Source organism: Pusillimonas sp. MFBS29 (assembly GCF_020687695.1).
In the GTDB taxonomy this organism is placed as follows: Bacteria; Pseudomonadota; Gammaproteobacteria; order Burkholderiales; family Burkholderiaceae_B; genus Pusillimonas_C.
Window position 1 is genome coordinate 1 of the sequence record NZ_JAJEWL010000011.1, and the last position, 57,671, is coordinate 57,671.

Annotated in this window: 33 protein-coding genes (1 of these 33 running past the window's edge); 16 read left to right on the forward strand and 17 right to left on the reverse strand. The window is 62.1% G+C overall.

Features of this window, described 5'->3' with window-relative positions:
* Window positions 1–278 precede the first annotated feature (278 nt).
* Both LKR43_RS14605 and LKR43_RS14610 read right to left on the reverse strand, forming a co-directional pair.
* Entirely contained in the window at window positions 279–4,217 is a 3,939-nt protein-coding gene (locus LKR43_RS14605; RefSeq protein WP_227684948.1) for an FAD/FMN-binding oxidoreductase, read from the reverse strand.
* 79 nt (window positions 4,218–4,296) lie between these two features.
* The gene (locus LKR43_RS14610) at window positions 4,297–4,818 is read right to left on the reverse strand and encodes a YqaA family protein (protein ID WP_227684949.1); all 522 of its coding nucleotides are present in this window, start codon (window positions 4,816–4,818) and stop codon (window positions 4,297–4,299) included.
* A gap of 104 nt (window positions 4,819–4,922) precedes the next feature.
* Between LKR43_RS14610 and ilvA the strand changes: the two genes are divergently transcribed.
* From ilvA to LKR43_RS14625, 3 genes are all read left to right on the forward strand, one after another.
* On the forward strand, window positions 4,923–6,431 hold the full coding sequence (gene ilvA, locus LKR43_RS14615; RefSeq protein WP_227684950.1) for a threonine ammonia-lyase, biosynthetic: 1,509 nt from the start codon (window positions 4,923–4,925) through the stop codon (window positions 6,429–6,431).
* Window positions 6,400–7,953, forward strand: coding sequence for a glutamate-cysteine ligase family protein (locus LKR43_RS14620; RefSeq protein WP_227684951.1), 1,554 nt, complete (start codon window positions 6,400–6,402; stop codon window positions 7,951–7,953). The genes ilvA and LKR43_RS14620 overlap by 32 nt, the downstream gene beginning before the upstream one ends.
* A gap of 181 nt (window positions 7,954–8,134) precedes the next feature.
* Window positions 8,135–8,923: a hypothetical protein gene (locus LKR43_RS14625; RefSeq protein ID WP_227684952.1), complete on the forward strand. Its 789-nt coding sequence runs from the start codon at window positions 8,135–8,137 to the stop codon at window positions 8,921–8,923.
* A 56-nt stretch (window positions 8,924–8,979) separates the two neighbouring features.
* Here the strand turns inward: LKR43_RS14625 and LKR43_RS14630 are convergent, their stop codons facing one another.
* Both LKR43_RS14630 and LKR43_RS14635 read right to left on the reverse strand, forming a co-directional pair.
* Window positions 8,980–10,173, reverse strand: coding sequence for an ABC transporter substrate-binding protein (locus LKR43_RS14630; RefSeq protein WP_227684953.1), 1,194 nt, complete (start codon window positions 10,171–10,173; stop codon window positions 8,980–8,982).
* The gene (locus LKR43_RS14635; protein ID WP_227684954.1) at window positions 10,170–12,191 is read right to left on the reverse strand and encodes a SpoIIE family protein phosphatase; all 2,022 of its coding nucleotides are present in this window, start codon (window positions 12,189–12,191) and stop codon (window positions 10,170–10,172) included. The genes LKR43_RS14630 and LKR43_RS14635 overlap by 4 nt, the downstream gene beginning before the upstream one ends.
* A 180-nt stretch (window positions 12,192–12,371) precedes the next feature.
* Between LKR43_RS14635 and LKR43_RS14640 the strand changes: the two genes are divergently transcribed.
* Complete coding sequence (locus LKR43_RS14640) at window positions 12,372–14,834, forward strand: MFS transporter (protein ID WP_227684955.1); 2,463 nt, start codon at window positions 12,372–12,374, stop codon at window positions 14,832–14,834.
* Here LKR43_RS14640 and alr read toward each other — a convergent pair.
* The 3 genes from alr to LKR43_RS14655 are packed head-to-tail and all read right to left on the reverse strand — an operon-like array spanning window position 14,800 to window position 18,189.
* Window positions 14,800–15,945 (reverse strand): alanine racemase, encoded by a 1,146-nt coding sequence (gene alr, locus LKR43_RS14645; RefSeq protein WP_227684956.1) that lies wholly within the window; start codon window positions 15,943–15,945, stop codon window positions 14,800–14,802. The two genes, LKR43_RS14640 and alr, sit on opposite strands and share 35 nt — an antisense overlap.
* Before the next feature lie 13 nt (window positions 15,946–15,958).
* Entirely contained in the window at window positions 15,959–16,390 is a 432-nt protein-coding gene (locus LKR43_RS14650; protein WP_227684957.1) for an ATP-binding protein, read from the reverse strand.
* 26 nt (window positions 16,391–16,416) lie between these two features.
* Entirely contained in the window at window positions 16,417–18,189 is a 1,773-nt protein-coding gene (locus LKR43_RS14655) for a uracil-xanthine permease family protein (protein WP_227684958.1), read from the reverse strand.
* Between the two features lie 138 nt (window positions 18,190–18,327).
* On the opposite strand from LKR43_RS14655, the gene LKR43_RS14660 reads away from it, so the two are divergent.
* Window positions 18,328–19,056, forward strand: coding sequence for a 4'-phosphopantetheinyl transferase superfamily protein (locus tag LKR43_RS14660; RefSeq protein WP_227684959.1), 729 nt, complete (start codon window positions 18,328–18,330; stop codon window positions 19,054–19,056).
* A 25-nt stretch (window positions 19,057–19,081) separates the two neighbouring features.
* Here LKR43_RS14660 and LKR43_RS14665 read toward each other — a convergent pair whose 3' ends face one another.
* From LKR43_RS14665 to LKR43_RS14680, 4 genes are all read right to left on the reverse strand, one after another.
* Window positions 19,082–26,062: a non-ribosomal peptide synthetase gene (locus tag LKR43_RS14665; RefSeq protein ID WP_227684960.1), complete on the reverse strand. Its 6,981-nt coding sequence runs from the start codon at window positions 26,060–26,062 to the stop codon at window positions 19,082–19,084.
* Complete coding sequence (locus LKR43_RS14670; protein WP_227684961.1) at window positions 26,059–29,319, reverse strand: non-ribosomal peptide synthetase; 3,261 nt, start codon at window positions 29,317–29,319, stop codon at window positions 26,059–26,061. The genes LKR43_RS14665 and LKR43_RS14670 overlap by 4 nt, the downstream gene beginning before the upstream one ends.
* A 117-nt stretch (window positions 29,320–29,436) precedes the next feature.
* A complete protein-coding gene (locus tag LKR43_RS14675) occupies window positions 29,437–29,763 on the reverse strand; it encodes an antibiotic biosynthesis monooxygenase (protein ID WP_227684962.1) in 327 nt (108 codons plus the stop codon).
* A gap of 188 nt (window positions 29,764–29,951) precedes the next feature.
* Entirely contained in the window at window positions 29,952–30,821 is an 870-nt protein-coding gene (locus LKR43_RS14680; RefSeq protein WP_227684963.1) for a phytanoyl-CoA dioxygenase family protein, read from the reverse strand.
* A gap of 196 nt (window positions 30,822–31,017) precedes the next feature.
* On the opposite strand from LKR43_RS14680, the gene LKR43_RS14685 reads away from it, so the two are divergent.
* The 5 genes from LKR43_RS14685 to LKR43_RS14705 are packed head-to-tail and all read left to right on the forward strand — an operon-like array spanning window position 31,018 to window position 47,202.
* Complete coding sequence (locus LKR43_RS14685; RefSeq protein WP_227684964.1) at window positions 31,018–31,800, forward strand: thioesterase II family protein; 783 nt, start codon at window positions 31,018–31,020, stop codon at window positions 31,798–31,800.
* A 37-nt stretch (window positions 31,801–31,837) separates the two neighbouring features.
* On the forward strand, window positions 31,838–34,645 hold the full coding sequence (locus tag LKR43_RS14690; RefSeq protein ID WP_227684965.1) for an ATP-binding cassette domain-containing protein: 2,808 nt from the start codon (window positions 31,838–31,840) through the stop codon (window positions 34,643–34,645).
* A gap of 17 nt (window positions 34,646–34,662) precedes the next feature.
* Complete coding sequence (locus LKR43_RS14695) at window positions 34,663–45,552, forward strand: non-ribosomal peptide synthetase/type I polyketide synthase (protein ID WP_227684966.1); 10,890 nt, start codon at window positions 34,663–34,665, stop codon at window positions 45,550–45,552.
* Entirely contained in the window at window positions 45,545–46,867 is a 1,323-nt protein-coding gene (locus tag LKR43_RS14700; protein ID WP_227684967.1) for a glycosyltransferase family 9 protein, read from the forward strand. Before LKR43_RS14695 ends, LKR43_RS14700 begins: the two co-directional genes overlap by 8 nt.
* Complete coding sequence (locus LKR43_RS14705) at window positions 46,864–47,202, forward strand: STAS domain-containing protein (RefSeq protein WP_227684968.1); 339 nt, start codon at window positions 46,864–46,866, stop codon at window positions 47,200–47,202. Before LKR43_RS14700 ends, LKR43_RS14705 begins: the two co-directional genes overlap by 4 nt.
* Window positions 47,203–47,260: 58 nt before the next feature.
* Here LKR43_RS14705 and LKR43_RS14710 read toward each other — a convergent pair whose 3' ends face one another.
* The 5 genes from LKR43_RS14710 to phoB form a co-directional block, all read right to left on the reverse strand.
* The gene (locus LKR43_RS14710; protein WP_227684969.1) at window positions 47,261–48,247 is read right to left on the reverse strand and encodes a biotin-dependent carboxyltransferase family protein; all 987 of its coding nucleotides are present in this window, start codon (window positions 48,245–48,247) and stop codon (window positions 47,261–47,263) included.
* A complete protein-coding gene (gene pxpB, locus LKR43_RS14715; RefSeq protein ID WP_227684970.1) occupies window positions 48,244–48,960 on the reverse strand; it encodes a 5-oxoprolinase subunit PxpB in 717 nt (238 codons plus the stop codon). Before pxpB ends, LKR43_RS14710 begins: the two co-directional genes overlap by 4 nt.
* A gap of 4 nt (window positions 48,961–48,964) precedes the next feature.
* Entirely contained in the window at window positions 48,965–49,396 is a 432-nt protein-coding gene (locus tag LKR43_RS14720) for a VOC family protein (protein ID WP_227684971.1), read from the reverse strand.
* Between the two features lie 114 nt (window positions 49,397–49,510).
* Window positions 49,511–50,803 carry a phosphate regulon sensor histidine kinase PhoR gene (gene phoR / locus LKR43_RS14725; RefSeq protein ID WP_227684972.1) on the reverse strand — a complete coding sequence of 431 codons (1,293 nt, stop codon included), beginning with the start codon at window positions 50,801–50,803 and terminating at the stop codon, window positions 49,511–49,513.
* Between the two features lie 54 nt (window positions 50,804–50,857).
* On the reverse strand, window positions 50,858–51,559 hold the full coding sequence (phoB, locus tag LKR43_RS14730; RefSeq protein ID WP_227684973.1) for a phosphate regulon transcriptional regulator PhoB: 702 nt from the start codon (window positions 51,557–51,559) through the stop codon (window positions 50,858–50,860).
* 225 nt (window positions 51,560–51,784) lie between these two features.
* Between phoB and ubiE the strand changes: the two genes are divergently transcribed.
* From ubiE to rfaE2, 6 genes are all read left to right on the forward strand, one after another.
* On the forward strand, window positions 51,785–52,576 hold the full coding sequence (gene ubiE, locus LKR43_RS14735; RefSeq protein ID WP_227684974.1) for a bifunctional demethylmenaquinone methyltransferase/2-methoxy-6-polyprenyl-1,4-benzoquinol methylase UbiE: 792 nt from the start codon (window positions 51,785–51,787) through the stop codon (window positions 52,574–52,576).
* A gap of 182 nt (window positions 52,577–52,758) precedes the next feature.
* Window positions 52,759–53,715 (forward strand): Tim44 domain-containing protein, encoded by a 957-nt coding sequence (locus LKR43_RS14740; RefSeq protein ID WP_227684975.1) that lies wholly within the window; start codon window positions 52,759–52,761, stop codon window positions 53,713–53,715.
* Window positions 53,716–53,853: 138 nt separating this feature from the next.
* Entirely contained in the window at window positions 53,854–54,480 is a 627-nt protein-coding gene (locus tag LKR43_RS14745; protein WP_227684976.1) for an SCP2 domain-containing protein, read from the forward strand.
* 2 nt (window positions 54,481–54,482) lie between these two features.
* Complete coding sequence (gene ubiB / locus LKR43_RS14750) at window positions 54,483–56,039, forward strand: ubiquinone biosynthesis regulatory protein kinase UbiB (RefSeq protein WP_227684977.1); 1,557 nt, start codon at window positions 54,483–54,485, stop codon at window positions 56,037–56,039.
* A 26-nt stretch (window positions 56,040–56,065) separates the two neighbouring features.
* A complete protein-coding gene (locus LKR43_RS14755; RefSeq protein ID WP_227684978.1) occupies window positions 56,066–56,917 on the forward strand; it encodes a ferritin-like domain-containing protein in 852 nt (283 codons plus the stop codon).
* A complete protein-coding gene (rfaE2, locus tag LKR43_RS14760) occupies window positions 56,917–57,429 on the forward strand; it encodes a D-glycero-beta-D-manno-heptose 1-phosphate adenylyltransferase (protein WP_227684979.1) in 513 nt (170 codons plus the stop codon). Before LKR43_RS14755 ends, rfaE2 begins: the two co-directional genes overlap by 1 nt.
* Window positions 57,430–57,439: 10 nt before the next feature.
* Here rfaE2 and LKR43_RS14765 read toward each other — a convergent pair whose 3' ends face one another.
* Window positions 57,440–57,671 carry the 3' end of a TolC family outer membrane protein gene (locus LKR43_RS14765; protein ID WP_227684980.1) on the reverse strand. 1,115 nt of this gene lie beyond the right edge of the window, so only the last 232 of its 1,347 coding nucleotides appear in the window; its start codon lies beyond the right edge, outside the window; it ends in the stop codon at window positions 57,440–57,442.

The window sequence follows — 57,671 nt, forward strand, 5'->3', positions numbered from 1 at the left end:
CGGGGTAGAGCGACATTGAGCAAGCCGCAGGCATGGGCTTCGGGCGGGGGCCAAAGGACGCGCTGTCTGAGCCGGAAGCGGGCCGGCGGACCGCGCCCCGGCGAGTTCGCGTCCGACCCCGCGCGAAGCCCATGACAAGGGAACCCGCCATCGGCGGGCGCAGCGATAGGAGCGGCACCCCGCACACCTGACTGCACCGTGCAAGAAACCCATACCAGTCACAACACGCACCAGTCAGCGCAAGAAACCCATACCACCCACAACGTGCACCAGCCAGATTAAACGAGCACTCGCTCGATACCGCCGTCGTTGGCCTGGCGCACGTAGTCCTGCATCCAGCTTTCGCCCAGGATATGGCGTGCCATCTCTACCACAATGTAATCGGCATCCATGCCCGTTTCGCCCTCGTAGCGCGACAAACCCTGCAGACAGGACGGACAGGACGTGAGCATCTTGACCTCGCCCTGGTAGCCGTCGGCGCGCAGGGTGGCCGTATTCTTGACCAGCTCTTCCGACTTGCGGAATCGCACCTGCGTGGAAATGTCTGGGCGTGACACGGCCAGTGTGCCTGATTCGCCGCAGCACCTGTCTGTCTTGATAGCCGTTTCACCCACCAGCGACTTGACCGTTTTCATCGGATCCTGCAGCTTCATGGGCGTATGACAAGGGTCGTGATACATATAACGCACGCCTTGAACGCCCTGCAGCTGTATGCCTTTTTCAAGCAGATACTCGTGGATGTCGATCAGACGGCAGCCCGGGAAGATTTTGTCGAACTCGTAGCCGGCCAGCTGGTCGTAGCAGGTGCCGCAACTGACTACCACCGTTTTGATATCGAGGTAGTTCAGCGTGGTCGCCATGCGATGGAACAGCACACGGTTGTCGGTGATGATTTTCTCGGCTTTGTCTGTCATGCCGTTACCGCGCTGCGGATAGCCGCAGCACAGGTAGCCCGGTGGCAAGACTGTTTGTACGCCGGCATGCCAGAGCATGGCCTGAGTGGCCAGACCCACTTGCGAGAACAGCCTTTCAGAGCCGCAGCCCGGGAAGTAGAACACGGCTTCGGTGTCGGCCGAAGTGGCCGACGGATTGCGGATGATCGGTATGTATTCGGCGTTTTCGATGTCCAGCAGCTTGCGTGCGGTTTGCTTGGGCAGGCCGCCAGGCATCTTCTTGTTGATGAAGTGTATGACCTGTTCGCGTATGGGTGCCTTGCCGACTGTGGCGGGTGGCTGTCCGACTTGCTTTTTCGAAGGGGATGCGAGCACATCGTGGGCCAGTCGCTGGGCTTTGTAGCCCACGTCTATCATGGCTTTGCGGGTCGTCTTGATCACGCGCGGATCTTTGGCGTTCAGGAAGAACATCGCCGCGGTTGTGCCCGGATTGAACGACTTCTTGCCCATGCGGCGCAAGAGGGCGCGCATCTCCATCGAGACGTCGCCAAAATCAATATCGACCGGACAGGGGTTGTAGCACTTGTGGCAAACCGTGCAGTGATCGGCCACGTCTTCGAACTCTTCCCAGTGCTTCAGGCTGACGCCGCGACGGGTTTGCTCTTCGTACAGGAAGGCCTCGATCAGCAGCGAGGTGGCCAGGATCTTGTTGCGCGGCGAGTAAAGCAGATTGGCGCGCGGCACGTGGGTGGCGCATACCGGCTTGCATTTGCCACAACGCAGGCAATCTTTGATGGCGTGGGAAATCGAGCCGATTTCACTGCGTTGCATGATCAGTGATTCGTAGCCCAGCAGGTTGAAGCTGGGCGTCCAGGCGTGGCGCAGGTCGGCGCCAGGCAGGAGCTTGCCGGCGTTGAAGCGACCGGTGGGGTCGACGCGCTGTTTGTATTCCTGGAAGGGGGCCAGCTCTTCTTCTGTAAGGAACTCGTACTTGGTCAATCCAATACCGTGTTCACCTGAAATCACGCCATCGAGGTCGCGGGCGATCTGCATGATGCGCGCAACGGTTTCGTTGGCTTCGCGCAGCATGCCGTAGTCGTCGGAGTTGACCGGAATGTTGGTGTGCACGTTGCCGTCGCCTGCATGCATGTGCAGGGCCACGAATACGCGGCTCTTCAATATGCGATCGTGTGTAGCCTGGATTTCGGCCAGTACGGCGGCGCAATCTGCACCCGCGAAGTAGCGTTCCATCGGCGTACGCACTTCGGTCTTCCAGGAAACACGCAGGGTGTGATCCTGAACCAGATCGAAGACGGTTGCATCGGGTTGTTGCGCCAGACGCTCGTTCAGTACGGGCTCGAGGTCGTGCAGGCCCAGGTTCAGCAGTGGCTGCAGGGCTTGCTGCAGCGGCATGTCAAGATTGTTCAGCAGCCACGACCAGCGGGCGCGCACGGCTTGCAGGCAAAGGACCGCATCGTGTGTGCGCTCGGCCAGGATTTCTTCACGAGTGTGCTCGGCATCGTCGTGGTCTTCGCTTTTGCCTATGGGCAGTTCGCCCTGCAGAAAGTGTTCCAGCGCGTCTAGCAGGCTCAGTTTGTTGCGGGTGGACAGTTCTATATTGATGCGCTCGATGGCATCGGTATATTCGCCCATGCGGTCAAGCGGGATGACCACGTCTTCGTTGATCTTGAACGCGTTGGTGTGGCGGGCGATTGCCGCCGTGCGGGCGCGGTCCAGCCAGAATCGTTTGCGCGCTTCGGCGCTGACTGCCACAAAGCCTTCGCCATGGCGGGTATTGGCCAGTCGCACCACTTCGCTGGCAGCCAGGGCCACGGCGTCGGGGTCATCGCCCACAATATCACCGATGAGCACCATTTTGGGCATGCCGCCGCGCTTGCTCTTGGTGGCGTAGCCCACAGCGCGCAGATATCGTTCGTCCAGATGTTCCAGACCTGCCAGGAGTGCGCCCTGGGCGCGCCCTGGGCCGTCAAGGTATTCCTTGATCTCGACTATGGACGGCACGGCATTGCGTGCCTGCCCGAAAAACTCCATACAGACGGTGCGTGTATGGGCCGGCATCCGATGCAGTATCCAGCGCGCCGAGGTAATCAGGCCGTCGCAGCCTTCCTTCTGCACGCCAGGCAGGCCGGCCAGGAATTTGTCGGTAACGTCTTTGCCCAGTCCGGCCTTGCGAAAGCGTGCGCCTTCGATCACCAGGGTTTCACTGCGCAGCAATACGGCACCCGGCGCGGCGTTGCCGTCGAACCATTTGAGTTCGAAACGGACCTGTTCAGCGTCGTGTATCTTGCCCAGATTGTGTTCCAGGCGGGTTACCTCGAGCCAGTTGCCATCGGGGTCGACCATGCGCCACCAGGCCAGGTTATCGAGTGCGGTGCCCCAGAGCACTGCTTTCTTGCCACCGGCGTTCATGGCTACGTTGCCGCCCACACAGGATGCGTCGGCAGAGGTTGGGTCTACGGCAAAGACCTGGCCAGCGGCTTCGGCAGCTTCGGCCACGCGGCGAGTCACTACGCCTGCGCCGGTCAGTACGGTGTGAACAGGTTCGCTGACGCCGGGAAGCTGTGTGGCTTCGACGGCGGCGATGCTGTCGAGTTTCTCGGTGTTTATGACGGCCGATTGCGCGCTCAGGGGAATGGCGCCGCCCGTGTAGCCTGTGCCGCCTCCGCGTGGAATGATGGTCAGGTCCAGCTCTATGCAGCCACGCACCAGGGCCGCGATTTCGTTTTCGCTATCGGGCGTGAGTACGACAAAGGGATATTCGACGCGCCAGTCGGTGGCATCGGTTACATGGGAAACACGTGACAGGCCATCGAACTTGATGTTGTCTTTATGTGTGATGCGCCCCAGGCGCTTGAGAATTTTCTTGCGCAGGTCGCGCGTTGTGGCAAATTCGTGCTCGAAGGCAGCCACGGCGGTGTGGGCCGCGCCCAGCAGGCGGGCGACCTTGTTGTCGCGGGTGCTGACGCTGGCGTCGCGCCGTTTGTCGATTTCGCCCAGCCTGTGCTTCAGGGCCTGCACCAGCATGTGCTGGCGTTTGGGGTTCTCGAGCAGGTCGTCATGCAGATAAGGGTTGCGTTTGACCACCCAGATATCGCCCAGAACTTCGAACAGCATGCGGGCCGAGTGCCCGGTGCGGCGCTCGCTGCGCAACTCAGACAGCAGGTCCCAGGCCTCGGAGCCCAGCAATCGTATGACGATCTCGCGGTCGGCATACGACGTGTAGTTATAGGGGATTTCACGCAGACGCGAAGTGGATGCGGGAGCCTGTGCGGCTAGCAGATGACTGGCAGTGGGGGCGTTCATGACTGGCAAAAAAAGGGGGCCCTTAAAGCGTTAGTGTAAGGGATAAGCCGAAGTTTATCTTGCTCGGAGCGGGCTGTGCTCAGTGCGCTTCCGGAAACAGCCACAGCAAGGCTGCGGTCATGGTCAGGTAGCGCAAGAATTTTCCGATGGCCATATAGAGCACGCAGGGCCAGAAAGGCAGTCGCAGCCAGCCCGCCACGGCGCACAGTGGGTCACCCACTGCGGGCAGCCAGGAAAACAGCAGGGCCGGTGGCCCCATCCGATGCAGCCAATAGCTCACATAGTCATGCCAGCGCCCGCCGGTCTTGGTCTTGGGTTTGTAGGGATGTTTTTCGCGCCAGCGGTCGTAGGCTTTTTCGGCGCCCATGCCCATGGCATAGCTGATGGCTCCGCCTGTGGTGTTGCCCAGGGTGGCCACAAGCACGGCGGGCCAGAACATGTCGGCGGCCAGCTTGATGTAGCCGAAGACGGCCGGCTCAGAGCCCAGGGGGAGCAGGGTGGCCGAGAGCAGGCTGACAAGGAAAATTGCACTTAACCCTACTCGTGGCAATGCCAGGGTAAGGAGCAGCCAATGCACCGATGATTGCAGCCACGCTTCCATAGCGCGCTAGTGTAGCGCAGCGCAGGCCTTGCGCTATGGTATTCTGTTTTCTTGTCTTTTCTTACATTTTTGGCCGTCCGGCCGACCCGCACCCCTCTTGTCATATGTCTACAGACTATCTAAAGCGCATCCTGACGTCCAAGGTATACGACGTCGCTGTCGAGACGCCTCTTGATTTTGCCCCACAGGTTTCAGCACGTATACACAATCAGGTTTATTTGAAGCGTGAAGATACCCAGGCCGTATTCAGTTTCAAGCTGCGCGGCGCCTATAACAAGATGGCCAACCTGAGCCCGGCCGAGCTCAAGCACGGGGTGATTGCGGCGTCGGCGGGCAACCATGCACAAGGTGTTGCGCTGTCTGCACGCAAGCTTGGCTGCCGCGCCGTCATCGTCATGCCGGTGACATCGCCTCAGGTGAAGGTGGATGCGGTACGAAGGTTTGGCGGCGAAGTCGTACTGATGGGCGAAAGCTTTACCGACGCGTACGAGCATGCGAAGGTGCTCGAAGCCAAGGAAAAGCTGACCTTTGTTCACCCCTTTGATGATCCCTATGTCATTGCAGGCCAGGGCACGATAGGCATGGAAATCCTGCGCCAGCGTCCTGGTCCCATCGATGCCATCTTCCTGGCCATAGGCGGGGGCGGTCTGATCGCGGGGGTGGCGGCCTATATCAAGCAGTTGCGCCCCGAAATCAAGATTATCGGTGTGCAGACCGTTGACTCCGATGCGATGGTGCGCAGCGTGCAGGCTGGCCGGCGCGTCACCCTTGGCGATGTAGGCCTGTTTTCCGACGGCACGGCAGTCAAGCAGGTGGGCAAGGAAAACTTCAGACTGGTGCGCGAGTACGTCGATGACTTTGTGCTGGTCGATACCGATGCCATTGCCGCCGCAATCAAAGACGTATTCCAGGATACGCGCAGCGTGCTTGAACCCGCTGGTGCCCTGGCGCTGGCGGGCGCCAAGCGCTACGCCATGCAGAACAAGTGGAAGGACAAGCATCTTGTGGCGGTCACCAGCGGCGCCAACATGAACTTCGACCGCTTGCGTTTCGTGGCCGAGCGGGCCGATGTCGGCGAGGCGCGCGAAGCCTTGTTCGCGCTGACCATACCTGAACAGCGCGGCAGCTTCCTGCGCTTGTGTGCAGCGGTCGGCAGCCGCAGCGTCACTGAATTCAACTACCGGATTTCGGATTCCGAGCAGGCACATGTTTTTGTGGGCCTGCAGATCAACGCCGAGGCCGAGATCGAAAAGCTGGCCACCAGCTTTCGCAAGAAAGGTTTTTCCACGCTGGATCTGACCGGCAACGAGATGGCCAAGACGCATTTGCGCTACATGGTGGGTGGCCATTCCGACCTGGCCAAGCATGAGCTGCTGTTCCGCTTTGAATTTCCCGAGCGGCCGGGGGCACTGATGAAATTCCTGGGCGAGATGAGTCCGGGCTGGAATATCAGTCTGTTCCATTACCGCAACCAGGGGGATGATTACGGACGCATTCTGGTGGGCATACAGGTGCCGCCTGAAGACAAGAAAGAGTTCAAGGCCTTCCTGGATGGACTGGGATATCCGTACTGGAACGAAAGTGACAACCCGGCCTATCGACTCTTCCTCTAGGGATGTGCAGTCATACCAGCCCCGCCTGGGGCTGGAGATGGAAATGGTGGTGGCCGATGCCCGCAGCGGTGCCAGCCTGCCGGTAAAAAAGTACTTTGATGCCCTGCTCGAAATCAAGCGGGCGCGTGGCCTGACTTGCTCTCAGGCCTTCCTTGACGGGCGCTGTGTGGCGGTGCACACGCCATTGGCCGAATGCGGGCTGGACAATGGTTTTAACCTGCTGGAAACCGCCCTGGTGCCCGTACAGGGCGGCGTGGGCGGGCTCGATCGCCTGGCGCAGCTGGCTCATCAGGAGCTGACCGACACCCTGCAAGCCTTGCAGGCGGATGGCGCCTGCATATTGAACGTTGCACAGCATCCGGCCTGCGCACGCAGCCGCAGCTGGTATGAAGACACTTGCGTTCCCCGACCCATCTATCGCGAACTGCGGGAGCACCGTGGCTGGCACCATTGGGAAGGCATCGATGCCAAGGCGCAGAATGGTGCGAACACCTCGGTGCCGGTCGGGCAGGCGGTGCGCGCCCTGAATGTGGCCGTTGCACTGGCGCCGACCAGCATAGCGCTGTTTGCCAACAGCCCGCTGGAATCCGGGGTGCGAACCGGCTACAAGGAAAATCGCATGACGCTGTGGTCCAGGGTATTCGGGCCGTCGCGGTTTCCCGGCGACCTGTTCCTGAGCACCTATCCAGACCGGGCCTTTCATGACCTGGCCGATTTCTTCAACTGGATGTTCGGACCCGGGACGGTGACGCGCGGCCTGCCCATGAGCTTGTCGTATGACTACAAGTCGGTGCCGGTTGTGATCCTGGATGCCGATCCCAGCCTGCTTGAGTTTCTGCATGCCAGGCAGTGGACCGGACGACGGACGGATAACGGACTGGCGGTCACGCTGCAGCCTCAGGCCCAGCATTTTGTGTATTCGCAGATAGGTCAGTTTCTGGATGCACGGCTGCGTTATCGCATGGATCAACTGCCGGCGCTGCAGGACGTCCTGCATGCCTGGCGCCAGGATGGCGGGCTGGAGGCCCTTTTTGCTGCGTACGGGGCGCAGCTTTATATCGAGGCGCGTGCTCCTGGAGCGGGTTTTGCCGACCAGGCCTTGCTTGATGCCGCAGGACCGGACATTGCGCGCAGCATGCTTGTGTCGCCCACTGCCTTGCAGGCTGGCTTGCTGGGTAATCTGGATCAGGCCTGGCAACTGGTGAACGACGTGGGCTGGAAGCAATTGGGTGAGTTGCGGCTGGTCGCCATGCGGGCCGGCCTTGAGGACGACCGGGTCTGCGCCTTGTGTGCCGATGTGCTGGCCGTGGCCAGGGCCGGGTTGCCGCCACAAGACGTTCACTGGCTGGCGTATCCGGAGTTCGTGCAGGACGAAAGACGTTGTGCGGCAGACCGGCTGCTGGACACATGGACGGCGGCAGGCCGCTCGGAGCAGGCGCGGCTGGCAGCCGTGCTGGACAGGCACTGTGCCTTGCATCCGCAGCAGTTTTCCTGGCGTAGCAGCCTGTCTGCCACCTTCTGATGAAAGACCGCGCGAAAACCATCCTGATGTCATGGTTATCCATGATTGAATACTTCTTGTATCGTTAAGTAATATTTCGTAATCCTGTTCAGGATCGGGGCTTCCTGGTTACATCCCCCGCAGCATCACTCCCTTCATCTTGTAATTCTCACGTTGTACGCTGTCTTTACTGGAGCTTGTTATGGTTGCATCTAGCGTGTTTGATCCGGAGTTTTACCTGAAGCAAAACCCTGATGTCGCGGAGGCTGTTCACAACGGCTGGATGACGGCACTCAGTCATTTCGAACAATATGGCATGTCGGAAGACCGCTCGCCATTTTCCTTGTTCAATGCCGAATACTATCTGGCCCAGAATCCCGACGTGGCTGCGGCGGTCAAGCTCGGCCACATATCTGCCGTCCAGCATTTCATGCTGTATGGCTCCACCGAGGTACGCGATTTCGGTCCCTTGTTCGACGTGCAGTCTTATCTTGACGCGAACCCCGATGTGGCCGCCGCAGTCGAGCAAGGCCAGTTATCTCCTTTACAGCATTTTCTGGCGTATGGCGTGGCCGAAGCACGCGATCTGGGTAATGGCGTGAATCTGGCCGAGTTCGACCAGGACCCCGTTTTTTCCGCCGCCGTGGCGGCCGGAGACCTGCAGGGGGCGGTTGAGCGACTGGGCGACGTTATACCCTTTTTGCCGAGTTTCATCGCACCCACAGGCTGGCAAGTCGTACCCATAGACACCCTGACCGACCAGGACTTCGTATTGCCGGCCTGGATGGGACCGGGGGTGGTTGATCTTATCCAGGATCTGCAAAGCAAGATCGTTACGTCGGGCCTGGTGGATCCTGAAAATCTGAATCCTGACGGCACTGTTAAAGACCCGTCCGAGCTGGTTGAACTGGTCATCGACCATTTCGGCGGCCCCGGCGCTGTAGATATTATTGGCGACTTGACCGGCGGGTTTGATATCCCCATGGGCTAGGAGCGTGGGCTGGTGCCCGCGTTCCCCCGCACGGGCGCCATGCACCCGTGCGCCCTTCAGCGCCTCGATTCGTAGACTTCATCGGCAGCCAGCAAAATGTCTACGGGTGGATCAAAGCCTATGATGCGCGCCGTGCCCAGATTCAGTGCAATCTTGGGCGGATCAACCCACAACTGACTAAGCTGCCGGGGCTTGGCCCCGTTCAGTACACGCGCAATGGTTTCGGCATGGAACAGGCCCACATACGATAAGTCTGCCTGGGCCAGGCTAAGCAGGATGCCCTGTTTTACGTCTCTTGAGCCCGCCATGGAAAAGCTGGGAATCTTGGCTTTTTCAAGTATCTGGGCCAGTGCCCTGATCGACGTTGATGTCACTCCACGATGCGTAGTCACATAGACGGCGTCTACATTCTGGTCGGCAAGCTGCTGATAGCATTGCAAGGCGTTGTCTATGGCCTGCTCGGTCGTCATGCTGTTTGATTGCGCATGGCAATGCCTGATCTTGAAGCCCAGTTCCTGCCCGACTTGCTCGACGGCCGCAACCGCGCCATAGCTTCGCCCGGCCTCGCTGTCTTCATAAACAATGCCCAATTCCTTGAACGGCACGATTTCATGGAAAAGCCTGACCTGGCGCTGGTAACGCTCGGGCTCTATGCGGGTGTGCAGGTTGTCGCGACCGCTGTCGGTGGCGCTGTCGGAAATCTTTGCCGCCAGCGGATCGCTGGTCGAACCGACGATAGTGGGAACGGGCGGGCCCAGGGCACGAAGGTCCTGGCCGGCCCAGGTGCCCATGGCGATGATCAGGTCGATGTCGTGTTGCTGCTCGATGCGTGCGGCTATCGCCTCCCGCATGGGGGCGCGCTGCTCGGCATCGAAATTGCCCGGCTGCCACCAGGCATCGGGTACGAGCTCGAGATAGGTGCTTTGTGTGTGCCGGCCCAACCATATCCACAGGTCGTGTCCGCTCACGCCTTCAGGCATGTCGTCATCCAGGGTCAGCCAGCCCAGGCGCTGCAGACCCTGGATGACCGCAGCCAGCGTTGCCGGGTAATCAGCATATTCACCGCTTTCCACGTAAGCTATGCGCCAGCGCGTGCCGTCGGCCTTCTTGATGGGAGTGGTCTGGAACAGTTGGCTTGCGCCTTCAGACGCTGTTGCATCGGGTGCCGTTGCCTTGGCGGCTGATGCGGGCAGGGTCGTGGTGCACAGGCCCAGGGTGATGATTGCATAGGCAATGAGGCGTGAAATCATGATGCTGCCCTTTTTGCTGCGATGACGGTGATGTCGTCGGATTGGTCGGTACCGTTGGCATGCCGGCGCACATTGTCGATCAGTGCCATCGTGGTGTCTTGCGCGCCGGCAGGCGGCCTGTTGGCCAGGAAGTCGTACAGCCTGGGATCGCCATAGAGCCGGCCCTGGGGATCCAGTGCTTCGGTCACGCCGTCGGTGTAGCCCAGCACCATTTCCCCGGGCTCAAGCCGGGTTGAAAGCAGGCGGTAGGGCAGGCCTTCCTGGACGCCGCAGGCCGGCCCGCTGCGGCCTTCGAGCATGCGCAGACGGCCATCGGTTTGCAGCACACACAGCGGTGGATGGCCGCCATTGGACCACGACAATTCACCGGTTTCCAGATCAAGGACGGCCACCACCAGTGTCACGAACATCATGTTGGGGTTATTTTCGGCCAGGCTGTTGTTGACCCTTTCCATGAGACGGGCCGGGTCGGTTTCATCTTCGGCGCATGCCCTGATGAGGGTACGTGTGACCGCCATGAACAGGGCCGCAGGCACGCCCTTGTCGGACACATCGCCGATGGCGAAACACAGCTTGCCGTTACTGAGCAGGAAGTGGTCGTAGAGGTCGCCGCCGACTTCCTTGGCCGGCAGCATGGTGGCATACAGGTCGACTTTCTTGAGAATCTCGTTGCCGGGCGGCCCTGGCAACAGGCCCATCTGTATGGTGTGCGCAATGCTCAGTTCGCTTTCCAGGCGCTCACGGCTGGATGTTTCGCGCAACAGGCGGGAGACGTTCTCGCGCAGTTGCTGATCCATGTAGATGAAGGTCGAGGCCAGGCGGCCGACCTCGTCTGGTTGTTTGGCGGGCAAACGCGCAATGTGTTCGGGAATGTCGGCTGCGGCGCCCAGATCCTGTTCGGGCAGCTTGCGTGCGAACAGGCTGAGCTGCTGCAGGGGCCGGGTGATGCGTGCGGACAGCGCCCAGGCCACCATCAGGGATATCAGCAATATGGCCAGGAAGATAACGACCAGCCGGTTGAGCAGCCTGGTAGCCGGCCGGGTGAGGTCGTCGTTGGGAACGGCGGCGACAATGGTCCATCCCAGCGGCTTGAAGTAGGCCGCGCCCATGCTCCAGCCATTGGCCTGTTTGGGTCCGCGGAAATCAAACGTGGTGATCTCGCCCGTGGCCGGCACGTTCTTGAGCATGGCCTGCAACGTGGCTGCGCTGCTGTGATCCTGCCTGGAGAGCAGGTCGGATTGCCCGTCGGGCAACGGGGTCACCAGTTCCCCGTCGTCTTCCATGATGAAAGCAAAGCCGGTATCGGCCAGGCGCAGGGACATCAATGCCTCGCGCACGGCCGTTTCCATTTCTTCGCGGCGGCGATCGAACTGACTGGATATGGCGGCGGCATTGTCAGTGATGGCAAAGACCCAGTCCCAGGGTTCGAAGTAGGAAAAGTAGGCGTAGCGCAATTCACTCTTGCCGTCGGAATGGGCGATGGGCCAGCGGTAGATGGCGAAACTCTGGCCGGTCGTGCGGGCTTCTTCATAGGCGGAAGCCGCCAGGGGACGCCCTTTGAAGTCTTGCAGGCCGGACAGGTTCACGCCCACGAGTGCAGGTTCGCCGCTGGCAATGACCTGGAAGCTGCTGTCGAAGACGAAGCCGAAGCGCTGTTCGCTGTCGGAAAGCTGGCTGATCCAGGACTTTGCCAGATTCTGGGCCTGCCCGGGGTCGAGCAGGCCGTCTTCGACCTGCTTCATGTACATGGCCAGCACGGAGCGAATGGTCCCGCCCAGTTCGACCAGGTGGGCGCGACCATTGCGTACTGTGGTGATTTTGTCGGAAAGCAGGGCGCCCCAGCGTGCCTCGCTGTCGCGCACGAGCAGGTTCAGCACATTCCTGACGGCCTGTTGTTCGCTGGCCACGATGCTGCGGGTCACGTTGCGTTGCGTAACGAGCATGACCGAGACGGCACCCAGAAGCAGTGTCATGCCGACCAGAAGGAAGATCTTGCTGCGCAGCGATGTCAGTCGCATAACGGGCCACTTTATGAAGAAAGTTGAGACGGGGCGCTTGCGTTGGTATGTTTTTGAATTGGATTGTAATTTACTATTGCAGTTTGGTCGTGGCATGTACGGCACGGCGCGCTGCTCGCGGCCATGATGGCACAGTCGGGAACTCGTTGGAACCATAGGCATAGAAGGCATAGTGCAAACATGACCGCTCAGGACCCGGTAATAAAACCAGCCAGACGCCGCCCGCTGCGCGACGTGCTGCTGGCCTGCCTGCTGGTTCTGCTGCTGGCGCAGGCATTGATCGGTTCGCTCAGTCTTTCTGCGCTGAACCGCCTGACCGAAGCCAATACCGCAGAGCGCATAGAGCTGCTGGCCCGGCGCACCTCCTCGCAAATCCAGACGGGCATGGCGCTGGGCAAGCCTCTGAATCAGTTTTTTGGTCTGTCGTCCCTGCTGGATCAGGTCAGTGACCAAGTGCCGGATCTGGTGTCTGCGGGCGTGGTCCTGATTGATGGACGCGAGCTTGCGTCCATCGGCACAGTGCCCAAGGCCGATGCCCTGTTGCGCGCTTTGACTCCTGGGGCAACCGAAACCGGCCGCGCGTTGCGCATGCCTTCGGGGGCTGTCAGGCTGGTTGACGCACAAGGCATACAGGTCGGCATCCCGTTGATGCTGTCCGATGGCAAGCCTGGCGGCATGGTGATCCTGCAGGTCAGGCCCAAAGATACGGGGCTGGGAGGCCTGACGCTGCAGAACCTCAAGGTCCTGGGCCTGACGACGCTGGCGGCTGCGCTGTTGCTGGCCGTCATCTTCCGCTATGCCATGCCGCTGCATGAGCTGGCAGCGGCCGGCAAGACGCGTCTGCTGATTCCATTGGTCGTGCTGATGCTGGCCCAGGGCGCATACGCGGCCTATACCATCAACAGCTTTCGGGATGCCTGGATACAGGTTACGCAGGACAATACCCGGATGCTCGGCCAGGGCCTGCAGCACGACCTGAACCGGGTGCTTGGTTATGGTATTGCACCTGCGTCATTGCGGGGCGTGGAGCGGCCCATGGCACGTCTGGCTGCATCGTTTCCGGTCATCGCCGAGCTGCGCCTGCTCGATGCCCAAGGACAGCTATTGAATCGGGCCGACGCGCAGGGCGCCTTGCCGGTGCACGATGCCGCACAGCTTGAGCAAGCCCTTGATTTCCCGCTCAGTGCCGACGGCCGCGGGCCCGGCCTGGCGACGTTGCAGATAGGGCTGGATGCCGGACAACTGGCGGCAGGCGTACGGGCACGCATACTGGATGCCGCCACTGTGGTCGCCGTTGCCATGGTGGCGGCAGTCGAGCTGTTGCTGTTGCTGACGCTGCTCATGGACCGCGCTTTTTCCGCCCGGGTGCGTGGCAAGGCGGGCGAGCCCATGGGGCTGGACGATCAAAGCCGCGTCGGTGCCATTGTGCGGCCCGTGATGTTTGGCTTTCTGTTTGCCATGGCGCTGCCGCTCAGCTTTCTGCCCATCTATGCCAGGTCCTTGCTGGACACTGCCCAGTCGGCCCAGGGCGCCGAACTCCTCATGGCTTTGCCCATTGCCGTCGAGATGGCTTGTGGTTTACTGACCGCCTTGCTGGCCGGACGCCTGACCGACAGGCGCGGCTGGCAGTGGCCGGTGCTGACCGGCTTGCTGGTGGCGGTGCTGGGCAATCTGCTGTGCGCGCAGGCAGGAACCCTGACGTCATTCACGTGGGCCAGGGGTATGGTGGGCCTGGGCTACGGGCTGACCTGGATGGGCTTGCAGGGTTTTATCGTCGTACAAAGTCCGCCGGCCTATCGGGGCCGAAACATGGCCACTGTCATTGCAGGCCTGTTTGCCGGCCATCTGTCGGGGGCGGCGGTAGGGGCGATGCTGGCGCAGCAGGTGGGAGCGTCCACGGTCTTTATCATAGGGGCCGGCCTGCTGATCCTGCCGGCGCTGGGTGTGCGTGCCCTGATGTGGCCCTATCGGCAGCATCCTGTACGGTCAGCTGTCGGCTTGGTCAGCACACCCATCCTGCATTCGTGGCGGGCGGCCGGAAAACTGCTGGCGACACGCGATTTCGGCGTGTTGCTTGCAGGCTGCATCATTCCCTTTTCAATTGCCCAGGTTGGCCTGCTCACCTATGCCCTGCCTTTGTATATGGATGCGCAAGGGGCAGGCTCGGCCAGTGTCGGCCGCATACTGATGCTTTACGGGCTTTGCGTCATTTACATCGGACCCTGGATGGGACGCATGGCCGACCATAGCGCGAATAAAAAGAGCTGGATCGTGCTGGGCGGCCTGATCGGCAGCGCCGGATTGCTCAGCATGTATTTCTTCAGCGGCGTGATGGCGGCCGGCGCGGCGGTTGTCCTGCTGGCGGTGGCCAGTTGCCTGGCCGGCGGCGCACAGACGGCCTATATGCTGTCGCTGGATAACGTCCAGCGCTATGGCGCGGGTGGCGCAACCAGCGTCATGCGGGCTGCCGACAAGTTCGGCCAGATGCTGGGCCCGCTGCTGGTAGGAGGGTTGTTTGCGTCGGTGGGCATATCCGGGGGGCTGGCCCTGACGGGCGTGTTCTATCTGCTGGCAACTTTGCTCTTCCTGCTGGTCGCTCCCAGGCTGGTCAGCCCACCGGCTGACGCGGCACCTGCGCAGTAAGCGCTGTGCACAACTGGGCGGGAATGGTATTGGCTTTGACAGCAACAGTTTCTACCGGCAGACCTGCGGCGCCCCATAACGTTACCAGGGAACCTGTTGCGATATCCGGATGCCGGCTCAGGTCTATGGTCAGCGTGTCCATTGAGATCCGGCCGACTATCGTGGCCGGTCGCCCGTCGGCCAGAACGATGCAGCCATCGGACAATCCGCGCGGATAGCCGTGGGCATAGCCGCAGCGCACCAGTCCTATGCGCATTTCACGATTTGCCCGAAAAGTTGCGCCATAGCCCAGTGACTCGCCGGCTTGCAGGGTGTGAACGGCATAGATGGGCGCCTGCAGTGTCATGGCCGGGCGCAGGCCCAGGTCATGGCCGGTCAGGCTCGCAATGGGGCTGACGCCATACAGGGCAATGCCGCTGCGCACCCAGTCGGTGCTTGCCGCTGCAGCCGGATCAGACAGCAAGGCAGCCGAGTTCTCGGTACACACCGGGCCGGGCAGGCCGGCGACCAAACTCTGGAATGCCTGTCGTTCCTCGCGCAGCGGCTGGTTTTCTTCTGCGATGGCGTAATGCTGGAAATGGCCCAGTCCGGCCAGACCGCCACGCTGCAGATCGTTGCACAATAATGCGTAGATGGTTTGGTAGTCTGCTCCGGTCAGGCCTGCATGGTTCAGCCGGCCCCGGTAGCGTAGCCAGACATGCGGGACACAGGGAGGACGCAGGAACTGCAGGATGCCCAGCTGTTGCGGGTCGTCAATAATAAGGTGCAGTGGATACAGGGCGGGATCTTCAAGCATGGCAGGCGAGCACTGCACACTCATGGCAAGTATGGGGCCGGTCCAGCCCATACGACGGCAGCGCCGGGCTTCATCCAGTGTGAGCACCGCCAGGCCGTCGGCGCCGCTCAGTCCCGGGTAAGCCAGTTCCAGGGTGTGGCCATAGGCATCGGCCTTGGCGACGGCCCAGATCCGGGGGGAAGATTGCGGCGCGGGCCGGGCCAGCAACTGGCGCAGCCGCTTCAGGTTATGGCTGATCGCACTGTGGTCTATCAGGGCCACGGGCGAGCCGCAAGCGCCGGCGAAATGGGCTTTGACGGAGTGGGGTCCAGTCATTTGCGGTACCCCGTCAGTTTTCAACAGGGTCGATGGCGGCGACCAGGCGCAGATGATTGTGCTGCTCTGTTCTGTGGTACTGAATGTCTTGCAGATAATGTCGCATCAGGCGCAGGCCATGCCCGCCGATGCCGGTTTCATCAAGGGTTGCAGCCAGGGGCGCAGCGGCTTGCGCTGTTGGATCGAAGGGCAGGCCATTGTCGATGATGTCCAGCATGATGTTTGAGGCCTCGTGCATGAGCACCAGCCTGATGTGGGGTTGGCCCGTATGGTCTTTGAAACCGTGCAGCGCCACATTGGTCAGGGCTTCATCAAGACAAAGCTTCAGTTTATGGGCAGTGCGTCGCGGCCACCGCAGCTGTTCGGCGATGGATTCCAGCCAGGCCAGAGCCTGAGTGCTGGCATCGTGGTCGGGTACGAGAGACAGCGTGGCGATGGTTTCCATGGACGTTCTTTAAACAAGCTTTGAGGCTAATGGTCAAAATGTAATCTAAGGTAAGCATTTTTGCCATTGCTGCCTGTGCTGATGCGATCGGCCATGCGCTTGAGCAATACGCCTGGAAGGGTCGCCATGGCACGATCCAGGGCAGCATCGAAGTCCGGACCATCAAAGTCCAGCAGGCTGTCATGTGCGGGGGTGGCTTGCGCGCCCAGTTGCAGCGGCGCTCCACTGTGGCTGAGTTCCAGATCAAAATTGAATTCATCGAAACTGCCCTGAATGGACAGCAGCCGGCGACTGCTGTCGGCCTGCAGGGCTTCGGTGGCTTCCAGGGCTGCCATGGCCGCCCTGCGGATCACTTCGCGCCGGGCGCTCCAGCCGGCGCCATGCTGTTCCACGAAATCCACGGCCTGTCGCGCCAGGGTGGCAGGATCGCTTGCCGGATCTATCTGCATCCGCACGCGTCTGGATGTTCCCAACCGGAAAAGGAGGTTCAGGATGATGGCAGTCAGACCGGCAACAATAATGCCGTTCTTGAGTACGAACTGTATGGATACGGGTGCCAGCTCGGCCAGCGCCGGCACGAACATGGTGCCCACGCCCGCGATAAACGACAGGCCCACCAGAAAGATGCCGCGTGAGTCCATGGCGCGTGATGCAATGAGCTCTATGCCCGACACGATCAGGTATGCCGCAGCGTATAGTTCGACGGCACCGATGACCGAGGTGGGAATCAAGGTCAGTGCCAGTGAAACTTGCGGCAGAAAGGACGCCAGCAGCAACAAGGCGGCAGTCATGACGCCAATCCAGCGAGATGTAGACCGGCTGATGTGTGCCAGGGCGATGTTGGCCGACGAGACGGCGTTGGGGAAGGCTCCCAGCCACGACGCGATGACATTGCCCAGGCCGTTGGCGCGTATGCCTGATCCGGCCAGATTCATGTCGGCCCGACGCCAGTCGTGATCATTCATTTTCTGCAGCAGTACGGCACTGCCGAAAGTGTCCAGCTGCGTCATCAGCGAAAGCAGGCCAACGGCAAAGAGCACCCCCAGGTCGATTTCGAATGCCGGCATGTGCAGGCTGGGCAGGCCGAAGATCGGTGTATGGGCAAGCTGCTCTGTGCCTTCGATTTCGCCAAGCAGTGCAGTCAGGATGATGCCGACAATCAGCCCCGACAGCAGGGCCAGCAGCTTGACTCGCTGGGAGCCCCAGATTGACATGACAACGATGATGGCCAATGTGATCAGGCCGACAGCCGTATCCGTCAGATTGATGGTGTTGTTGCTGCCCATGTTGGTAGTGTGCAGCACGGCAGGCTCGATCAGGGATAATCCGGCCACGCAAATCACTATGCCTGCCACCGCTGGAGGAAAGACCGACCGCAGTCGCGGAATGATGTAGCCGGCCCCCATGGCAACACTGCCGTTGACCAGGCCTATCAGCACCAGTGCGCCCAGGCCGTATTCGGCCGTCGCCAATCCCACGATTACGACCAGCAGAGGGTCGGGCATATGAACGATCAGGGCGCGTGCGCCAAACGGCTTGCCCCATGACTGCAGGAATGTCGCGATGGCCATGCCAATGATCGTGGCAGTCACCATGCTTCGTGTGGTGTCGGGGTCCAGCCCTCCGATTTTTGCCGAAGCCAGCACGTAGGCAATCAGGGCCAGTGCCGTCGCCATATGCTGGAGCGCCAGTCCGCCCAGCGCAACGCCAGGTACTTTTTCGTCGGCCGAGTAAAGCAGGTCGGCAGGACGCTTGACTGCCGGCGAAGGAGGGAGCTTGAACCTGGAGAAAATGGACATGACGCCGTTCATTGTGGGTTGGTTGCAGAAGCCTTGGTCGGTCCGGTGAACCGGGTTCTAGTAATATGGCTTGCCAAGCAAGCAGTCGCTCACGATTACACCCCAAAACATCCTGTTCCTACAAGTAAACAATTGCCCATGGCGCCAGACTGCCTGAATCTGCAGAGAGTGAATGGTCTGCCGGCACTGATGCCGGCAGACCTGTCGGTGCCGCGCGGGTCGGTGCGGACATGGCTGTTTCGGTTTATCGACGATGATCGGCTGCCGGATCAGTTGTTCCGCTTCTTGTCTGCCGACGAGCAGAAGCGTGCCGCAGCGTTCGTCTCGCTGAGCGCCAGAAACCAGTATGTGCAGACCCGTGCCGTCCTGCGTCTGCTGCTCGGCAAGTTTCTGGGCCTTGCGCCTGAGTCATTGGTCTTTGACTACGGCCCCTATGGCAAGCCGTCGCTGCATGCCCATCAGGCCTGCTGTTTCAATGTTGCGCATTCGGGCGACTATGCGCTGCTGGCGTTGTCCGATGGTCTGCAGCTTGGTGTGGATATTGAACGAAGGCGGCACACATCCGATCTGGATGCCCTGGTGCGCATGGTGTTTTCGCCCAACGAGCTACTGGCGTGGGCGGCACTGCACGAGGCGGAGCGGCTGGAAAAATTCTTTTCCATCTGGGCCGCCAAGGAAGCTTTGGTCAAGGCCATAGGTCGTGGCCTGGGTCTGGGCATAGCGGACCTGGATGTCGGTGGCCTGCCGGCCGCCGTTCCGCAAGGCGGCCATCGCCTGCGTGTAGAAGGTTTTGGTGACTGCCGGTTAATGCCCTTGTCTGTGCCGCCGGGCTATGCCGCAGCGCTGGCATTGCACGAACCCGATTGAGCACCGGTGACACCTCAGGCGCATGTCATTGGCCGGAACACTCTGGTCCGATCAGCAGTTCGGCGATGGCCTGCGCGACCTCGTGGGCGCTGTCACCCGACAGCATGGTGACGTGATCGCCGGCAACGTGACGTATGTCTACAGGTCGGGTCGTGTAAGCCTGCCATCCCATGTCGGGCAATGCAAGCAACTGGTTCTCGTGTCTGCCCAGATCCGAGTCGCGCGGTGCGGATGCGCGGATAAGGGCCAGGGGCAGTGCCTGGTCGGCACCGGGTGCCGGCTGATAGTCCAGATAGGCCTGGTACTGCGCCATGCTGGTGCTGTGGGCGCGTTGCAGCCATTGGGCGTCGGCGGCCGGTGGAAGCAGCTTGGCGCCGTGCAGACGCCTGCAGGCGAATTCGTAGCGCTCGCCTGCAGGCTCGGCCAGCAGTTCTTCTTGTGTCAGCACCGGCTCCTGGCCCTGGAAACGGGCGCGTACGTCAGCCATGCGCACCAGCCACTGGGCGTCGGCGCGTTCGGGGTCGGAATCAAGTATGGAGCTGCGCTCCAGTGGCGCGGGCGTATCCACCAGCACGACGCGCTCGGGCGGCCTGCCGCAGGCGGCCAGCTGCCTGGCCATTTCAAAGGCAACCAGTCCGCCGAATGAGTAGCCGCCCAGCCATAGGGGTGAGGCCTGGCCGCGCTCGGCAAGCGCCGCCAGGTTGGCTGCTGCCATGTCGGGAATCGAGTGCAACGCTTGTTGGCCCTGTTCCAGTCCGGCGGCTTGTATGGCCCAGAAAGGCAGCTGCGCCGGCAGGGCGCGGGCCAGGTCCAGAAATACGCTGACATCGCCCGCGACCGGATGAACGCAAATAAACGGCACAGTGTTTTGGCTGGCTGGAACACCGAGCTGATTCATGGGTACCACGGGGCTCCAGCGCTGGTCGGACTCCAGGGCATGCGCCAGCGCCGCCACCGAGCGATGCTCCAGCAGCAGCGAGATGGACACAGGCCGATCCAGCATATCTTGCAGGCGTATGGCCAGTTGGGTGATGCCCAGCGAAGTCAGGCCCAGGAGCCAGAAATCGGTGTCCAGATCAGGCTTGAGTCCAGGGGCTTGCGCCACCATGCCGGCGACGGCGGCCGCGATGCGCGCTTCCAGCGTGCTGCGCGGCTTTGTTGCGAACTGCAGTGGCATGCGGGTTGCGTCGGTGGCCAATGGCAATGCCGGGCGTGCGTCGGGATGGGGCAATGCGTCATGCCTGCCATCGGCGCCGGCCGGCAAGGCCACAAGCATGTCGGCAATAACGCGCAGCGCCTGCGCGGTATCTTCCAGCTCGCGTCCGTCTTCCGGCTGAATCAGGGACAACACCAGCGATTCGCCGGGTATGACGACAAAAGTCAGGTCGTAGGCGGTCTTGAGCCGCGTATGTACGGTTTCAACCTGCAGGCCTTCGGCACCGCTCCAGGCGCTGGTACCCGAGGCCAGATTCTCGACCAGCACCAATGTGTCGAACAAGGGGCCGGACGGGTGGTTGCCGTCTGCCGCTGCGGCAATCTCGGCCGGTGACAGATGGGCATGTTGCTGCAGTTGGCCCAGCTGCACCTGTATGGCGGCAAGCTGTGAGGCCGGGCTATCGGCGTCATCCAGGCGAGCACGCACCGGGACATTGTTGATGAACAGGCCCACGATATGCTCCACGCCAGGGATGCTGGCGGGCCGCCCCGAAACAGTGGTGCCGAATACGACATCGCTGGTGCCCAGACGTGCGGCCAGCCAGGTGGCCCAGGCGTAATGCATGACGGCCGCAAGTGTCAGGCCGCGCCGGCGTGCGAAGGCCGTGAGGGCCCGGCTGGCCTGCTTGTCCAGGGTGTGCCGTTGTGTATTGAAGCGGCGCGCGGCCTGGCTGGCCGGCGCAAACAGGAGGCGGCGTTCGGGGGAGTTGCGCAACAGTTCGGTGAAAAATGCCTTGCTGTCGGCATGATCCTCTTTTTCGAGCCAGGCAATATACGATCGATAGGGAATGACGGTATCGAACAAGGGCGCGCGCCGGCTGCGGAAGCTTTCATAGGCCGCCCGGACTTCCCGCTCAAGGCGCCCGAGACACCAGCCGTCGATCAGCAGGTGATGAAAACTGGAAACCAGGTAGATATCGTCGTCGGCGACCTTGACCAGCGTCAGTCTGACCAGCGGCGCCTGCTCCAGCTGAAAGCCCCTGGCCTGGTCCGAAGCCAGCAAAGCCTGCAGACGCTCCGGGTCGAACCGGGGCCAGGTTTGCACGGCAAGCGGCAGCTTGACCTTACGCTGCACGACCTGCAGCGGTCGTTCCAGACCGCGCCAATGGAAAGCCGTACGTAGTACATCGTGTCGTTCAAAGACGACGGTCCAGGCCTGCACGAAGGCGTCCAGATCGAGTGCACCGCGGATGCGCACGCAGCTTTGTTCAAAGTTGACGCCCGAATCACTGGCCGTCAGCGTATGGACCAGCATGGCTTCCTGCATGGGCGATAGTGGATAGATGTCCTGTACCTGTCCAGAACTGGACAGCAGGGCGTCGAGTGCGGGTCCGGCAACCCGGGCCAGCGGGAAGTCATTGGCGGTGTATAAGGGGCGTACGTCCTGGTCGGCCAGCTTTGTCATGTCCTGCAGTGTTTCCGCAATGCGTTCCAGCAGTGCGCCTGCCCCCATGGCGGGTTCTGCTCCGGCCCATGACAGGCACAGCTGTCCGCCGGCAAGCCGGGCCAGCAATGCGCCGGTAACCGAGGCGCTGAAAACGGGCGGGGTGTGCAGCCGCATGGTGTGCTGTACCAGGGGCATGTTGGTCCAGGCCAGGCCCAGCGCGGCGGTGGGCAGATCGAACGCCTGGCACAGTGTCCGGTACACGCAGCCCGTGTCTGCTACCGCCTGCCTGGCTGATTTGATCGCCCGCAACCGTTCAGGCAGGGGCAGGCTGCCCGCTGGCGTCAGCATGGGTGTCACGCTGTCGATCTTGCCCACAATGCGATGGGCGTCGGGCGCGCCATCTGGCAGCCGGCGCGCCGTCTCCATGGCCTCCAGCAGCAGTGGGCCCTGGTCCGCCCGCAATGCATCGTTCAGCGCCGCTGCCAGCATGTCCAGCGGGGTGATGGCCAGCTGCATGGTGACCTGGCCGAACAGCGTGTCGCACAGCGTCGCGGGCAGTTGGTGTTGCGCACGAATGCGCAGCGGGGTTTCGTGTGCCAGCAGTTCGGGTGGGGCGGCATCCCGCAAGGCGGGCGATTCGAGCGCGGCAAGCCCGGTGCCGGCGGCCTGGTCGTCGGCGTACTCCTGCAGCCAGCTCAGCCAGTCACCATAATTCAAACCGGCTTCGGGCATGGGCGGCAAGGGTGCAGCATCGATCCTGAGGGCGGTGTTCAGCTCGCCCAGCAAGAGCATCAGGCTGGCCTGGTCGGCCGCGCCCGGATGCACAGCCAGGATGACAACGGGCGGCATGGCCTCGCCTCGGTCGACCAGCGTGGCAGCCAGGGTAACGCCCGTGTGCGTGTCCAGGCCGCGCCCTATGCGGGCGGCATGTTCGGCCACCCAGCGATCTATATCAGCGTCGGCCAGATGCCGGGCCTCGACCATGCGTATAGGAAGCTGGCCGACGTAGGCGGCGATTTCCAGGTGGCTGGCCTGGCCCTCGCGCACACAGCGCAAGCGCAGTGCATCATGCCGCTCGGCCAGTCTTTGTACGGCCAGCGCCAGATCGACGGCGCGTATGGGGCGGTCGAGCACCAGGCTGGCAAGCAGGAAGGGCTGGCTGGCGGCTGCGCCGCTAGCCTCGGGCAGCAATTCGGCGGGAAAAATTCGTGCCGTGCCCCGGCGTGAACGAGGCTGCGCCGCGACCACGAGCGCCGCAAGCCGTTCTATGGTCTGAAGCTGAAAGATATCGGCGGGTGTGATGGCATAGCCGGCTTCCGACGCGCGTGCCGCCATGCGTATGGCCAGTATGGAGTCTCCGCCGATATGAAAAAAGCTCTCGGTGATCCCTATGGCATCCAGACCCAGCAAATCCTGCCAGATGGCCTGGAGTACGGTTTCTTCATGATTGCGCGGCGCCAGCAAGCCGGCGGCCCGATCATAATGGTGATCTTCCACCGCCGGCAGCGCCTTGCGGTCGACTTTGCCGTTCAGGTTCAGTGCAAGCGCCTTGCTGCTTACGTAAGCATGGGGCAGCATATGCGGCGGCAGTTGGGACTGCAGGAATTGGCGCAGCTCGGCCGGTGTCGGGCCAGGCATGCTGTCCGGCACCACATAGGCGATGATTTGTCTTTCGCCTTGGCCCAGCCTTGGGGCCGCGACATGCACCATGCGCAGGTCCGGATGGCGGCCAAGTGCCGCCGTGATTTCGTTCAGCTCGATGCGAAAGCCGCGTACCTTGACCTGGTCGTCGGCGCGGCCCGCGAACAGCAGCATGCCGTCATCGCGCCAACGGCCGAAATCGCCGGTGCGATACATGCGGGCGCCCGCCTTGTTGCTGAAGGGGTCGGGCAAAAAGGCCGAGGCAGTGCGGCCGGGATCGTTCACATAGGCTGTGGCCACGCCATCTCCGCCCACATAAAGCTCGCCGTTTATGCCGGGCGGCAAAGGGTTGCCGTGCCGGTCCAGCACATAGACTGTGCTGTTGGCGACAGGCGGACCCAGCGGCAGCTGGATATCGTTTTCATGCAGGTCGGCAGCATCGAAGCAGGCGCTGAAGGTCGTGTTCTCGGTGGGGCCGTAGGCATGCAGCAGGGTCAGGCCCGAGGCACGGCCTGCCCGGTACACGGCACGGACCAAATCCAGATTGGTGGTGTCGCCGCCGGTCAGCACGAGGCGCTCTCCGGCGAACAGGCCCGGATCTATGGCCGCCATTTCGTGGAACAGGCCGGTGGTGATCCACAGCATGGTGATGTTGTTTTCGTTCAGGGCGCGCCTCAGCTGTGTGGCGTCCAGCACGGTGCCGCGCTCCAGCGCGACGACGGTGCCGCCGTTCAGCAGCGGCGCCCAGAGCTCCAGTGTCGATGCATCGAACGCTGGGTTCGAATAGAGCGCGGCGCGGGTGTGCGGTCCGAAGCGGGCGAAGTTGGTGTTGCGCACCAGACGCAGAATGGCGCGCTGCGGCACCGCCACGCCCTTGGGTTCGCCGGTGGAGCCCGAGGTGAACATAATGTATGCGGTGTCGGATGGATCGCAATGTCTTGGGAGCAGGGCGGGCAGGTCGGCCGCCTGCGCCTCCAGCGCGTTGATATCAAGGACGTCCGGGCCGTCGTAGTCCCGCTCGTCGTTGCCAGTCAGCAAAACAGCCCGTGCGCCTATGGTCTTGGCAAGCCGGCGGCGGTGCGCGTGCGGGTGGGCCGGATCCATGGGCACGTAGATGGCGCCGGCGCGCAAAATGGCCAGCACCAGCGTCAGGTAGCGCGCGCCAGGGGGTATTACGATTACGACGGAATCGCCCGGACCTATGCCGGTGGCGGCCAGGGCCGAGGCGATTTGAGCCGATGACAGAGCAAGGTCGGCATAGCTGATCACTGTGCCGTTCTCTTCGATGGCGGGGCTGTTCGGAAAGCGCTGTGCGATATCGTCGAACAGGGTGACGATGCTGCTTTCGCTGTCGTAGGGACGGCTCGTATCGTTGAACCGCCTGATCAGATCCAGGCCGGCCTGCCGGCTGATCAACGGAAGATCGGCCAGCAGCGTCGCCGGCTTGGCAGCCGCCGCTGCTGCCACCTCACCAAACCAGGCAAGCAGATTCGCGATAGTGGAATGCCGGAACAGCGAGGGCTCGTAACGACACCAGAGCTCGAGGTGTTCCGGGGTCTGGCGATAGACCAGGGAAATATCCGATTTGGCTGACTGTTCGGTCTGGTCGTCGACGACCGCATAGCGGCTGCCATCGTTTGCCGCCTGCGGGGCGCCGCTGCTTTCCAGGGCGCCGAATAACACCTGCATGAGCGGGGTGACATCTGCATGCCGTTCGATATCGATAGCCTGGACTATGCGTTGAAACGGAACGTCGCGATGTCGGACGGCATCGCGAAACGTATGCTGCACCTGTTCGAGCAGGGCGTCGTAGCTCGTGTCGGCATTACATTGGATGCGCAAGGGCAGGGTGTCGACCAGCAGGCCGATCAGTCCGGCCAGCTCTGGTCGTGTGCGCTTCGAGACGGGAATAGAGACGGTCAGGTCTTCAAGGCCGCTCCAGCGGTGCAGAACGGCAAAGAAAACAGCCAGCAAGGCCATGAAAGGCGTGGCCCCGCGTTGGCGTGCGGCCTCGGTCAGTGCCGCGCCTGTGGTGCCGGCGAGCATTAGCGTTTGTGTTGCACCGGTGTCTGCCGGGTGGCCGCGGCTTGCGTCCAGGGGAAGGTCGAGCATGGCCGGTACATGGTGCAGCTGCTCGCGCCAGTATCGCAGCGCATCGGCCAGCGCAGGCGCATCGGGCGCTCCGAACTGCTCCTGTTCCCAGTCAGCATAATCGGGATATTGCAAAGGCAGTTCCGGCCAGCCGGGTTCGCTGCCGGTCAAGGCCGCGTTATAGGCGGTGATCAGGTCGTCAAGGAACAGCGGCAGCGAAGCGCCGTCGGCGACAGCGTGGTGAAACACTACGGCCAAAGCCATGCCGCATCCGGCCGTATCCGGCGTGCAGGGCATGAAAATGCGGGCGTGGACCGCCGGTCCCTGGTCCAGGTCAAAGGCTTGCTGCGCCAGTTGTGTAAGCGCTGCGCTGATGCCTTGTTGCCATAGTTCGCGGCTGGCGCCGGGTATGTCGATTTTCGGCAGCGCAATGACAAGGTCATCGCGTATTGCCTGGACGGGAACGCCGTCGACCAGGGGAAAGCCGGCACGCAGCACATCGTGGCGCTGAACGACGTCGTTGAAAGCACGGCGCAGTGCGCCTGCGTCAACGGGGGCGCTGATCTCTATCAGCAGTGGGACGGCATAGTCAGAGCGTCCGGGCTGGAGCAGATCAAGATAGCGCAATTGACGCTGCGCGAACGAAGCGGCGGCAATATATCCGCTGCTCATTGAGTATCCCGGGCGGGGGCGGCGCCAAGGTCGACGCGCACCCTTTGCCTTTTCCGTATGGCCGGTGCGGCATCGCCGCGTGGGCTTCGCAGCCGCCGTGCCAGATCGGCCAGGCGCGGTGCTTCAAACAGGTCGACAAGCTCCACCGCCAGATTCATTTCGCGGCGCAAGCGCGAGACCACTTGCATGGCGTCCAGCGATTTGCCGCCCAGAGCGAAGAAATCGTCGTGACGGCCTATATTGCTGCGTTCGAGTACCGATTGCCATACCTGAGCAATGCGCTGTTCAACTTCACCTTCAGGCGGCGCGGATGTGCCGGCCTGCTGCACGGGCGCCGGCAAGGCCTTGCGGTCGAGTTTGCCGGACGCGCCGCGGGGCAGGCGTTCGTGCAGGACAATACTGTGCGGCACCATGTAGGCCGGCAACCTTTCCTGGATGTGCCTGAGCACGGCTTGCGTCGAAGGAAGGGCGCTGCCGGCCACATGGCCGACGATCTGCGGCTGCGCCTGTGGATGCGCGTGATGCACGACGGCGACAGCGTCGCTGACACCTGGCGCCTGTAGCAGGCAGGCACTGATTTCCTCGAGCTCTATACGATAGCCGCTGATCTTGACCTGGTCATCTGCCCGGCCCTGGAAATGCAGTTTCCCGTCAAAGCCCAGCGTGACTTGGTCACCGGTGCGATACATGCGTGCGCAGCGGCCGGTGTCGTCGTAAGGGTTGGCCAGGAAGCGCTCGGCCGTCAGGTCGGGGCGCCCGACGTAGCCGCTTGCAATGCCGGGCCCGGCGACAAGCAGTTCGCCTACGGCGCCGGGCGGGCAGAGCCGGCCACGTGTATCGGCCACGTAGGCGCAGGTGCCCGGAATGGGCCGGCCAATCGAGACCGGACCGGTTTCACCAGGTGAGCAGGACTCCAGCGTGGCCCACACTGTGGCCTCTGTGGGACCGTATTCGTTGCACAGCTGTGTGCCCGGCAGCTGTGCGTGATGACGCTCGACCAGTTCGCGCGGGCAGGCTTCGCCGGCCACGATGGCCAGCTCCAGCTGCTTCAGGTCGCTGCCGGCTGCCGAAGACAGCATCAGGTTCCATTGCGAGGGAATCATGATGGTCTGGCTGACGTTTTCGCGGGCAATCAGCCGAGCCAGGCGGTCTGGATCGGACGCTTCAATGGGCTGGGGCAGCACGAGCGTGCCGCCTGTGGCCAGCGTGCCGAAGATGCCTGTGACCGACCCGTCGAAGATCAGCGGAAAGGTCAGGAGCAGGATACGGTTGGGCCGGCCCGGGTGAGCCTGGTTGCGGGCCGCAACATGATAGGAAAGATTGCCGTGCGCGACGGCAACGCCTTTGGGCTTTCCCGTTGAGCCCGAAGTGAAGATCACGTAGGCCTCGTCTTCAGGACGATTGCCGGGTATGGCGGCTATAGGGGAAGGAGCCGTTGCGGGCGGGCCTGCCTCGGCTGCAAGCGGCGTCATGCCGCCCACTGCCTCGGGTGTTGCCGACAGGATGGCACCCAGGCCGGCCTGCGCGGCCATGAAGGTCTTGCGGTCTTCAGGGGCATTCACGTCCAGGGGAACATACGAGGCACCGCGCAACATAATGCCAAGAATGGCTGCCAGGGCCTGCGGCGTGCGCTCCAGATGCAGGCCGACCCGCGTGCCCGGCTGGACGCCGTGTACTTCCAGCTGCACGGAAATGGCCCGGGCCCAGGCAAGCAGATCGCCGTAGCTCAGGCGCTGTTCGCCGTAAACAACGGCGGGTGCGTACGGCTGCCCGGCGGCGTGCTCAAGCACGGCATGCAGGACTGAAGCGGGCTGCTCCTGGATCAACGGTGTGTATCCGCCTTTCTGCAGGGTATCGCGCAGCGTGGGAGGCAGGATGTCCAGTTGTGCAACCGGTATATTGGCCTGGCCGGGCAGCACGGCCAGAGCATGCGCCAGCATGTCCAGCCGCAGCGCGGCGTCGGCCTTGGCGTAGTGGCGCAAGTCATGCATGAGCTGCAGGTGAAGGCCGCCTTCCGCCCGGCGCTCGATCATCAGATTGAGCGGCATGTCGGGCACTGTGGTATCGCCGCTTTCCAGCATGCGCAACCCGCTGCCGGTCAATGCGCCCGCTTCGTCCAGAGGATAGTTCTGATACGCGAGCAGACTGTCGAAGGGCAGGGTGCCCGATGGCAAACCCATGGCGGCACCAAGCTCGTCCAGGCTGATGGGGCCGGCTGCGCGGGCCTGTGCGGTCTGGGTCTGCAGGGCCAGGGCCCAGGTCTGCAGCGGTGTTTCATCCAGGTGCGCCAGGACGGGCTGCGTTTGAATCTGAATGCCGACCAGGTGCGCCGAGGCGCTGCTCTCCAGATGAGGCGGCCTGATGGTCTCGACCGAGCCGAACAGGACGGTGTTTCGATTGAGCAGGCGACTGTTCACAACCGCCCAGGCAACGTGGATCAGTGTGCTGACGGTCAGTTGTGCGGATCGGGCGAATTCGACCAGACTGGCTGTGTCCGTTGCCGACAATTCCTGGCTGACCAACCGGATGTCGGGTTCGCCGCGTGCCTGCGCCAGGGGTATCCATTCCTGGTCGGTATCAGAGCCGGCTTGCAGCGCGGCCTGCCAGTGGCGTCGCGCCGGCTCGCCGTCGCGGCTGCTTTCCCAGTCGGCATAGGTGCGAAAGGCGGGCGCAGGCAGCAGGCCGTGGTCCCGGCCGTCGAGCAATGCCTTGTAAATGACGAATACTTCGTCCAGCAGTATGCCCAGTGACCACCCGTCAACCGTCAGGTGATGGCGTGTCCAGATGATGCAATGGCGGTCTGCGGGCAAGCGAATCAGCGTCAGACGCATCAGTGGGGGCTTGCGGATGTCAAAGCCCTGATTACGATCTTCGGCCAGCAAGGCATCCAGTTGCCCGCGCCAATCGGCGGCGTCAGTCCGGTCGTGCCGGACGATGGGCAATGCCGCCAGCCGGTGGACCACCTGGAAGGGGTGGTCTTTGATCTCCCAGTGAAAGCCGCTACGCAGCGCGGAATGCCGGTTCACGACTTCTTGCCAGGCTTCGCAGAATAAGGGTTCGTCGAGCTTGCCGTCCAGGATTGCCCACCATTGTCCTGTATATAAGCCTTGCTCGGGATAGGCTATGCAGCGCACCAGCAGGGCTTGCTGTATTCGGGTCAGGGGATAGGCGTCTTCGATGGGGCGCACTGCAGGGGTCTCTGCCGACGCCGGGCGTTGCGTGGGGCTGGTGCCGTTATGCAAGGGGGGTGCGGTCATGGGCGTATCAAACCCGGCGTTTGTGCCTGGACATTGCCGGAAATGAGCCGCAGCCTGGCGTGAGTGCCTGGCTAGTGCCGGCATCTACACGCGATGGGCTGCGTACTCGTGAAGCGATTACAGGCTTTCTATGTAGAAGCCTTCACCCTTGACGTCGCCGTCGGTGAACGTCTTGAATTTTTCCACCCAGGCGCCGCCGTCCTTGGCGTTCGGGTTGCTGGCAAGCGCATCGAACGATGCTTCGTCTTTCCAGACGGTAGCCAGACCGAACATGGATGGATCTTTTTTCGAGCGCATCAAGCCAAAGCCGATCAGGCCGGGGATATGATCGCCGGGCTTGGATCCGTCGTTGGGGAGCAGAGATTTTTCGAGCAGTTCACGAGCTTCTTTCTCGTTGCCTGCCTTGATGTTGGCGCGCGTAATGGTCAGAAACATTTCCGCCATGATGAATGTACCTCCGAGTTAACTTAGTTTGACTACGGGAAGCTTTGGTCTCTGGAAATGCCTTGATTTGCTGCACGTATTGGGCAACCTGAGAATAAGAAGTTTATTCTTATAAACTCTAAAAGTACAATATTTGATACAAATTAAATTTATTAGTCATATATAAAACGGGGCCGGCGCAGGTGGCATCAGTTTGCAACGCTCGAAGTTGTGTCCGGTTCGAAATGGAACTCCGGAAACAGAGTGCCGCGAATGGGGCCGCCCAGGCGCAGATCGGCGTTCAATCCGGATTGCTCAAGCGCGGCGATCAAGTCCCGGGCGTGGGGGGCAACATAGGCGTCGTCGGTCACCCAGCGCGTTATGAAGCGGCGTACGGGATAAGGCGTCTGGTTTCCCGGTGCACCATGTACGGTGCGCGCGTCGAACAGCAGGCAGTCGCCGGCTTCCATGTCCCATCCCACGATATCGTAGGCGTCGCGGTCAGCTTCAATATCGGGCACCTGGCCGAATTTCACGGCGTCGGCACGCGCGCGGTCGCCGTGAAATTCGGCATAGTAGGCGTCGGCTGCCGAGCGTAATGCCGGATCTTCGAAGAAGGACTTGGGCATGAGGATCTTTCCCCAGGTATGTGAGCCGCGTATGAACTCAAGGGCGGCTGCGCGAGGGGTGGCGTCCAGAGCGACCCATATCGAGCAGAAGGGCCCCTGAATGACGGTGTCGTGGTGCCAGGGTGTGCGCTGCGCCGTGCCGGGTTCCTTGACGAACCAGGTGTCCTGGGCCAGGCGCACACGGCTCGAGGCCAGGCCATGCGCAGCAATGCGGGCGGCAGGCGACTCCATGCAGAACCGAGTCAGTTCGGGAATATACCGGCGCGACCAGCAGTCGGACAGGAACGCTCCCTGGCCGTCGTCCAGGCGCCGAAAAAAAGTACTGGGCCGGGCGATGTTTTTCTTGATTCCCTGGCGGGCCAGGGTTATCCATTCATCTGAAAAGGCCTGTCGTATGCAGACCACGCCGTCTTTTGCATAGTCTTTTGCGAAGTCTGTTGTGCCAGTCATGGTTTGTCTGCGTGAGTTTGTCGATGAAATGTTTCCATCGTGTTTCAATTGTGTTGTCAAATTGACGTGGTCATTCGAATTTTAAGTTGATAAAAAAGAAAGTAAATGTATTAAAACAATAACAATGTAAAAGTGCGGCTTCGGCTGCTAGAATGCTCAATCCGGGTGTTACAACTTGTTAAGTAAGTGGGGTCGTATGCTTCATACGGTGGACAACATCAAGGAGTCGACTGCAGCGTCATGGCAATGGCTGCTGCGGGTTCGCAGCGCCTCGCCCGGTCAACCCAACTTTGTATTCTTTCCGCATGCCGGCGCCACGCCGCTGTCGATAGGCCGCATGGCTGCCGTGCTGCCCGGCACAGCGGGCGTGGTCGTCGCCGTGTTGCCGCGCGGCGGCAATCTCGACCATGGCACGCCGCCAACGCGCGCCACCGATGCCGCGCAATGCATCGCCCGCAGTCTGGCAAACATGCCACGCAACGAGTCTCGCCGGCTGGTTCTGGTCGGGAATAGCTATGGCGCATTGCTGGCCTACGAAACAGCGTGGTGCCTGGTGGATGTAGCTCACGATGTCGAGCGACTCATTGTTTCCGGCTTTCGCTCTCCCGCACTGCCGCTGGCCGATATTCCTCTTCATCGCTTGCCGTCGGCGCAGCTGTATGCGGAACTGGCCGCGCGTTTTGGCGTGCCACTCGATGCCGGTGCCGAGCTGGCCGAGCCCGCGCTACGCGCAGACCTGCAAGCCTGCGATACCTACCGTCACCGGCACGGCAAGCGGCTGCCTGTGCCGCTGGATGTCCTGCACCTGACCGACGACTCGTCGGTCTCTGTGGCCGAACTTCAGGCCTGGCAATCCGTGTCGTGCTACCCCGTGCGCCTGACGCCGTGTGCCAGCGGGCATTTTCCCTGGGCAGGCAATCCTGAATTGGCCGCCCGTGCGCTGCTTGGGCTGACGACGAACCAGGGAGCATGCCATTGAGTAGTGTTCGCAGACTTCAAACACGACAGGACACACAGTGATAAACAGAATACGTGCACGGTTGCGCAGCGGTTTCAAGTCCTCTTCGGGCCGGCTCGAAGAGTTCGAGCACGATGCGCGCGCCTTGCTGGGGCTGCATCCCGACGATACCGATGAACGGCTGGCCGGCGAAGTCACGAGCGACTTGCGCTCCAGTCCGGGAAAAAGCGCCGAGCTGGAACTCCTGCGCCGGCTGCTTGCGCGGCGCATGGGGTGTCCCGAGCCCGCACTGGGTTTGTTCGGGGTGGGTCTGCTGCATCTGTTAAAGCATAAGGCAGAAGAGGGTGTGCCTATTCGCCTGGATCAGGCAGCCGACATCGAAGGCGTGGCATCGCGGCTGGAACAGGGAGCAGCCGACCCTGACGATGCGGCCCGGGCAGGCGCCTTTGTGCGTTTCCTGCTCGACACCTATGGTGTCGACGGGATGCTGGCATTTGCCTGCGCCATGCAGCCCGGCGCCCTTCTTGACGACGTTGCGCAACAGGCCACCGGCAAGCCGCTGCTCATGCTGACTTTGCAATGGAGCGAGTCGCTTTCGCGCGAGCAGCCGGGTAAAGGCTTGTTCCCGTTCGTTGTCTGGACCATAGGCTTGCTGCGGCCCTATCGTTTTTTCTGCACGCTGCTGGTCATAGGCATACTGATACAGACGGCTTATGCCACCTTCATGCCGATCTGGCTGAACGAGCTGTTCGACGATGGCATAACCGCGCAAAATGCGACCGTCATCTGGCACACGCTGGCTTATCTGTTTGGCGGATTCCTGGTCACGTCCGCCGCTGGTGTCGCCATAGATTTCAGCGTGTCGACGCTGGGGCCCAAGGCGCTGAACGATGTGCGCACCCAGGTTTTCGACAAGCTCCTGGCCTTGTCGTCACGTTCGCTGAACCACTTCAAAAGCGGCGACCTGGTCTCGATGTTTTCCGCCGACATGCAGATCATGGAGAACGCCATCGTGCGTGCGGTGCCGGGCATCGTGTCCAAAAGTTTTCTGATGCTCGGCTCGCTGATCACGGCGGTGATTCTTGACTGGCGCATGGCGGTGGCCACCATATCACTGCTGGTCATCGCCTTCTGGTTGCCGCGCCAGGTGGGTCGTATCGCGGTGCGTGCGGCTTATGCGCGCAAAGTCCAGGATGGCAAGCTGGCAGGCTACATCAAGGAATCCATTCTGCTGCTGCCGGTCATACGCACGCTGGATATCGGTGCACATCGGCGCGTGTTGTTCGATGAGCACACCGATGAAGTCTACAAGGCCAGCTACAAGCAATACCTGATGGGCGAACTCACCGGGCGCGTGACTGTTTTTGCGGTCAGTGCGGCGCAATTGGGCATCATAGGGCTGGGCGCCGTGCTCTCGCTGAACGGCACGGTGTCTGGCGGCGTGGTGGTTGCCTACATAGGCCTGCTGCTGGCTTTCGGCGGTTCAGCCGGCGCCATTGCAGGCCTGCTGCCGCCGGCCATACAGGCGGTGGGCAGCTGGCAGCGCATCAATACCGTGCTGGCCCAGCCCGAAGAGGCTTCTGCTACCCGCCCGGGCACGCCTTTCCATGAGCCGTTGAGGCGTGTTGCGTTCAACGACGTCTCTTTCAGCTACAACGGTGACAGCCTTAATCTGCAGGGTGTCTCGCTGGATGCCCCGACACCCCGGCGCATCGCGCTGGTGGGGCCGTCGGGATCCGGGAAAAGCACGGTCATCAATTTGCTGTCGCGCAACTACGATGTCATGAGCGGAAGCATCTTGCTGAACGACACTGATGTGCGCGATATCGACAGTCAATCATTGCGTGCCCTGATGGCCGTGGTCAATCAGGACACTACGCTGTTCGAAGGCTCGATTGCCTACAACATCCGCATAGGTCGTATCGATGCCACCGACCAGGAAGTCGAGCAGGCGGCACGCGCTGCAGAAATCCATAACTTCATCATGACGCTGCCCAATGGCTACGAAACCCATGTGGGCGAAGGCGGCAAGCTGCTATCGGGCGGACAGCGCCAGCGGGTGGTGATTGCGCGCGCCTTGCTGCGCAACCCCAAGATACTGCTGCTGGACGAGGCAACCTCGGCGCTTGACGCCGAAGCCGAGTCCGCCATCAACAGCACGCTGTCGCGGGTCAGCACAGACCGCAGCATGTTCTCGGTCACGCACCGGCTGGCCTCGTGCCCCGATATGGACCTGATCTGCGTCTTCAAGGACGGTGTGATGGTCGAGCATGGCAAGCACCATGACCTGCTTCGCCTTGACGGTGTGTATGCGGGAATGTGGGAAAAGCAGGCCGATATTTCCATTGCGAACGAAGGCCAGGATGTCGATATCAGCGTCGAGCGACTGCGCAAGATTCCGCTGTTTGCCAGCGCACCGCCCGCAGACCTTGAGCGCTTGCGCAGCTTGCTGAAAGTCGAAGAGGTCGCGGCCGACACGGTGCTGATCAAAGAAGGCACGACCAGCGGGCGCTTCTACATCATTGCCCGGGGCAGCGTGGAAAGCTCCGTGATGCTTGACGACGGCACGGCGCTGTCCATGGAAGTCCTCGAGGTCGGCGACTTCTTTGGCGAGTTCGCCTTGCTTGAGGGCATACCGAACCCCACCACCTGCCGTTCCCGTCACCCTTGCCTGCTGTTGTCCCTGAGTCGCCAGGAATTGCGTCGCATTGCCGACCTGGGCCGCAGCAGCGAGGAGCAGACTCCGCTTGAGAAAGAGATTGCCGCCACACTGGACCGCCGGCTGGATGCCAAGCTCGATGAATTGATGCGGCGCCGGCTCGAGCTGCGCAAGGCGACCGCCGCAGGAGCCAGCCGCCAAACCTGATAGCCAAGGAACCCATCGTGAATCATCCCGCCCAGGCCATGGATGCCATATTGCTACCCCATATCCTGCAGCAGCGTGCAGCCGATGCCTCCGATCGCTGGTCTTATATGCTGCTCGACAGCCAGGGCAACGAGCAATGCCGCTGGACGGCGCCGGAGCTGGCTGCCCGCACGCGCGCCGTTGCAGCGCGCATAGCGCGTGCAACCGCGCCGGGTGAGCCGGTGTTGCTGGTGTTCCAGGCGGGGCCGGAGTTCCTGGCCGCCTTCATGGCCTGCCTGTGGTCGGGCCGATTGGCAACGCCCATCAATCCGCCGCGGCGCAATCGCCTGATAGAGCGCCTCGAGGCGGTCGCCACCGATTCAGGGGCACGGGTGGCACTGACCAGCAGCGATCTGGTGAGCGCCAGCCAGGAATGGAGCCAGTCCAGCGCGCGGCTGGGGGCGCTCGAATGGATAGCCACCGACGACTTGCCCGACGACCCCGATCTGCACCTGGCGGATATTCAACCGGACGACATTGCCTTCCTGCAGTACACGTCGGGTTCCACCGCGCTGCCCAAGGGCGTGCGCGTGAGCCATGGAAATCTTGTGCAGGACATGGCACGCATGCAGTCGGCCTGGGCCCTCGGCCCGGCGTCCACCATGGTCAGCTGGCTGCCCGCATTTCACGACCTGGGTCTGATCTTTGGTTTGCTGCAGCCCTTGTATTCCGGCTGCGCCTCGGTGCAGATGGCGCCCAACGCCTTTTTGCAAAAGCCGTTGCTGTGGCTGTCTGCCTTGTCGCGCTACCGGGGCACGCATACGGCGGCCCCCAGCTTTGCCTACGACCTGTGTTGTCGGCGCATCGCGCCCCAGGACCGGGCCGGGCTGGATCTTTCCAGCGTCGTCATGACCATGAATGCCGCCGAACCGATCAACCCGGCGGTCCTGGAGCAGTTCAGCACCGAGTTCCAGGCTCATGGTTTTCGGCGGGCGGCCTTTGCGCCGGCATATGGGCTGGCTGAAAGCACCCTGGCGGTCACGGCCTGCGCCACAGGCACCGAGCCGGTGATGCGCTGTTTCGACGTGGCCGCACTGGAACAGGGGCGGGCCCGGATAGTCGAAGACGATTCCGGCGGCAGCCGGATGATGCCGGGCAGTGGGCGTCCCTTGCCCGATGTGCCCATCGCGATTGTCGATCCGGAAACATTCAGGCGCTGTCCGCCGGATGTCGTGGGCGAGATCTGGGTGGGCGGCCCCACGATAGCGCAGGGGTACTGGCGCCGGCCCGAGGAAACGGCGGCCACTTTTGGTGCCGTTATTGCCGGCGAGGACGATGCCGTCGGTTATCTGCGCACCGGCGACCTGGGTGTGCTGCACGAGCAGGAGCTGTTCGTGACGGGGCGCATCAAAGACCTCATTATCCTTGGCGGGGCCAACTTCTATCCCCACGATATCGAGCGTGCCGCGCAAGATGCGCATGAAGCCTTGCGACGCGATAACGGCGCAGCCTTTGCCATCGACGATCCCGAAGGCGGGCGCGAGCAAGTCGTGCTGGTACAAGAGCTTGAGCGCTCGCGGCGTGGCGATTCGCCCGATCCCATCATGCAGACGGTAGTCCAGGCGGTCTGGCAGAATCTCGAGCTGCCGCTGTCGCAGCTGGTGCTGGTTCCACCCGGTTCGGTGCTGCGGACGTCCAGCGGAAAAATTCAGCGGCTGGCCAACAAGCGCGCCTTTCTCGATGGCTCCCTGCCGGTGATTGCGCATTGGAAGGCGATGACGGCGCGTCAGGCGCCGCCGGCGGCGGTTCTGTGTCAGGACGGCGGGACGGATGCCGGGACGCTAACCCGCTGGCTGACGGCCTGGCTGGCTGACCGGCTTGAGTTGCCCGAAGCATCCATAGATGCGGGCAGGGGGTTTGCCGAGATGGGCCTGGACTCCCTGGGTTCCACCGAACTTGCGTTTGCCCTGGGCCGACAGGCGGGGCTCGAACTGCCTGAAACCGTTGCCTACGATTTTCCGAGCATTACCCGCCTGATCAATCATGTTGCCGCAAAAGGCAAGGAAACATCGGTGTCGCTTGCCGGGCATGCCGAGCCGGCTGCGGCGCACTCGCAAGATGGACTGATAGCCGTGGTGGGAGCAGGTTGCCGCTTTCCCGGTGCCTGCGATGTGGCCGGGTTTCGCGCACTGCTGGAAGCAGGTCTGAATGCTGTGGGCGAGCCGCCCGAGGGCCGGCCCGAACGCGAGAGCCTGCCGCCCGGCGGCTATATCCAGGACATTGAATGCTTCGACGCCGCCTTCTTCGGTGTGCGCGACATCGAGGCCGCACAGATGGACCCGCAGCACAGGCTGGCGCTGGAAATTGCCTGGCATGCACTGGAAGATGCCGGGCTGGCCGACGCTGCACGGCGCCCCCGGAACAGCGGTGTATTCCTGGGCATCAGCACCCACGATTACGCAGCCCGTTTTCATGGCGCAAAGGCCGGCTACACGCCGCTGGCGGCCACGGGAAATTCAGCCAGCGCGGCGGCGGGCCGGCTGGCCCACAGCCTGGATATCACCGGGCCGGTCATGGCCATCGACACGGCGTGCTCCTCGTCGCTGGTGGCGGTTCAGGCTGCCTGCCGCAGCCTGCGCACGGGGGAATGCGACATGGCGCTGGCGGGCGGCGTCAATGCGCTGATTTCCGACGAACTCACGCGCGGCTTTGCGGCCGCAGGCATGCTTAGCCCCGATCATGCATGCCGCACTTTCGATGCGAGTGCCGATGGCTATGTGCGCGGCGAAGGGGCCGGCTTCGTGGTGCTGAAGCGCCTGTCCGACGCCCTGCGCGACGGTGACCGTGTCCGCGCGGTCATACGTGGCGGCGCCGTCAATCATGATGGCCATGCCAGCTCCCTGACGGCGCCCAACGCCAGTGCCCAGGCGGCCCTGATTCGGGCTGCGCTGGCTGATGCCGGCCTGGCGCCGCCCGACGTGCAGGTGGTGGAGTGCCATGGCACCGGCACACCTCTGGGGGATCCCATTGAAGTGCAGGCTCTGGCCGAGGTCTACGGAGAGGGTCGGCGCGACCCCTTGCTGCTGGGTGCCGTCAAAACCAATCTGGGGCATCTTGAAGCCGCCGCCGGCATTGCCGGCCTGATCAAGCTGGTGCTGGCGCTTGAGGCCGGCAAGCTGGCGCCCACTTTGCACCAGTCGCAGCCCAATCCCCGCATAGCGTGGGATAGCCTGCCGGTGCGTGTCATCGCCCGCGCGCAGGATTGGCCGGCAGCGCCAGTGCGGCTTGCAGGTGTCAGCAGCTTTGGTTTCAGCGGCACCAATGCGCATCTGATACTGCAGGCGGCACCCGAGTCTGTGGTGGTCAGTGACAGCCCCGCGACGGGGCCCCTCGTATTGCCTTTTTCCGCCGCCGATCAGGCCGGGCTGGGCAGGGTAGCCGACAGGCTGGCCGCCTGGCTTGCACAAGACGGCGTAGATGTGCGCCGCGCCGTGGCCGCTTACGCGCGGGGGTGCAATACCCACCCGCTACGGGCAGCGGTCTCGGGTCAGGACGCCGCCGCGCTGGTGGCCGCGCTGCAGGACATGGCGGCCGGCCAGGAGGCTGTGGGGGGCGCCTGCGGCAAGGTTGTATCCGACAAGCCCAGGGTCGCTTTCATGTTCACCGGGCAAGGCAGCCAGTGGGCGGGCATGGGAAAGGATCTGTACGAAGCAGGTCCTGTATTTCGGCAGGCAATAGATCGTTGTGCAAGCGTCGTCAGCCCATTGCTGGGCTGCTCGCTCACCGATCTGATGTTCAGCGATGCTCCGCAAGACATGTCTTTGTCCGACACGCGCCTGGCGCAGCCGGCCTTGTTCACGCTGGCTTACGCGCTGGCGGAACAGCTGGAGTCATGGGGCGTGGTTCCGGATGTCATGATAGGTCACAGCCTGGGCGAATGGGTGGCGGCGTGCCGTGCGGGCGTGTTCACACTGGACGATTCCTTGCGCCTTGTTGTCGAGCGTGGTCGCCTGATGGCGGGTGCCTCGCAGGATGGCGCGATGGCGGCGGTGTTTGCACCCGCAAGCTGCCTGGAGCAATTGCCCGCCGACGTTCTGGCGAACATAGATCTGGCCGCGATCAATGCGCCAGATGAATGTGTGATTTCAGGGGCGGCGCAGGCGGTTACGCAGGCGTGCGAGGCGTTGGAGCATCAGGGTGTGGGCACACAGTTGTTGCGCACGTCCCATGCCTTCCATTCCAGGTTGATGGAGCCGGCCCTGACTGCGTTTGCATCGGTGGTGGCCGGTGCGGCCTTGTCAAAGCCGCGCCTGCCCGTGGTGTCCAACCTGACGGGCACCACGGATGCGCCGTTCGACACGGTGGATTACTGGGTGGACCATATACGCCGGCCCGTGCGTTTTGCCGACGGCGTCTCGACGCTGGCGGGCATGAATGTGGATGTCCTGATCGAAGTCGGTGCCAGCCCCAACCTGACGGGCACCGCCAGTCGTTGCCCGGCATTTCAGGCAGGCATGCCGGTACTGGTTCCGACCTTGCGCCGCAATCAGCCTGCAGAGCGCACACTGGGGCAGCTTCTGGCCCGGCTCTATGTGGCGGGGCTACCCCTGCGCTGGAGTGTCTTACATGGCAAGCACCCGGGCATGGAAGTGCCCGGCTATCCCTTCGAGCGCAGACGCCATTGGGCCGGGCTGCAAGTCAGGGATGAAGCGCCCCATGCCTCGGTGGCTGCAGCCCCGGCAGCAGCCGCGCCTGCGGAGCCGCCACAGGCGCCGCAGGATCTTGCCGCCGAAGTCACGCATTTTCTGGGTCGTTCGCTGCAGCTTGCTGAAGGTGATTATGGTTCGGATCGCGGTTTCCTGGAAATGGGGGTGGATTCGCTCGCCCTGACCGAAGCGGTCGCGGCGCTGGAGCGCAAATGGGCGGTCGCCATTGCGCGGCGCGAGTTGTTTGAAACGCTGGGTACGCCTGCGCGCCTGGTCGCGCACGTGCTGGCATTGCTTGGTGATGCGGCGGCGTCTGTTCCTGCGTCTGCCGTAGCAGCGGCGCCGGTGCAGCCGCGCCAGGCTGCACCGGCAACTCCTGCCGCGGCTGCGCCTGTCCAGGTGCTTTCGGCCGGGCAGCAGGCCGGCCTGGCGCAATTCACCCAGGCCTATGTCCAGCGCAGCCGGGCCTCGCGCGAGCAGCGCAGCCGGTTTGGCCCTTATCTTGCCGACAGCCGCGCGGTTGCGGGTTATCGGCCCGAAACCAAAGCCATGCTGTACCCCATTGTGGGTTCGCGCGGCCAAGGCAGCCAGATGTTCGATGTGGACGGCAACCGCTACGTCGATATCGCCATGGGTTTCGGCGTGCAGCTGTTTGGACATAGTCCCGATTTCATCACGCAGGCCATCCGGCGGCACATTGATGAACGCGGGCTGTTCATCGGTCCGCAGGCCCATCTGGCCGGCGAGGTTGCGCAGCGCCTGTGCCGCCTGACCGGCAACGCCCGGGCGGCCTTTTGCAATAGCGGCACCGAAGCCGTCATGACGGCGCTGCGTCTGGCCCGGCATGCCACCGGCAGGCAAACCGTGGTTATGTTCCAAGGTTCTTACCACGGCCATTTCGATGGGGTGCTGGCCCAGCCCGGCGCCGGCGGGCCGGCCCTGCCCATGGCGGGAGGCACACCGCCGGGCATGACTGACGACATCGTGCTGCTGGATTACGGCGACGAGGCGGGGGCGCTGGAAGCCCTGGAACGCCTGGGCGACAGCGTTGCGGCAGTTCTGGTCGAACCGGTGCAGGGGCGCCGCCCCGACCGCCCGCCCCGGGCCTTTCTACAGCGCCTGCGCGAGCAGACTCGTGCATTGGGCGCTGCGCTGATCTTCGATGAAGTGCTGCTGGGCTTTCGTGTTGCGCTGGGTGGCGCCCAGGCCTGGGCGGGCGTGCAGGCCGACCTGGTGACCTATGGCAAGATCGTGGGAGGCGGCTTGCCCATAGGTGTCGTGGCCGGACACGCGCGCTACCTGGATGCCCTGGACGGCGGCGCATGGTCGCTGGACGGCAACGAGGCCCCGTGTGACAAGCGCACATTTTTTGCGGGTACGTTCAACAAGAATCCGCTGGCCATGGCCGCCGCGCGTGCGGTGCTGGAATATCTTGAGGAAGCCGGACCGGGCCTGCAGGAAAACCTTAACCGGCGCACTCAGGATTTTGTCGCAAGCCTGAACGGCGTACTCGCTGAAGAAGACAGCGGAATCTCGGTGCATTCGTTTGCTTCTCTGTTCCGCTTCGTGGGGGCCGGCGATCTTTTCTACAACCATATGATCCAGAACGGTGTCTATGTGTGGGAAGGGCGCACCTGCTTTCTGTCGACCGCGCACAGCGATGAAGATCTGCTGCAGGTTCGCAACGCCGTACGCGAGTCGGTGCGCAGCATGCGGGCCAGCGGCATGTTGCGCCCGTCCACCGTTGCCGCAATACCGCCGTCCGTCGCCCTTGAGCCCGAAACTACGGCGCTTCCGGCAACGGTCGGGCAGACGGCCCTGCGCCTGCTGGCTGCCTTCAGCCCCGAAGCCGCGGCTGCCTATAACCAGTCCCTGATCTTCGACTTTCAGGGAACGCTCGATGCCGCAGCCCTGCAGTGGGCTCTGCATCAGGTATGCGCCAGGCACGAAGCGTTGCGCACGACTTTTCCCGAAGATGGCGCTACTCAGCTGGTTCATCGCGAGCTGGCGCCCGATATCTCGACCCTGAGCTGGCAAGATGGCGGGCAGGCCTTCGGGCAATGGCTGGACTACGCCGTACTCACGCCGCTGGACCTCGAACACGGCCCCATGCTGCGCGCCTGGGTCATTGCACTGGCCCCCGGATGCCACAGGCTGGTGCTGGTCATGCCGCACTTGATTGTCGACGGCTGGTCGCTGCAGCTTATTGCACTGGAGTTGGCCGAGCTGTACAGTGCCCGCGTGGAAAACCGGCAGGCGTCGCTGGATGAGGCGGTGCCGTATCGGCGCTACGCGGAATATGCGCACATGCAGGCCCAGGAACCCGAGGCCGCAGCCTACTGGCGCTCGCTGTATGCCACCCAACCTCCGCCGCTCGAGCTTCCCGCCGACCGGCTGCGTCCGGCCATGCAAAGCTATGCCGGCGCGCGTACGCGTTTGCATGTGCCGGTGCAACTGCGCGCCGCCCTGGAAACGCTGGGCAGGCAAACCGGCAGCTCGTTGTTCTCCGTTAGCCTGGCCGCGTATGCGCAATTGCTGTTCGAGCTTTCCGGCCAGCGCGATATGTCCGTGGCCATTTTCTCGGCGGGTCAACCCGAGCTGGGAACTTCGGCGCTTGCGGGCTACTGCGTGGCCGTGTTGCCCTTGCGCCTGACGATGGATCCGGCTGCCACGCTCGAAACGCGGCTGGCTTCGACCCAGCAGGCTGTCGCGCAGGGCGTGGCGCACCGCGGCTATCCCTATTCGCGCTTGATCAAGGATCTTGGCTTGCGCCGCGATCCGGCTCGCCCGCCGCTGGCTTCGGTGTCCTTCAACCTGGACCGCATGGATGCCGCGCCGTGCTTTGCCGGATTGCAAACAGAAGTCGATGCCAATGCGCATGGTGCCGTTCGCTGGGACTTGAACTGGAATATCCTGCACGATGCCGACGGGCTGCACATAGACGCCTACTACAACCGCGATTTGTTCGATGCCGATTCCGTTCAATCCTGGTTGCGGCGCTACGCACAGATACTCGAGTCGTTTACCCAGGCAGCGCCCGCCCGGTCAGCGGCGATCAGCCCGGAAATTGACACGCTGGCCGGCAAAGTGGCGGCCACGGCAAGTGTGAAGCCGGGCGCGACTGCCGTGACGGACAAATCAGGGCAGGCCGATTACGCGACGCTTAACGCCATGGCCGCAGCGCTGGCACAGCGCCTGCAAGCCGCGGGTGTGCAGGCCGGCGATCGGGTGGCATTCCGGCTGGAGCGCGGCCTGGGCCCGGTTGTTGCCATGCTGGCCGCCATGCGTCTGGGCGCCGCCTTTGTGCCGCTCGATGACGAGCATCCCGATGAGCATCACGCTTATGTGCTGAAGGACAGTGCGGCCAGCGCCCTGATCATCGCCGCAGGCGCACGCCGGCCGGCTCATGTAGTGGCCGTCGTGGAATGGGCGCGTGAGCAGCCGGCCTTGACGGCGCCTGGGCCGGCGCGGCGTTTGCCCGCCGACGCGACCGCCTATGTACTGTATACCTCGGGCTCGACAGGCAGACCCAAGGGGGTGCGTATATCGCATGGTGCCATTGCCGCCTATGTGCCGGCCATGCTTGAACGCCTGGCCATTGCTGGGCCGCTGTCCTTTGGCATGGTCTCCTCCTTTGCCGCCGACCTGGGCTATACCTCGGTGCTGGGCGCCTTGTGGGCAGGCGGTTCGCTGCATGCCATGGATGCGCAAACGGCCCGTGATCCGGCAGCCTTGCAGAGTTGGATGGCGCACATGCCTGTGGACGTGCTCAAGATCGTGCCCACCCACCTGGCTGCCTTGCTTGACGCACCCGATGCGCAATTGCTGCTGCCGCGCCGCGCCCTGATTCTTGGGGGGGATGTGCTGCCATGGCGGCTGGTGGACCGCATGCATGCCCTGGGCGCCGCCTGCCGTATTTTCAATCACTACGGCCCCACTGAAACGACCGTGGGCGCCTGCATGACCGAGGCGCTGGACGGCTTGCGGGTGGAGGATGAGCATGCCGTGCCGGTGGGACCGCCGCTTGCGGGCTATCGCGTGGCGTTGATCGATGCCGCCGGCCGCGAGCTTGACGACGGGCAAGACGGAGAAATCGTCATCTCGGGTGCAGCGGTCGCCTTGGGGTATACCCAGCCTGAAGTCGTGGGCAAGGAAAGATTCGGTGTGGCGCAGGGCACAGAACGTTGCTACCGAACCGGCGATCTCGGGCGCCGGCGTCCGGACGGCGCCATCGTTTTCCTCGGTCGCAGCGACGACATGGTTAAGATACGGGGGCATCGCATAGAGCCGGCCGGCCTGGCCGAGCTGTTGCGAACTCATGCTCAGGTCAGGGATGCGGTGGTGTTGGTCGAACACCGTGAGGGGCGTGAACCCGCCTTGTGTGCGGCTGTCGCCGGCGAAGTTGATGCTGCGGCGCTGATGGGCTGGCTGTCGGAGCAGGTGCCCGCCGCTCTGGTGCCGCAGCGCTGGGTGGTGTGTGCGGCCTTGCCGCTGACCGCCAACGGTAAGGTGGATCGCCAGACATTGCTGGCCGGGGCGGCGTCGTCAACGCCCGCGCAAGACGCGACGGCCGCGCCGCCGGCGCAAGTGGCCGATCACGCCCTGGACACCATGATCGATTTATGGCGGGCTGTCCTGCAGTGCGACGAGGTCGGGCCTGACGACGATTTCTTCGCCCTGGGCGGTGATTCCATCATGGCCATACAGATAGTCGGGCGGGCGCGTGGACGTGGTCTGGCACTGACGCCCACGCAGGTATTCCAGGCACCAACGCCGCGCGGCCTGGCCCGGCTTGCAGTTCCGGCGCATGCATTGGCAGGGCGCGAGGTGGTGACTGGGCCGCTGCCGCTTACACCCATACAGCGCTGGTTCATGGATACGCCAATGCCGGACCGCAACCGCTGGTGCCTGACAGCGGTGTTCGCCTTGCCATCCATGCCGGGCACGGACAGACTGCGAGCGGCCGCGGCGGCTGTCCTGGCCAGGCATGATGCCTTGCGCATCAGTTGGGTGCAAGGTCCAGGCGGTCCGGTGCAGCAACTTGTATCGCCAACGCCACCTGCCTTGCTGCGGGTGGAAACCATGCCGGATGACCAGGACGTGCACAAGGCCGAGGACGAGCTGGCCGATAGCCTGATGTCTTCCCTGGAGCTGAGTCAGGGCAAGGTGTTTGCCATGGGTGCCATCGCCTTACCGGACGGCCATGCCCGCCTGGTCGTCGTGGTCCATCATGGGGTCTTCGACATGGTGTCCTGGTCGATATTGGCCGATGATCTTGCCGTCGGCCTGCTGAATGAAGACAGCCCGGCCGCACCGGCCACCACCCGCTGGAGCTGGTGGTCCAGGGCGCTGCCGGACCGGGTGCAGGTCGCAGGCGCGAGCCTGCCTTATTGGGCCGAGGTCGCGCGCAGTGGAGCGGCCACGGCCAGGGTGCCGGAAGACGAAGCCGAAGGCAGCAATCTCGAAGGCGCGGTCCAGGAGGCGCGGCTGGTGCTGGAGGCACCGCTGGCGCAGCAATTTCTTGACGGTATGTCCGCCGTCTTTGGCTTGCGCCCGCACGAGGCAGTGCTGGCAGCCGCCGGACTGGGCCTGGCCGATTGGGCGCAAGGATCGCTGGCATGGGAACTCGAAGGCCATGGGCGTCAGCCTTTCGATCCAGTCATAGATCTGTCGCGCAGCATAGGCTGGTTCACGACACGTTATCCGGCCGTGCTGCCAGCTCCCTCGGCGGCGTTGCAGGAATGGGTCGTCGCCCTGAAGGAAACGCTCAGAAGCATTCCCGACCAAGGCATGAGTTATGGCGTGTTGCGCTACGGCGGGCATGCGGAGCTGGATGTGGCGCCGCAGCTCTCCTTCAACTTCGTCGGGGAAATCAGCCAGTTCGGCGCCCAGGCGATGGCCTTGCTGCGGCTGGGGGCGGGAACCGAAAGGGCGGCTGATGCCGAACGCCGTCATTTGCTGGCCTTTGACGGCTGGCTGGAAAACGGCGCGCTGGTCTTGTCCTGCCGCCATGCAGGGCGCCATGACGCTTCAACCATCCGGTTCGTGCTGGACCAGGTCCGTGAGACAGCGCAACGAATGATTGATGCCTGCCAGGCGTCGGCGGCCGCTGTTTATACGCCGTCTGATTTTACGGGCATATCGTTTTCCCAGAACGAGCTTGATGACTTGCTGGGGCAAATTACCGGAACGGATTCGAACGTGGCGCCCGATCATGAGTAAGCAAGAAGACGGCATGGATATGCCAGAGCCTTTTCCCTTGCATTTTCACTGGCTGGTGGGCGACCTGCATATCTGCGCTGGTCCTGCTGCCAGCGGACAGCCGTGGTGCTTGAATGTTGATGTCTGGTGCCCGGCCACCGGCGAGGGCGAGCGCATGCTGTGGGACGCCAACAGCCCCTGGGGTCTGGTGCGCCGCGACCCTGGATCGTCCACCATCATGTCGGTTGACCCCGCCCCGCGCGAGCGGGACCTGCTTATCGTGGCCGAGCAGGGCATAGGCGATATTGTTCAGCAACTGCGCTACGTCCGCCCGGTTGCCGCCCATTTTTGCAGGACAAGAATACAGTGCAGTCCGGAGCTGCATCGCTTCATGCGGCGGCAAGACTGGCAGGTCGAACCCGTGCATCCGGAGCAAGTGCTTGCCGACCCTCCCAAGGCAAAGGTGTCGCTGATGCGCATGGGCGCCTTGTGCGCCGACCCTGAAAACGGGGGAGCCTACCTGACCGCCCGGCGCCGGCCCGCTGCGAGTCGGCGCGGTCTGCGGGTCGGCCTGAATTGGTCTGCAAGCAGGCGCGGTGTTGCCAAGGACATCAAGTCCATACCACTGCTCCTGCTTGAACCGTTGCTGGCCGCGCATCCCGACATTCACTGGATCAGTGTGCAATGGGGCGATGACGAGCGGCTATTGATGCAGCAACCCTGGGCGGCATCGGTTCAGGCCAGCGGGCAAGACGTGCATGATGTGGCTGATCTGGCCGACCTCATTGCCGGCCTGGACTTGCTCATTACCATAGACAGCGCCCCGGCCCATCTTGCCGGTGCGCTCGGCATACCCGTCTGGACTTTGCTGACGCAACCGTGCAGCTGGCGATGGGGGCTGGGCAGCGCTCAAACGGATTTGTACCGATGCATGCGTCTGTTCCGCCAGACTGCCTTGCATGCCTGGCCTGAAGTGCTGGAGCTCGTTTCGAGTGCGCTGGCGTCGACCAAAACAGCGACCGGTTCATTGTCGGAGCCCATCGACGACACCCCGGAGCGCAAGAGCCCGCAGCACCTTTCGGCAGCGGGTACCACCGACCCGCTGTCGCTGACGGGTCTCCTGGAAATATGCGCGCGGGATGCCGGCTTGAGAGCTGCTTTTGTCGAGCAGCCGCTTGTATTCCTGGCCGAGCACGGTGTGTGTCTGAGAAGCCGCGATTATCGCCGGCTGAATCAGGTGTTCAAGGCCATGGTCGATTTTCATGGCGGGTTCTCTTGGTGCTGGCCCTTGAACTCGCTACAATCAAGTTCTTTCAATACAGCGGTCTCCTCATGAGTCTTTCAAGCGAAAAAGTCGGCGATGTTCTGGTGGTGTCGGTGGCAGGCCAGATCAACAGCGCGAATGCGGCAGAAGTGGAATCGGGTTTGCTGGCGTATGTTCAGCAAGGCGAGCGTTTGTGCGTGCTTGATTTTGGCAAGCTTGAGTACATCTCAAGTGCCGGTCTGCGAGTTGTCCTGATGCTGGCCAAGAACCTGAAGCAGCAATCGGGAAAGCTGGTGTTATGCACACTGCAGCCGCAAGTGCACGAGGTGTTCGACATCAGCGGCTTTCTGTCGATACTCACCGTGGTAGATGAACGCCAGGCTGCGATCAGCCAGCTTTCAGCCTGACATCGCTCGTCTGCGGCAGGCCGTACCGACCAGGTGCCGAATAATCAGGGCAGCGCAATCAATCAAAAAGTTGGCGCAGTGGCGCCAGGCTTAGCTTCAGGCCGGCAAACGCCTGTTCCAGCCGGCCGTCCAGTTCCCTGGCCTGGTCCAGTTCAATTTCCATGAATCGCAGTGTTTCGCCGGGCATGCCCTGAGCCAGCAGGGGCAGGTCTACCGTGGCGACATGGGCAATCTTGGCGTAGCCGCCGGTGGTCTGGCGGTCGGCCATCAGCACAATGGGATTGCCGTCGGGCGGCACTTGCACACTGCCGAAGCTGGTGGCCGCCGATAAAAGTTGCTGGTCGGAGTGTTGTTGCAGTGGCTGGCCGGAAAGTCGATAGCCCATGCGTTGGGATTGCGGGCTGATCTGATAGTCGCCGGCAAAGAAGGCCTGGATGGATTCGGGTTTGAACAGAGAAGCTTCGGCGCTGAGCACGGCCCGTATGGCGGATCGATTGTTCAAGCCCAGGATGGCGGGCAGATAGATTTTAAGTTGCCAGAGCTCGTGCGCGAGGGCGTCAAGGTCGGTGCCGGACAGATCCGCGGTCAGGGCCAGCGTGTCGCCCTTGCGCAGGGCCCGTCCGTGGTAGCCACCAAAACTGCCGGGCAGATAGGTGCTGCGACTGGACATCACCACCGGCAGGTCAATGCCACCGTGCCATGCGATATAGGCGCGCAGCCCCGAGGCTCGTGCGCCAAATGCCAGGACGTCACCGCTACGCACAATAATGGGCCGATTGTTGGGCAGCGGCTCATCATTCAGCGTGGGGTTCAGTTGTGCGCCGCAAATGGCGATGCATGCAGGTGCATCGAACTGCAGTGTCGGACCGGTCAGGGTAATTTCAAGCGTAGCTTCGTTTTCGTCGTTGCCGACCAGCAGATTGGCCAGACGATGTGCCCGGCTGTCCATGGCACCGCCTACCGGCACGCCGAGGTGCTGGTGGCCGGTGCGGCCAAGGTCCTGAAAACTGGACAACATGCCTGGTTTGATGACGCGTATGCTCATGCGTGTCTGTCTTTCAAGGCCTGAAATTCAACCGGATCGATGGGAACGAATTTCACAGTGTCGCCGGGCGCAAACAGCGTGGGAGGCTCGTTGGCGGGATCGAATAGAACTGCAGGCGTTGCGCCGATAACGTGCCACCCGCCGGGCGATGCGTTGGGATAAATAATGGTCTGCAGGTTGGCGATCGCGACCGACCCCGCGGGAAGGGCCGCACGCGGGGTGGCGCGCCGGCCTATGGTCAGGCGTTTGTCGTGCACGCCGATATAAGGTGCCCCGGGAGCAAAGCCCAGCATGAATACATAGGCGGGCTGATCGCTATGCAGGTGAATGACTTCTTCGGGTGCAAGACCGCAGTGCCGGGCTACGTCGGGCAGATCGGGGCCGTATTCACCCCCGTAGCAAACGGGAATCTCTATGGTTCGTGCGCGATCAGCCTGTGCGGTTTCATCGAGGGCACTTGCCAGCGTTTTGCGTATGGCCGCAGCCAGAAGCTCGCTGTTGCAGGCGCCGGAAGGGTCGGGCCGATAGTGCAGTGCGACCTGAGTGAAGGAGGGCACGATATCGGTAACACCGGGAAGCCTGGCTGCCCGCAGCGCGGCGGCAGCGGCAGCACAGCGGCGACCCGTTGAGACGTCGATCTGGTCGCCGAAAATCAGCAGCAGGGTCCGGTCGCCCTGCGGCACCATGACCCATTCCGGTGTATGGCCTGCCATCAGTCTATTTTGCGAACAAGGAACCAAGATCTTTGAAAGACTTGAATTCCAGCGCGTTGCCTGATGGGTCCATGAAGAACATGGTGGCCTGCTCGCCGGGTTCGCCCTTGAAGCGTATGTAAGGCTCGATCACGAATTTCGTGCCGGCTGCCTGAAGCTTGGCGGCCAGAGCTTCCCAGACCGGCATTTCGAGGACGGCGCCAAAATGGCGTACCGGTACGTTGTGGTCATCGACGCTGCTGGTTTGCGTGCTGCCGCACTCTTCAGGCGACAAATGCGCCACGATCTGGTGGCCATGGAAGTTGAAATCTATCCATTGGTCGGATGAGCGTCCTTCAGGGCAGCCCAGCAAGTCGCCATAAAAGGCGCGCGCCTCGGCCAGGTCACGTACGGGGAAGGCCAGATGAAAGGGGGGCAAAACATTGCTTGTCGACATGATGATTCCGTCTGTTGATGAGGTTGGCCCAGGGGCATACAGACGACCATTCTAATGCGTTTTCAGCCAGTGTGGCCCCTATCCGGCCCGGCCGCATGCCGGGGGATGAAGCAGTCAGCCCTGGCTGACCCGGGAGGCCGGAAATATCAGCGAAAACAGGCTGCCGGCACCAAAGCGGCTGCTGATTGTGAGTTCCGCCAGATGCCGCATGGCGACATGCTTGGTAATGGCCAGGCCCAGCCCGGTGCCGCCGGTGGCGCGGGAGCGGCCGCGGTCGACGCGGTAAAAGCGTTCGGTCAGGCGCGGAATGTCTTGCGCGGCAATGCCTATGCCTGTGTCTTGCACGGAGTAGCAGGCCTTGCCTTGCTCATCGATATACCAGCTTACGGTAATGGTGCCGTCTTTCGGGGTGTAACGTATGGCGTTGGTCAGCAGATTGGAAACGGCCGAAGACAGCTCGGTTTCTATGCCAGTGATGCACAGGTCTTCGTCGATGTTTTCCACGAATACATGCTGGCCATTGGACAATACGCGGCCCTGCTGCAGGGCAGTGTGAATCAGGGCGGCCATGCGTACCGGCACACCTTCGGCCGAAGGCGAGGATTCCAGCGTGGATAATGTGAGCAGGTCTTCCACAATGGCCTGCATGCGCTGTGCCTGTTCCAGCATCATCATTAAGTAGCGCATGCGTTGCTCGTCGCTCAGCGAGCCTGGCGGCATATCGTGCAGGGTTTCCAGAAAGCCCGACAACACCGTCAGCGGTGTACGCAATTCATGCGACACATTGGCCACGAAATCTTTGCGGGTGGTTTCCAGTTTTTCTACCTGGGTTACATCGCGGGTGACCAGCAGGAACTGACCCAGGCCGTAGCGTGTGAGCTGTATCAGCAACGCTTTTTCGAGTCCGTCGTTGTTCAGATGTATGAGCAGTGGCGCCGGCCAGTCAGTCTGGCGGGCATAGCGCGCAAATTCGGGTACGCGCAGGATGTTCAATATGCTGTGCTGCCGGTCGACCGCGAGGTCCAGGCCCAGATGTTCGCTTGCTGTCTTGTTGCACCAGGTCAGCAGCATGGAGTCGTCGAGTGTGATGGCGCCGTCGGGCAAGGCTTCGGCCGCCATCATGATGCTGTCGATATGACGGTTCAGCTCGTTGATTTCGTGTTTGTCTTTGCGCAGCTTGCGATAAATGACCGACAGGATGTTGTCCCACGGGCCGACCGAGTGGGGCGGCGACTCATCAGTGTTGGCCGTCCAGCGCTGTATCAGCATGAGCTGGCGCGCGCTGACCAGTATCATTGCCACCAGTCCCAGAGCGAAAAATGCCCAGCCGGCATGGGGCCCCAGCCAGGAACCCAGGAGCCAGCCCAGCAATGCCCATAAGCCTATGGAGATAATGGTTTTTATCATGATGACAACGGTTCTGCCAGGGACTTTGGGCTGATGAGGTTTTACCTGATGGGCTCAGGCGGGATTGGGCAATTGCGTCGCGAAACGATAACCCGCGCCGCGCACGGTTTCGATGTGATTTTCAAGCTTGCCGGGCTCCAGGGCTTTGCGCAGGCGTCGTATGTGCACGTCGACAGTGCGTTCTTCGACGAAAACGTGATCGCCCCAGACCTGGTCCAGCAACTGGGCGCGTGAAAACACACGTTCAGTATGCGTCATGAAAAAGTGTAGCAGACGGAACTCGGTCGGGCCCACTGTCAGTGCCAGCCCGCCACCGGTCACGCGGTGGGTGGCCGGATCCAGTTTCAGATCGCCTATCTGGATGACGTCATCGGTCAGCTGCGGCGCACGCCGGCGCAGCACGGCCTTGATGCGGGCGATCAGCTCTTTGGGCGAGAAGGGTTTGGTGATGTAGTCGTCGGCACCCGCTTCCAGGCCTTCGACCTTGTCGTGCTCGGCGCCCTTGGCGGTCAGCATGATGACCGGTACATGACGCGTGCGTTCGTCGGACCGCAGGGTCCTGGCCAGGGTGATGCCTGATGCGCCCGGCAGCATCCAGTCCAGCAAAATCAGATCGGGAAGCTCTGCCCTGATCAGGGTCTGGGCCTGCTCGGCGTCAAAGGCGCGCAGCACCTTATGGCCGGCAAATGAAAGATTGACCGAAATAAGTTCCTGGATGGCGGGCTCGTCTTCTACGACTAATATGGTAGTGCTCATTGCGCTTTATGTACGTTGAATATATGAAAAGGCATGGGTCAATAGCCGGTTATGGCAAAATCCACGGACGGTGGCCGGATTGCTGATGCGCTCACGGGCTACATAATATGGCGCAAATATTTCAGGTTTGTGAAAATTGCATATTGCCGCCCTTTGCCGGTCAAATCAATTGCGCGAGACGTAGGCAGGGTCAGCGTGCGGATAATGTTGTACGATTAGCAAACCATGCAAAAAACCCCTAATTCCCATCAGTCCGGCCAGCCTGCAGGGCAGGCTCAGTCCGCCTCCAGCACGCATTTTGGCTTCCAGACCGTCGCCGAGACGGAAAAAGCCGGAAAGGTCGCCGAGGTCTTTCATTCCGTGGCCCAGCGCTACGACATCATGAACGACCTGATGTCCGTGGGACTGCATCGTGCCTGGAAGGCCTTTACGGTCGGCCGTGCCAATGTCCGTCCGGGCATGAAAGTCCTGGATATCGCCGGCGGCACGGGCGATCTGGCGCGCGCGTTTGCAAAAAAGGCCGGCGCCACGGGCGAGGTCTGGCTGACAGACATCAACGACTCCATGTTGCGGGTGGGCCGTGATCGCCTTACTGATCGGGGGTTGTTGCTGCCCACGGCTGTTTGCGATGCGGAAAAGCTGCCGTTCCCCAGCGGCTATTTCGATCGGGTTAGTGTGGCCTTTGGTCTGCGCAACATGACGCATAAAGATCGCGCACTGGCCGAAATGCGCCGCGTATTGAAGCCGGGCGGCAAGTTGCTGGTCCTTGAGTTTTCCCGGGTAGCCAAGCCGCTGGCACCTGCCTACGACTGGTATTCCTTCAGGATTTTGCCCTGGATGGGGCAGAAGGTTGCCGGAGACGAAGACAGCTACCGTTATCTGGCTGAATCCATACGCATGCATCCCGATCAGGAAACCCTGGCCGGCATGCTGGAGCAAGCCGGCTTGTCGCGCGTACGGTATTTCAACCTCAGTGCTGGCGTGGTTGCCCTGCACGAGGGCGTTAACCTGGGTTAAATCGGCGCCTGGGCATCCCATCTTCCTGTTTTTCGTGGCCGGTGAACTTATTTTGTGCCGGCCAGTCAAACTTTGTGCTAATGTTCAGCTTCCAGTAAGCTTGAGCCGTGTATGGCGGATTCCGCTTATCAGAAAGATCCACTGCATCGCGTCGGGGCGCGCTGCACCACAGGAGCAACTATATGTCTCATCGTTTTTCCCGGCTGCTTGCTGCGGCCATGATCGTTTTCTCGGCGGGCGCAATGCTGACGGCATCGTTCGACGCCGAAGCACGCCGCATGGGTGGCGGTAAAAGCTTTGGTCGCCAGTCGTCCAACATTACTCAACAGCGTCAGGCCGTTACACCGCCTGCAGCTTCTACGGCATCCCGTTCCGCTGCACCGGCAGCCGGCGCGGCCGCCGCAGGCACGGCAGCCAAAAGCGGCATGTCCCGCTGGCTGGGTCCCATTGCAGGTATAGCTGCCGGCCTGGGTATTGCCGCATTGCTGTCCAGCATGGGCTTGTCGGGCGCCTTCCTTGAATTCATGTCCAGCCTGCTGCTGATTGGTCTGCTGGTTTTTGGTGTTATGTTCATCGTTCGCCGCCTGCGCGGTGGTGCCGCACGGCCTGCCATGCAGCAAGCGGGTGGCATGCATCGTGAAAATGCGCAGTCGCAGAATGCCTGGCAGCAAGCCAGCCCGGCAGCGGCGCCCGCAGCGGCTGCTCCGGCTGCCGCAGCAGCCGGCGTACCGGCACCGCCCGTCGATAAAAGCTGGTTCATTCCCGGTGACTTCGACACTTCTGCATTCCTGGCCAATGCCAAGGCGCAGTTCATCGAGATCCAGGCGGTCTGGGATAGCGGCGACATCGATCGCTTGAAGGAATACATGACCGACGACCTGGTCGCGGAAATCAAGCCTGAAATCCTGGCTCGCGCCGAGGGCAATGTCACCGAGGTCGTGCTGCTGAACGCCGAGCTCCTGGGCATAGAGGCGGTATCCGGTGGTCACCTGGCCAGCGTGCGCTACTCCGGCATGCTGCGTGAAGCCAAAGATGCCGAGGCGTTCCGTTTCGAAGAAGTCTGGAATCTGTACAAGGCCGACAATGCAGGCTGGCTGCTGGCCGGCATTCAGCAAATTCCGCTGGAGTATGCCAGCTAAGGTGTACCGGCAGCGCTTGTATGCCTAAGGCACTTGATGGGCCGCCACTTATGTGGCGGCCCATTGCGCGATCTGCGGCCTAAAACCGTTAAACTTGTCTTCTTGCCTTTAACACGGTTTTACCGCGCTATCCACATCATGTTTTCTCTGCCTACTTTTTTTGCTCCTGCTGCCGTGAATGCGCGCCTGCTGAACAAGCTTCTGCAGCGCGAGGACTGGGCGCGCGACCGCCTGGCCCGGCATGCGGGAAAGTCCGTTGGATTCAAAGTGGGCGGCTTCCGGATGGCGCTGTCGATACAGGCCGACGGGCTGGTGCAAGCTTCCGATCAGGCCGTAGTCCCTAACGTTACGCTTACCATTCAGGCAGATCAGTTGGCCGGGCTGCCTGGCGTGCTGCGTGCGCGCGACCCTGCACTGCTGACCGAGTTGCTCCATGTGGAAGGCGATGCGGGACTGGCGCAGGTGGTTTCCGAGCTGGCCCGTGATTTGCGTTGGGACGTCGAAGACGATCTGTCGCGTGTGGTCGGCGATGTGGCTGCAACCCGTTTGCTGCAAACTGCCGGAATGCTTCGCGCCGGTGCCGAGGCTGCGGCCTCGCGACTGGCGGGCAATGCCAGTGAGTTCATGACCGAAGAGGCGATGCTGCTGGCCAGTCGGCCGGCCTATGATGAATGGGCAGTCAGGCTGCAGGCCATACATGGCCGGCTCGACGAGCTCGACAGGCGTGTCGCTGCCCTTGCGCCATCTTCTGTGCGCGAGGGCTGATCATGCTGACGCTTTTCCGCCTGCTGCATATTATTTTCGTTGCCTTAAAGTACCGGCTCGATGAGCTGGTGCTGTCGGGCATCAAGCATCCGGTGGCCTACGGGCTGCTGCGGATCGCCCGCTTCGGCAGGCCCCCAAAAACCCCGCGTGGTGTACGACTGCGTCTGGCGCTGGAATCGCTCGGTCCTATATTCGTCAAGTTTGGCCAGGTGCTTTCCACCAGGCGCGACCTGATACCGCTCGATATCGCCATCGAGCTTGCCTTGCTGCAGGATCGGGTGCCGCCGTTTCCGTCCGACAAGGCGGCATCCATGATCGAAGATGCGCTGGGCGCATCGCCGCATACGCTGTTCAAGCATTTCGAAACCGATCCGGTTGCCTCGGCTTCTATCGCACAGGTGCATTTTGCCGTGCTGCACGACGGCCGTGAAGTGGCGGTCAAGGTATTGCGCCCGGGCATGCGGGACATCATAGAAAAGGATTTGTCGCTGCTGCGCGTGCTGGCCAATCTGGTCGAGCGTCTGGCTGCCGATGGCCGCCGCCTGAAGCCGCGCCAGGTTGTGGCCGAGTTCGACAATTATCTGCACGACGAGCTGGACCTCATACGCGAAGCGTCCAACTGCAGTCAGTTGCGACGCAATTTTTCGGCTGAAGCGGGGCGTGAGCATTTGCTGATGATTCCCGAGGTCGTGTGGGAATATTGCGCCACCACTGTCTTCACCATGGAGCGCATGCGTGGCATACCGGTCAGCCAGATCGACAGGCTCAAGGCGGCCAATATCGATACCCGTGAACTGGGCCGCAAAGGCGTGGAGATCTTCTTCATGCAAGTGTTCTCCGACGGCTTCTTCCATGCAGATATGCATCCGGGCAATATCTACGTGTCGGATGAACCCGAAACCCTGGGCCGGTATATCGCGCTGGATTTTGGTATCGTGGGTTCGCTTTCAGAGTTCGACAAGAACTATCTGGCACAGAATTTCCTGGCCTTTTTCCGCCGTGATTATCACCGGGTCGCTCAGTTGCACATCGAGTCCGGGTGGGTGCCGCCGACCACGCGCGAGGAAGAACTGGAAGGTGCAGTGCGTGCCGTATGCGAGCCCTATTTCGACCGGCCCCTGTCCGAGATTTCGCTCGGTCAGGTACTGCTGCGTCTGTTCCAGACCTCACGCCGCTTCAATGTTGAAATACAGCCGCAACTGGTTCTGTTGCAGAAAACCCTGCTGAACGTCGAGGGCATGGGTCGTGAGCTCGATCCCACCCTTGATTTATGGAAGACGGCCAAGCCTTATCTTGAAAAGTGGATGCATGACCGTATCGGCCTGGCCGGTCTGCGCAAACAGCTGGACAAGGAAGCCAGCCAGTGGGCGCAATTGCTTCCCCAAATTCCCCGGTTGGTGCACGCTAAGCTGAGTCGGCCTGATTCCAGCCCTGGGTTAAACTTGGAGCTTGAGCGCATGCGCCGGGCCCAGGACCTTACCAACCGCCTGCTGCTGGGGTTATGTGCCATTCTGGCCGTTGCCCTGGGAACGGCCATCTGGGCGTTGACGCGCTTCTGAGCCGCCTGACACTTAAGAGAGACCCTATGCTTTATCCTGAACTGTTCAAATCCATGGAAGCCGTGCGCTGGAATATGGCCAGCGATATCCCATGGGACGATTTCGACGGCAGCAAGCTGACCGACGATCAGGCCTACACCATTAAAATGAACGCAATCACCGAGTGGGCGGCTTTGCCGGCCACCGAAATGTTCCTGCGCGACAACCGCGACGACAGTGATTTCTGCGCTTTCATGTCGATATGGTTTTACGAAGAGCAGAAGCACTCGCTGGCACTGATCGAATACCTGCGCCGCTTCCGTCCCGAGCTGGTTCCCACCGAAGAAGAGCTGCATAAGGTGCGCTTTGAATTCGATCCGGCACCTGCGCAAGAAACCCTCATGCTGCACTTTTGCGGCGAGGTGCGCCTGAATCACTGGTATCGTCGGGCATCCGACTGGCATACCGAGCCGGTCATCAAGGCCATCTATAAAATCATTGCGCAAGACGAAGCCCGCCATGCGGGTGCCTATTTGCGTTATATGAAACGCGCTCTGGTGCACCAAAGCAAGGAATTCGGCCACAATGCACGCATCGCCTTTTCCAAGATAGGTGTGCTCATGGCATCGGCTCATCGCACGCCGCAGGCCCTGCATCCCACCAATCTTCACGTCAACAAAGAGCTCTATCCCGAAGATACGGTTCAGTCCAAGCTGCCTTCCCCGGGCTGGCTGGAAAACTGGCTGGATAACCAGATTTGTTTCGACAACGAATGGGAAACCAAGGTCAGCTCGCGGATACTGCACAATATGTCGCTGCTCATGGACAGCACCTTTAATACCGTGCAAGACCTGAACCGCTACCGCAAAGAACTGCTCAAGACTGCCGTGCCGGCCTGATGACCGCACCGACGCACCAGGGCCGGGCGATCCCGGCCAGATTCGAAACCAAGATCCTGTCACGCGAAGACTGCGTGGCAGCGGTCAAGGCGGGTGCTTTGCCGCGCCCGCTTGTCTTCACCAACGGGGTATTCGACATCCTGCACCGCGGGCATGTCACCTATCTTGATGCGGCCGCCCAGCTCGGTGCCAGCCTGATCGTGGCGCTTAACACTGATGAGTCCGTACGGCGCCTGGGCAAGGGTGACGACCGTCCGCTGAACACCCTGGCCGATCGTGCAGCGCTGATGGCGGCGCTGTCGTGTGTGACCATGGTGACGGCATTCGAAGAGGACACGCCACAGGTACTGATAGAGCAGCTGCGGCCCGATGTGATCGTAAAAGGCGGCGACTACGACATGGAAACCCTGCCCGAAACCGCCAGCGTCAAAAGCTGGGGCGGCAAGGCCGTGGCCATACCGTTCGAGTTTCAGCGTTCAACGACGGCGCTGATAGGCAAGATACGCGGCTGATACCCGTTTATTAATCAGACAACAGCTCATTGATGGCAACGATGTCCTGATCGGTCAGGATGCCGCTGCTGGCCTTGAGACGCAGGCCGTTCATCAGGGTGTCGTAGCGTGCCCTGGCCAGCCCTCGTTGCGTTTCATACAACTGCTGCTGCGCATTGAGCACGTCGATGTTCACCCTGACACCTACCTCGTAGCCGGTCTGGTTGGCCTGCAGCGAGGCCAGGCTGGATCGCTCGGCTGCC

Coding starts and splice junctions, on each gene's coding strand:
- LKR43_RS14605 (WP_227684948.1), bottom strand. CDS start 4,217: ATGAACGCCCCCACTGCCAGTCATCTGCTAGCCGCACAGGCTCCCGCA.
- LKR43_RS14610 (WP_227684949.1), bottom strand. CDS start 4,818: ATGGAAGCGTGGCTGCAATCATCGGTGCATTGGCTGCTCCTTACCCTG.
- ilvA (WP_227684950.1), top strand. CDS start 4,923: ATGTCTACAGACTATCTAAAGCGCATCCTGACGTCCAAGGTATACGAC.
- LKR43_RS14625 (WP_227684952.1), top strand. CDS start 8,135: ATGGTTGCATCTAGCGTGTTTGATCCGGAGTTTTACCTGAAGCAAAAC.
- LKR43_RS14630 (WP_227684953.1), bottom strand. CDS start 10,173: ATGATTTCACGCCTCATTGCCTATGCAATCATCACCCTGGGCCTGTGC.
- LKR43_RS14635 (WP_227684954.1), bottom strand. CDS start 12,191: ATGCGACTGACATCGCTGCGCAGCAAGATCTTCCTTCTGGTCGGCATG.
- LKR43_RS14640 (WP_227684955.1), top strand. CDS start 12,372: ATGACCGCTCAGGACCCGGTAATAAAACCAGCCAGACGCCGCCCGCTG.
- alr (WP_227684956.1), bottom strand. CDS start 15,945: ATGACTGGACCCCACTCCGTCAAAGCCCATTTCGCCGGCGCTTGCGGC.
- LKR43_RS14650 (WP_227684957.1), bottom strand. CDS start 16,390: ATGGAAACCATCGCCACGCTGTCTCTCGTACCCGACCACGATGCCAGC.
- LKR43_RS14655 (WP_227684958.1), bottom strand. CDS start 18,189: ATGTCCATTTTCTCCAGGTTCAAGCTCCCTCCTTCGCCGGCAGTCAAG.
- LKR43_RS14660 (WP_227684959.1), top strand. CDS start 18,328: ATGGCGCCAGACTGCCTGAATCTGCAGAGAGTGAATGGTCTGCCGGCA.
- LKR43_RS14665 (WP_227684960.1), bottom strand. CDS start 26,062: ATGAGCAGCGGATATATTGCCGCCGCTTCGTTCGCGCAGCGTCAATTG.
- LKR43_RS14670 (WP_227684961.1), bottom strand. CDS start 29,319: ATGACCGCACCCCCCTTGCATAACGGCACCAGCCCCACGCAACGCCCG.
- LKR43_RS14675 (WP_227684962.1), bottom strand. CDS start 29,763: ATGGCGGAAATGTTTCTGACCATTACGCGCGCCAACATCAAGGCAGGC.
- LKR43_RS14680 (WP_227684963.1), bottom strand. CDS start 30,821: ATGACTGGCACAACAGACTTCGCAAAAGACTATGCAAAAGACGGCGTG.
- LKR43_RS14685 (WP_227684964.1), top strand. CDS start 31,018: ATGCTTCATACGGTGGACAACATCAAGGAGTCGACTGCAGCGTCATGG.
- LKR43_RS14700 (WP_227684967.1), top strand. CDS start 45,545: ATGAGTAAGCAAGAAGACGGCATGGATATGCCAGAGCCTTTTCCCTTG.
- LKR43_RS14705 (WP_227684968.1), top strand. CDS start 46,864: ATGAGTCTTTCAAGCGAAAAAGTCGGCGATGTTCTGGTGGTGTCGGTG.
- LKR43_RS14710 (WP_227684969.1), bottom strand. CDS start 48,247: ATGAGCATACGCGTCATCAAACCAGGCATGTTGTCCAGTTTTCAGGAC.
- pxpB (WP_227684970.1), bottom strand. CDS start 48,960: ATGGCAGGCCATACACCGGAATGGGTCATGGTGCCGCAGGGCGACCGG.
- LKR43_RS14720 (WP_227684971.1), bottom strand. CDS start 49,396: ATGTCGACAAGCAATGTTTTGCCCCCCTTTCATCTGGCCTTCCCCGTA.
- phoR (WP_227684972.1), bottom strand. CDS start 50,803: ATGATAAAAACCATTATCTCCATAGGCTTATGGGCATTGCTGGGCTGG.
- phoB (WP_227684973.1), bottom strand. CDS start 51,559: ATGAGCACTACCATATTAGTCGTAGAAGACGAGCCCGCCATCCAGGAA.
- ubiE (WP_227684974.1), top strand. CDS start 51,785: ATGCAAAAAACCCCTAATTCCCATCAGTCCGGCCAGCCTGCAGGGCAG.
- LKR43_RS14740 (WP_227684975.1), top strand. CDS start 52,759: ATGTCTCATCGTTTTTCCCGGCTGCTTGCTGCGGCCATGATCGTTTTC.
- LKR43_RS14745 (WP_227684976.1), top strand. CDS start 53,854: ATGTTTTCTCTGCCTACTTTTTTTGCTCCTGCTGCCGTGAATGCGCGC.
- ubiB (WP_227684977.1), top strand. CDS start 54,483: ATGCTGACGCTTTTCCGCCTGCTGCATATTATTTTCGTTGCCTTAAAG.
- LKR43_RS14755 (WP_227684978.1), top strand. CDS start 56,066: ATGCTTTATCCTGAACTGTTCAAATCCATGGAAGCCGTGCGCTGGAAT.
- rfaE2 (WP_227684979.1), top strand. CDS start 56,917: ATGACCGCACCGACGCACCAGGGCCGGGCGATCCCGGCCAGATTCGAA.